This window comes from Streptomyces sp. NBC_01261 (assembly GCF_036226385.1).
GTDB lineage: Bacteria > Actinomycetota > Actinomycetes > Streptomycetales > Streptomycetaceae > Streptomyces.
In genome coordinates, this window is sequence record NZ_CP108463.1 from 10,214,598 (window position 1) to 10,272,268 (window position 57,671).

Consider the following 57,671-nt stretch of genomic DNA (forward strand, 5'->3'; position numbering starts at 1 on the left):
GTTGGGCGTCTCCTCGGCCAGGGCGTCCATGGCGTCGAGGTACTCGGTCATGGCCGCCAGCGGCTTGGTGCCAGGCCGCGGTGTCCCACCGAGTCCCAGGCCGAGCACATGCCGGTCCGGATAGGCGTCGGCGAGGAGCAGGCCGGCGCCGTACGTCCACCGGGCCTCGCGCGACGTGATGCGGGCGATGCCGTTGACGATGTGCATCCGCTCCGTGCAGGAGAGCAGATAGCCGGCGTGCGTGAACGCGTCCCGACCGAGAAGCTCGGGAATCCACAACGCCCGCCACCCCTGCTCCTCAAGGCCCCGGACCGACTCGCGCATCAGCGCGGCCGGCTGGTACTCGAAGTCGAACGTGTAGATCCCGAACGTGTCCAGCTCCAGGCCCTCGATACCGCTCATGGAACAACCCCTCATGTGTGACGCGCGAACGACGCCGATGGATACGCATCGAAATATCGCAGAATCTCGATATGAGAGGAAGTGTACGGCGGACGACAAGTGCACAGTGGGCGACCGGGGTTGAGTGGTCGGCTAGAGGGTGCGTCCCAGTTCGGCGACCAGGTGGGCGATGCGCTGCTCGTCGCGCCGGTAGTGGGTCCACTTGCCGACCCGCGTCGCCCGCACCAGGCCGGCCCGCTGGAGCTCCGCCATGTAGGCCGACACCGTCGACTGGGCCAGCCCGGCCCGGGCCTGTATGTGGGTCACGCACACACCCACCTCGACCGGGTCGGCTATGGCGCCCTCCAGGGAGAAGTGGCGCTCGGGCTCGCGCAGCCACTGCAAGAGCTGGAACCGCATCGGGTTCGACAGCGCCCGCAACGCGCCGACCAGGTCGGGATCGGGTGAGGTCGCAGTCTCCGCCATGGGTCCGGAGTATAGGTCGACACCTACGATTCGAAGAATGTCGATGTGTGTGACGGCCGAGGTGAGGGCTGCGTCAGGGCGTCCGCAGGTCCACGATCCGCCGGATCTTGCCCACACTGCGCTCCAGTGACTCCGGTTCCACGATCTCGACCGCGACGGAGACGCCGATGCCGTCCTTCACGGCCGTGGTGATGGCGCGGGCCGCCGCGTCCCGGGTTTCGGGGCCGGCGCCGGGGCGGGCCTCGGCCCGCACGGTGAGGGCGTCGAGGCGGCCCTCGCGGGTGAGACGGAGCTGGAAGTGGGGCGCGACGCCCGGGGTGCGCAGGACGATCTCCTCGATCTGGGTGGGGAAGAGATTCACCCCGCGCAGGATCACCATGTCGTCACTGCGGCCGGTGACCTTCTCCATGCGCCGGAAGGCCGGTCGGGCGGTGCCGGGGAGCAGGCGGGTCAGGTCCCGGGTGCGGTAACGGATCACCGGCATGGCCTCCTTGGTGAGCGAGGTGAACACCAACTCGCCCTTCTGGCCCTGGGGCAGGACTTCACCGGTGATCGGATCGACGACCTCCGGGAAGAAGTGGTCCTCCCAGATGTGCAGTCCGTCCTTCGTCTCCACGCACTCCTGCGCGACACCCGGACCGATCACCTCGGACAGCCCGTAGATGTCGACCGCGTCGATGGCGAACCGCTCCTCGATCTCCCGCCGCATCTGCTCGGTCCAGGGCTCCGCACCGAAGATGCCGACCCGCAGAGAGGTTCCGCGTGGATCGATCCCCTGCCGCTCGAACTCGTCGAGGAGGGTGAGCATGTAGGACGGGGTGACCATGATGATCTCGGGCTTGAAGTCCTGGATGATCTGCACCTGGCGGGCCGTCATACCGCCGGACGCGGGGATGACCGTACAGCCCAGTCGTTCGGCACCATAGTGGGCGCCCAGACCACCGGTGAACAGCCCATAGCCGTAGGCCACATGGACCTTGTCGCCGGGCCGTCCGCCCGCGGCGCGGATGGAACGGGCCACCACGTCCGCCCACATGGAAACATCGTTCTCCGTGTAGCCGACCACTGTGGGGCGTCCGGTGGTGCCGCTCGACGCGTGGATGCGGCGGATGCGGTCCTCGGGGACGGCGAACATGCCGTACGGGTAGTTGTCGCGCAGGTCCAGCTTGGTGGTGAACGGGAAGAGGGCGAGGTCGGAGAGCGCGCGGCAGTCGTCCGGGTGGATCCCGGCCGAGTCGAAGGACCGACGGTAGAAGGGCACGTTCGCGTAGGCGTGCCGGAGGGACGCCCGTAGCCGCTCCAACTGCATTGTCCTGAGGCCGTGTTGGTCGAGCAGTTCCCCCGAGTCGAGGAACTCGGCCGCGTCCGCCATCAGTGCACCCTTCCATCAAACGTGTTATTTCGGGCGACCGATCATTCGGTCGATGTGTGTGGGATCAGTAATCCAGCCCGCCACCCACCGAGGCAAGAGGTCTGCCCCCACTTTCTCGACGCGTCGCCCCGCAGAATGTCCGCGTGGATCTACGTCCGGAACTCCTGCCACCGTCCGTGCCCCTGGCGCGAGTTGAGCAACTCGGCCGCGAGATCGACCGGGTCGAGACCCTCCTCTGCGGCGCCGATCGCGTGGCCGCCGAAGAGGCGGTGGCTGCCTTCGCCGAGGCGACGGGGCACGACTGCCCGGCGGCCTCCTTCCTGGGCTGCGCCGGGTCGCGGACGCGGGAGGAGTTCGCCCTGGAGGCCGCACGCCCGGCGTATCCGCGCGTGCCCGACGTCACCCGCGACGAACTAGTCGAAGTCGTCCGCAGGATCCTCGCCGCGGACACGGACGCCGAGTACCACCTCCGGCTCTTCACGGCGAACGTGACGCGTCCAGCGGCCTCGGACCTGATCTTCCATCCGGCGTCCGATCTCGCGAACGCCTCCGCCGAGCAGATCGTCGACGCGGCGCCGGCCCACCGTCCCATCGCCCTCCGAGGAAACGAGGACCTGAGGAACTGCCTTGCGGCGAGGCCCGGTTGGCGGTGAGGATCAACCGCATGCCGACCTTCACCGCCACCGACGGCACCGAACTCGCCTACCACGTCCACGGCGAGGGCGACCCGCTGGTCGTCCTGCCCGGAGGCCCTATGCGGGCCTCCGCATACCTCGGCCACCTGGGTGGACTGGCCGCACATCGGCGGCTGATCCTGCTCGATCTGCGGGGCACCGGCGACTCCGCGGTGCCGGCGGACCGGACGTCGTACCGCTGTGACCGGCTCGTCGACGACGTGGAAGTGTTGCGCGCACACATGGGGTTGGACCACATGGACCTGCTCGCCCACTCGGCGGGCGGCAGCCTCGCGATGCTCTACGCGGCCCGGTATCCCGAGCGAGTCGCAAGGCTGCTCCTCGTCACGGCCACCCCGTGGGCACTGGACATGCCGGCCACGCCCGAGGACCGGCTCACCGCAGCGCGGCTACGGAAGGGCGAGCCGTGGTTCGGGGCCGCGTACCCGGCGTTCGAGGCGTGGCTCGCGGGCACGGGGGACTTCGACCCGGTCTTCGAGCCCTTCTTCTACGGCAGTTGGGATGCCGCAGCCGAGGAACACTCCGCGCTCGCCGACGAGCAGTGCAACGACGAGGCCGCCGACCTGTACTTCTCCGAGGGCGCCTTCGACCCGACCGCCACCCGGGTCGCCCTCGCGGACCTGCCCGCACCCGTCCTGGTCCTCGCGGGTGAACTGGACGGCGGCCCCCGGCCCGACCTCGCCCGCCGCGCCGCCGACGCCTTCCGCGACGCGGAGTTGGCGGTCCAGCCGGGTGCCGGGCACTACCCGTGGCTCGACGACCCGGAGTGGTTCGTGCACCGGGTCACCGCGTTTCTCGACGGGAGGGGGGAGCGGGGGATCTCCCCCTTCGGCAGCGCAGCCGAATGACTCGGCCGCCCACCGGATACGTTCCCGGCACGGACACCGGGATCCGTGCCGTCAAGGCGAACGGCATCACCCTCGCCGTCGCGTGTCTGCCCGCCCGGGGCGCGCCCGGCGGGGGAGTCGCCGTTCGACTGGGCGATGATCGAGGGCGCCGACGTGCGGCTGATGGCCGTGGACGCCGCGCATCTCGTGGACGAGAACCGGCCGGAGGAGTTCCTCGTCGTCGTGGAGGCGTTCCTCGTGGGGGAGCAGGTCACTTCGCGTACGCCGTCATGAAGCGGTCCCGGAACTTGTCCATGCCCAGCACCGGTGCGCTGTCGGCCGGCTTGAGGCCGTCCGTCCAGCCCCAGCTGGAGATCTTGTCCAGCACCTTCGGGTCGTGGGCGACGATGGTGATCGGCACGTCCCGGTCGGTGGTGCCACCGGTGACCGTCGGGACGGGCTGGTGGTCGCCGAGGAAGACGAGCACGGTGTTCTTGTTGCCGTAGCGCTGGACCCACTGGGTCAGGCTGTCCACGGAGTACTGGATGGCCTTGCGGTACTCGGTCCGTACGCGCTTCGCGCTCTTCCAGACCTCCGTCGGGTTCGTGCCCTCCTTCTTGATCTGGTTGAAGATCGTGCCATCGCCGAGCTGGTTCCAGGGGATCGTGTGGGCGATGGGCGACCAGGGGTTGTGGCTGGACGCCAGGATGATCTCCGCCATGATCGGGTCGCGGTTCTTCTTGCCGTACTCCAGCTTCTCGAACGACTCCAGGCTGAACTGGTCCGGCACCGGCGTCCAGCTGAAGTACGGGCCGTTGTAGCCGAGATGGGTGGAGTCGTAGATGTTGTCGAGGCCGAAGTACTTGCCCTCCGGCCAGGACTTGCGCACGCCGGGGACGATGCCGACCGTGCGCCAGGCGCCCGTCTTCTGGAAGTAGCTGGTGAGGGTCGCGCGGGTGCTGGTCGTCACGGTCCGGTACCGCTGCTGGTTCTTGATCCACAGACCGGACAGGAACGTCGAGTGGGCGAGCCAGCTGCCGGCGCCCGTCACGGGCGACCTGAGCCACGCACTGCGCGACGAGAAGCCGGCCGCCTTCAGCCGGGCGTCGCCCGCCGTGAGCGTCTTGTCCATCTCCGGTGCCATCGTGGGGTCGTCGAGCGCGACCCGGCCGTAGCTCTCGATGAAGGTGAACAGCACGTCCTTGCCGCGCAGTCCGGTCAGCAGTTGGTTGGGCGGGGTCTTCGCGAAGGCGTCGACGGTGAGCTGCTTCTTGAAGACGTCGGCGTCGCCCAGGCCTTCGCGCACGTACTTCACCCGGTTGCTGAGGAACTGGCTGTAGCCCTTGGTGGCGAGGGTGACTCCGCCGACCTGCACGCTCAGGGTGAAGCACATGATCCACGCGACACCGAGGACAAGCGTGGTGCGTACGGCCGTGGGGCGGTGCCTGGCCATCACGTCCGCCAGCCGCACCATCGCGAGCGCGCTGCCCGCGAGCACGGCGATCAGCAGCACGATCACACCGACGATCGAGAGCACCTCGCCCGAGCGACCGAACGAGTCCTTCATCCAGTCCGCCGCGTCGCTCAACAGCACCCAGTCGAAGACCAGGTCGAACGGCCGCGCCAGGGTCTCGTAGAACCCCATGTCGAGGCACTTCAGCACGGTGGACAACCCGACGAACGCACCCAGCACGACGGCGGTGACCCGCCGGGCCCGCGACGGCAGCGCGAGCAGCACGACCGCGAGGACGATCAGCTCTACGGGCAGCCGGAGAAACGACTGAAACGTCATCCGATCGAGCCGGTCGGGCACGACCAGCGCGACGAGCAGCAGGGCTCCGGCCAGCACGCTTGTGCCTACACCTACGGCGCGTGAGGTACGGGGGAAGCGGCGGCGCCAGCCGAACCAGCCTGCGCGGAGGGGGAGTCGGGGGGATTGCTCGGCGGGGTCGGTCGAGTCGGCCGACCCCGCGGGCTCAGTGGTCTCGGCGGGTGCGGCTGACTTCGCGGTGGTAGCGGGGTCAGCGGTATCGGTGGGTGCGCCGGAGTCTGCAGTCTCGCCGGGTGCTGCGGAGTCTGTGGGGGCGCCGGTCTTTGCGGTCTCGCCGAGTTCGGCAGACTCTGTGAGGGCTGCGGATTCCGCGGCGTCGCCGGAACTTGAGGAGTTGCTGGGCGTCGCGGTCTCAGCGGGCTCTGCGGACTTGTCGGACCCGGTAGGCACGGCGGAATCGGCCTGCTCGGCGGACTCCGCGACCTTGCTGGGCTCTACGGCCTCGGCGCGCTGGGCGGATTCGGCAGGCTTGGCGGAACGTGTGGGTTCAGTGGGCTCTCCGGGCTCGGCAGGCTCCGCGTCCTCGGTGGATCGTGTGTGCTCGGCAGACTGCGCGGGTTCAGCGGGTTCAGCGGGTTCAGCGGGTTCAGCGGGTTCAGCGGGCTCGTCGGAGCTTGCGGGTGCGGCGGATTCAGCAAACCCGGGGACCTTGGTCGGCTCGGTGGCCTCGGACGATTCATCCTCGCCGGCGGAGCCAGCCGCGTCGGTCGCATGGGCTGTGTCGGCCGCTTCCGGCGGCTTGCTCGCGCTGGCGGATTCCCTTGCCTCGGTCGCGTCCGCTGAGTCGCGTGGCTCGGGTGGGTTCTGTGGTTCGGGCGGTGCGGCGGTCTCCGGCGCCGCTGTCGGGTCGGTCTCCCCAGAGGCCTTCTGATCCGGCAGTGGGTGAGAGCGAGTGAAGAGCGGCACCCGAACGTCCTTCCGTGCTGAGCCCGGTGACGGCACGGCGGACCTGGCCCGGGCCACCAGATTCGTCACCATCGGTACGGCCGCACGCTACCGTCAGTTCAATCCGGCCTGCTCATTGACCCACTGTTGACTCACTGATCTGCGGAGACTGCCACCTCCCGCGCCCACCGGTAGTCCGCCTTGCCGCTCGGCGACCGTTGGATGGAGTCCGCGATCACCAACTGGCGCGGGATCTTGTACCCGGCGAGATGCGTCCGGCAGTGCGTCTGGATCTCGTCCAGCGACAGCCGCTCCGCACCCGCCCGCAGTTGTACGACGGCGGCCACGTGGTTGCCCCACCGAACGTCCGGTACTCCGGCCACCAGCGCGTCGTAGACGTCCGGGTGTGACTTGAGCGCCTGCTCGACCTCCTCCGGATACACCTTCTCCCCACCGGTGTTGATGCACTGCGACCCGCGCCCGAGGACCGTGACGACGCCCTCCGCGTCCACGGTCGCCATGTCACCGAGCAGGACCCATCGCTGGCCGTCCTTCTCGAAGAAGGTCTCGGCGGTTTTCCTCGGGTCGTTGTAGTAGCCGAGCGGTACGTGACCGCACTGGGCGACCCGGCCGATCTCACCGACGGCGACCGGTTCGTACGTAGCCGGATCGACCACCTGAGTACGGGAGTTGACGCGGATGCGGAACGACTTCCCGGCCCCGGAGTCGGCCGTCGCGGTGCCGTTGAAGCCGGACTCGGACGAACCGTAGTTGTTCAGCAGCATCGTGTTCGGGAGCAGCTCCTGGAACTGCCTGCGCACCGTCTCCGACATGATCGCGCCGGATGACGACACGCTGAACATCGACGAGCAGTCGGTGCCCTTCATCGGCCCGTTGAGGGCGTCGATCAGCGGACGCAGCATCGCGTCGCCGACCAGGGACATGCTGGAGACCTTCTCCTTCTCCACGGTCCGCAGCACCTCCTCCGGCACGAACTTGCGGTGGATCACGATGCGTTGGCCGAAGTTGAAGCCGATGAACGCGGTGAGCGTGGAGGTGCCGTGCATCAGCGGGGGAGTGGGGAAGAAGGTGATCCCCGCCCCGCCGGCCGCGACCCGCTCGGCCAACTCCTCGGGTTTCTTGACCGGTTCGCCGGTCGGCGCGCCCCCGCCGAGCCCCGAGAAGAACAGGTCCTCCTGGCGCCACATCACACCCTTGGGCATCCCGGTCGTGCCGCCGGTGTAGATGATGAACTGGTCGTCCGCCGACCGTGCCGGGAACCCGCGTTCGGGAGACCCGGTGGCCTTGGCGTCCGTGAAGGCCACGGCGGGCACGTCCGGCCCGTCCGCCTGGAGTGCTCCCACCCGTACCAGGTGCCGGAGTTGCTCCGCACGCGGCAGTGCTGCCGCCACCCGCTCGGTGAACTCCGTGTCGAAGACCAGCGCCACGAGGTCGGCGTCCCGGTAGAGGTACACCAACTCCTCTTCGACGTAGCGGTAGTTGACGTTGACCGGGACGACCCGCGCCTTGAGGCAGCCCAGCACCGTCTGCAGGTACTCGACGCCGTTGTAGAGATGAAGCCCGAGATGCTCACCCGGGCGTATCCCGGTGTCGATCAGGTGATGGGCGATCCGGTTCGCGGCAGCGTCCAACTCCGCGTAGGTCAGGCGGCTTTCCGCGCCCGTACCCGGGTGGTCGATGTACACGAGCGCCTCGCGGTCCGGGACCACGTCGACGACCGACTCGAACAGGTCGGCAATGTTGTACTCCACCACTCCTCCTGACATCGGTTCGCCGGTCATCAGAGCAAAGGGCGCGGCAACTGTGAAGGGTCCGCGCAGAAGAAATCTGACTGAGTGTCAGAAACCCCTTGTACTGGCAGGGCACCTCCTGCAACCTGTTCTCGTTCCGGAGGCGGTACGGCGACGGGAGGACGACCATGAGCGGTACGGAACACCTGACCGTGCGGCGCGAGGGCGCCACACTGGTGCTCACGCTCAACAGGCCCGAGGCCAAGAACGCGCTCTCCCTGCCGATGCTGGTCGGGCTGTACGACGGCTGGGTCGAGGCCGACGCGGACGACGCGATCCGGTCGATCGTGCTGACCGGGGCGGGTGGTGCGTTCTGCGCAGGGATGGATCTCAAGGCCCTGGCCGGCAAAGGCATGGAGGGGCAGCAGTACCGGGATCGGCTCACGGCTGACCCGGATCTGCACTGGAAGGCGATGCTGCGGCATCACCGGCCCCGCAAGCCGGTGATCGCCGCGGTTGAGGGGTACTGCGTGGCCGGCGGTACGGAGATTCTTCAGGGCACGGATATCCGGGTCGCGGGGGAGTCGGCGACCTTTGGGCTCTTCGAGGTCAAGCGCGGGCTCTTTCCGATCGGGGGGTCAACTGTCCGGCTCCAGCGGCAGATTCCGCGTACGCATGCGCTGGAGATGTTGCTGACCGGGCGGCCGTACAGCGCGCGGGAGGCGGCGAGCGTTGGTCTCGTCGGGCATGTCGTGCCGGAGGGTGCGGCGCTTGCCAAGGCGTTGGAGATTGCCGAACTCGTCAATGAGTGTGGGCCGTTGGCAGTTGAGGCGGTCAAGGCGTCGGTGTATGAGACGGCGGAGCTGACCGAGGCGGAGGGGCTTGCGGCCGAACTCAAGCGGGGGTGGCCGGTGTTCGACACCGCCGATGCGAAGGAGGGGGCCCGTGCCTTTGCGGAGAAGCGGGCGCCTGTTTACAAGCGGGTGTAGGTGCGCTGCTGGTCGGTCCGTTTTTGTCTGCGGGTTCGTTGTGGCTGGTCGCGCAGTTCCCCGCGCCCCTAGGGAGAACCCCGCAACCTCGTTTGTTCAGTGAGGAGATGCTGTGCCCGAAGTACTTAAAGCCCCCCTCGTCCTGGAGTTTCCCTTCACCCGCTCCCTCGGCCCGGTCCAGAGTGCGTTCCTCACCGGGCTGCGTGAGCGTGTCGTCCTCGGGGTGAAGACCGGTGACGGGCGGACCCTAGTCCCTCCCGTGGAGTACGACCCCGTCACCGCCGAGGAGATCCGCGATCTTGTCGAGGTCGGCGCGACCGGTACGGTCACCACCTGGGCCTGGAACCACGAACCCCGGCGCGGTCAGCCCCTCGGCACGCCCTTCGCCTGGGTTCTGGTCCGGCTCGACGGTGCCGACACCGCCCTCCTGCATGCCCTGGACGCGCCCGGCCCCGATGCCGTCCGCACCGGCATGCGCGTCCGCGTCCGCTGGGCCGAGGAACGCACGGGCGCCATCACCGACATCGCCTGCTTCGAGCCGTACGAAGGCGGAGACGATGGCGACGAGGGACGCCAACCCGCCGCCCACAGCGGTGAGTTCGAGGACATGGTCACCGGCATCGTGGCCCCGGCTCGCCTCGACTACGTCTACTCGCCCGGCCGTGCCCAGACCGACTACATCCGCGGGCTCTCCGAGCAGCGGACCGTCGGCGAACGCTGCCCCTCCTGTCGCAAGGTGTACGTCCCTCCGAGGGGTGCGTGTCCCACATGTGGTGTGGCCACATCGGAACATGTCGAAGTGGGGCCGCGCGGCACAGTGACCACGTTCTGCATCGTCAACATCAAGGCGAGGAACCTCGACATCGAGGTGCCGTACGTCTACGCGCACATCGCCCTGGACGGCGCCGACCTCGCGTTGCACGGACGCATCGGCGGGCTCCCGTACGACCAGGTGCGCATGGGGCTGCGGGTCGAGGCGGTGTGGAGCGAGGGCGGCCGTTATCCGGACCACTACCGGCCGACCGGTGAGCCCGACGCGGACTACGACGTCTACAAGGAGCTGCTGTGATGCAAGGAGCTGCTGCGATGCGGGAGATCGCCGTCGTCGCCTTCGCGCAGACCGACCACCGGCGCACCACCGACGAGCTCTCCGAGGTGGAGATGCTGATGCCGGTCCTGCACGGCGTTCTCGAACAGACCGGACTGAAGACCGCCGACATCGACTTCACCTGCTCCGGCTCCAGCGACTACCTCGCCGGCCGCGCCTTCTCCTTCACCCTCGCCCTCGACGGCGTCGGCGCCTGGCCGCCGATCTCCGAGTCGCACGTCGAGATGGACGGCGCGTGGGCGCTCTACGAGGCGTGGACCAAGCTGCTCACCGGCGACGCGGACACCGCGCTCGTCTACTCGTACGGCAAGTCGTCCCCGGGCTCGGTGCGCGACGTCCTGACCCGACAGCTCGACCCGTACTACGTCGCCCCGTTGTGGCCGGACTCCGTCGCCCTGGCCGCTCTCCAGGCCCAGGCCCTCATCGACGCGGGCGACACCGACGAGCCCGCGCTCGCCGCCGTCGCCGCCCGCAGCCGGACCGACGCGAGCGCCAACTCCCATGCGCAGGTGCGGGGTTCGGTGCCCCAGGGCGACTATGTCGTACGACCGCTGCGCACCGGTGACTGTCCGCCGGTCGGTGACGGCGCCGTCGCCGTGATCCTCGCGGCCGGAGACCGGGCCCGCGAGCTGTGCGAACGGCCCGCCTGGATCAGGGGGATCGACCACCGCATCGAGGCGCACGGGCTGGGCGTACGGGAGTTGACCGACTCGCCGTCGACGCGGCTCGCCGCCGAGAAGGCGGGGGTGTTCGAACGGCCCGTCGACACCGCCGAGTTGCACGCGCCGTTCACCGCGCAGGAGGTTGTCCTGCGCAAGGCGCTGCGCCTCGGTGGCGACGTGCGCGTCAACCCGTCCGGGGGTGCCCTCGCCGCCAACCCCGTCATGGCCGCGGGGCTCATCCGTATCGGCGAGGCCGCCGCCCGCATTCACCGGGGCGAGTCCGACCGGGCCCTCGCGCACGCCACCTCCGGCCCCTGTCTGCAACAGAACCTGGTCGCCGTACTCGAAGGGGATCCGCGATGAGCAAGGAACCCGTGGCCGTCGTAGGGATCGGCCAGACCAAGCATGTCGCCGCCCGGCGGGACGTGTCGATCGCGGGCCTGGTGCGGGAGGCGGCCCAACGGGCTCTGAATGACGCCGAGTTGACGTGGGCCGACATCGACGCCGTGGTCATCGGGAAGGCGCCCGACTTCTTCGAGGGCGTCATGATGCCCGAGCTGTATCTCGCCGATGCGCTGGGTGCCGTAGGGAAGCCCATGCTGCGGGTGCACACCGCGGGGTCGGTGGGTGGGTCCACCGCGCTGGTCGCCGCGAATCTCGTCGCGGCGCGCGTGCACGGCACTGTCCTCACCCTCGCCTTCGAGAAGCAGTCCGAGTCGAACGCCATGTGGGGGCTGTCCCTGCCGATTCCCTTCACACAGCCGTTGTTGGCAGGTGCGGGCGGGTTCTTCGCACCCCATGTACGCGCCTATATGCGGCGCACCGGGGCGCCCGACACGGTCGGCTCGCTGGTGGCGTACAAGGACCGGCGCAACGCGCTGAAGAACCCCTACGCGCATCTCCACGAGCACGACATCACGCTGGAGAAGGTGCAGGCCTCGCCGATGCTGTGGGACCCGATCCGGTACTCGGAGACCTGCCCGTCCTCGGACGGTGCCTGCGCGATGGTGCTCACCGACCGGGCGGGAGCGGCTCGCGCACCACGTCCGGCGGCCTGGATGCATGGGGGCGCAATGCGGAGCGAACCCACACTGTTCGCCGGAAAGGACTGTGTGTCGCCACAGGCCGGCAAGGACTGCGCCGCCGACGTGTACCGGCAGGCCGGGATCGCCGACCCGCGCCGGGACATCGACGCCGTGGAGATGTACGTGCCGTTCTCCTGGTACGAGCCCATGTGGCTGGAGAACCTCGGATTCGCCGAGGAGGGGGAGGGCTGGAAACTCACCGAATCGGGCGTGACCGAACTGGACGGCGACCTTCCCGTGAACATGTCAGGGGGGGTGCTCTCCACCAATCCGATCGGCGCCTCGGGCATGATCCGCTTCGCGGAGGCCGCCCTTCAGGTGCGGGGCCAGGCCGGAGAACACCAGGTGGAGGGCGCTCGACGGGTTCTCGGGCACGCTTACGGCGGCGGATCACAGTTCTTCGCGATGTGGCTCGTGGGCAGTGAACCCCCCGCCTCCTGAAAGGTCCCCCTCACGTGGCCTGTTGGCATCAGAAACCGATCGCTAGGCTGGCCGCGGACGACGAATCGGGAGGAGCACGGACGTGGCCGAGAGCACCATCCAGCAGCACCCGCTTGCGGGCTGGGACAAGCCGGAGCTGGACCTCAGTGACGCCGATTGGCACTCGAGCAGCCGTGGCCAGGGGGATGTCCAGATCGCCTTTGTCGAGGGATTCATCGCGATGCGCAACAGCGGCCGCCCGGAAAGCCCTTCCTTGATCTTCACGCCCGCGGAATGGGGCGCGTTCGTGTCGGGGGCGCGGGAAGGGGAGTTCGACCTCACCTGATGGTGACGGTTCCCCGACGAAGTCTCGGGGGACGTGCGCACTGGCATCCTCAGCCCGGCCTTCACTCGTGAGGGTGGCGGCCGGGCTGCGTGCCCGCTGGGAACTCGATGCCGGTCATGTCCTGGGAGAGTGCCCACAGGCGGCGTTGCAGCGATGTGTCGTACGACTGCGGGCTGGAGCGGACCACCTTGGGGTACCCCCTGCTCTGCTGGAATCCGCGCGGGCCGTAGTACTCACCGCCCCGTACGTCCGGGGCGGTCGCGGCGCGCAGCACGGGCAGTGCCCCCCTCTCGGGGACTGCAGGAGCAGCGGTCGGATCGCCGCGAAGGCCGTGCGGGTGAGGGCGGAGGAGTGCGACATCGCGCTCCGGGAACCGGCGGTGTCGGCACCGCCGGGATGCGCGGCGACGGCCAGCGGCCCACCGGCGGGCAGTCTGCGGTCGAGTTCGTAGGTGAACAGCAGGTTGGCCAGCTTGGAGTGCCCGTACGCGGCCGTCCGGTCGTAGGGACGTCTGTGCCGGTCGAGGTCGTCGAGATCGATGGGGCCGCCCATGCGATGGCCCGCGCTGCCGACCGTGACGACGCGGGAGGCGGGCGAGAGCGGCAGCAGGTCCAACAGCAGCCCGGTCAGGGCGAAGTGACCGAGGTGATTGGTTCCGAACTGGAGCTCGTAGCCGTCCGAGGTCGTCCGGTACGGGGTGTACATCACGCCCGCGTTGTTGATCAGCAGGTCGATCCGGGCGTAGGTGTCCCTCAGCTCCCCGGCCGCGTCGCGGACCGAGGCGAGCGAACTCAGGTCGAGCCGCTGGACGTGCACCCGTGCCGACGGCGCGACGAGAGCGATCTCCGCCGCCGCGTGCTTGCCCTTGTCGGTGTCCCGTACCGCCAGGACCATTTCCGCTCCGTGCAGGGCGAGGGCCTTGGCCGTCTCGAATCCGATGCCGGTGTTGGCACCTGTGATCACGGCGGTGCGGCCGTGCTGGTCGGGGATGTCCCGGGCTGTCCAGTGCGCGGGGTTCGATCCGGTCATGGGTTCCTCCAGAAGTCGTACGGGGACCAGGCGGTCGCGAGGGGCACCGTGGCCTGCCTGCCTGCCTGCCCACCACGGAGATCTGCGCAACGCGCTGGAGGAGGCGGCCCTCGCCCTGGTCGGTGAGCGAGGCCCGCACGGGTTCACCCTCGCCGAGGCGTGCCGGAGGGCCGGGGTGAGCGTGTCGGCCCCCTACAAGCACTTCAGTGACCGGGAGGCACTGCTGGCCTCGCTGGCTCTGAAGGGCTACGAGGAGCAGCGCCGCCGCTACCGCACCGCGCTGGCCGCGCACTCGGACCCGGTCGAGCAGTTGGCGGCCTTCGCGACCGCCTATGTGCGGTTCGCAGCCGAGGAGCGCGCCCTCTTCGACATCACCTTCCTGGCCGGCCTCGACAAGAGCCGGCACCCCGAACTGGCCGCGGCGGGCGGTGCCCTGCACGACGACCTGATGCCCGTCACCAGCCGCGTCGCCCCCGACCCGGACGAGGCGTTCGAACTGCTCGTCCAGGTCGCCGCGGCGGCCCACGGTCTGGCCCTTTTCCAGCAACAGGACATGCTGCCCGGCCCCTGGAACACCCGGTCCTCCGTCGAGCAGCAGGCCGCCCGCACGGCCCGTGCGCTCGCCGGCCGGAAGACCCGCTAGCCGCCCCCGTCACACCCGCTAGCCCTGGAGACCCGCATGACCACCCCGCGCGGCGACTTCGACCAGGCTCTCGACCGCATCGGCGAGGGCAGCCACGTCAGCCTCACCACCTTCCGCCGCAACGGCCAGGCCGTCCCCACCCCCGTCGGCGGCCTCGTGCAGGACGGCACCCTCTACGTCCTGACACCGCCGGAGGCCGGGAAGGTCAAGCGGATCCGCAACAACCCCCAAGTGACCATCGCCCCCTGCGACATGAAGGGCACGGTTCCCGCCGACGCACCCGCCGTGCGGGCGACCGCCCTGCTCCTGGATCCCGCGGAGACCGTCCGCGTCCAGAAGATGATGAGGCGACGCTTTCTCATGTACCGCCTGGTGCACCTCCTCGACCGAGTCCTGGGCCGCGAACGCCGACTCGTCGCCATCGCCGTCACCGTCGACGCGTGATCGGCACGCAGTGAGTACGTGGAGGGGTGTCGGACCTGATTTTCCGGACACGCGACCTTCAGAACCCTTCCGAAGCCAGTGCCTGAGACAGGCTGGCCCCGGAGGGGGGGAAGGTCCCGTCACTCCGGAGGAGAGGAACCCATGAGCACCCTGCCGGTCATCGCGGCGGTAGACGGTTCGGACGACAGCCTGCGCGCCCTGGACTGGGCCCTCGACGCGGCCCGTGGACACGGGGCGCCCTTGCGGGTCGTCCATGTGTGGCAGTACGCCGCCGCCTGGACACCGCCCGGCGTCCTGGTCGCCGGGCCGCCGGACCCGGACGAGGACGAGGTGCTCGACCAGGTCCGTACGTACGTCGAAGGGCGTGCCGACCGGCCGGTCATGGAGTACCTCCGGTTGCAGGGCGCGCCGGCCGCGGTACTGCCCGAACTCGGTTCCACCGCACAGCTGTTGGTGCTCGGTTCGCGTGGCCGCGGTGGCTTCGCCAGCCTGCTGCTCGGCTCGAACGGCATGGCCGCCGCCCGCGACGCCGGCTGCCCCGTGGTCGTGGTGCCCCGGCCCGGCCGCGAGGTCCACGACGCGATTCCGGCCGAACCCGGACCCCGCGTGGTCGTCGGACTGCACGTGGACAGCCCCGACGAGACCACCCTCGCCTTCGCCTTCGCCGAGGCAGCCCTGCGCGGAGCCCGCCTCCAGGTCGTCGCCGCCTACCCCTGGCCGCCGCAGGCCTGGGCGTCCCCCGGCGAACTCCTCCCGTCGGTCATCGACCAGGACGCCATCGAGAACGAGACCCGCACCCTCACCGAGGCCCTCCTCGCCCCGCACCGCGAACACCACCCGGACGTCCCCACCGAGCCGTACGTCGCCCCGGGCGACGCGGCCGGCCACCTCGTCGCCGCCTCCAAGGACGCCGACCTCGTCGTCGTGGGCCGCCATCGCCGCCGCCTGCTGTCCCCGGCCCGGTTGCTCGGCTCGGTCACCCAGGCGGTGCTGCTGCACGCGGCGAGTCCGGTGGCGGTGGTGCCGCCGACGGCGTTGGACGAGTGAGCAAGTCCCTTGTCTCCACGGTGACGTGCCGGGGCGACGTCGATTTGGCGGAGCCGGGCGGATGGTCGCCGGCCGTGACCGCCACGCCGTTCAGCTGGCCGAAGGGGTGCCTTCCCGCGCGGCCAAGTCGCCGTAGCCATAAGGCCGTTCAGCCTCAGCCGCCCGAAGTCCCACACCCGACAGACAAGGCACCGATCACGGCCACAACAACTGCTTGCGCCACCCTGAACCCTGGCCCGCGCCCCCACCCTCACGGACATACACGAGCCGCGTATGCCGACGCTCCTTGTCGCCCTGCCAGAACTCGACCGACTCCGGGCGCACGGTGTGCAACGTCCAGCCAGGTGCCACGAGGTCCGGCTCGTCCTCAAGGCGTTCCAGGGACTCCTTGACCGCCGCGTCCCGTTCCGCGAGGTCCGCCAGCGGCTGCGACTGACGGCCGACCAGCGCCTCCGCGCGGGCGCCGGTGCTGCGGGCCAGGAAGTCCGCCGCGCCGGCCGCCTCGTCCGCCGCCACGACGGGACCGCGCACACGGATCTGGCGGGCGAGCGGTGACCAGTAGAACGTCAGGGCGGCGAAAGGGCGTTGGGCGAGATCGCGGGCCTTGACGCTGCCGCCGTCCGACGCGAAGCGCCAGCCGTCGGGGCCAATGCCCTTGAGGATCAGGGTCCTTGCCGTCGGGTTGCCGTCGGCGCCGGCTGTCGAGACGGTCATCGCGTGCGGCTCGCGCACGCCGGCCTCCAGTGCCCCCAGGAGCCACTCGGTGAACAACTCGGACGGGGTGTCCGGCGCGGCCAAGGGATCGAAGGTGGGCAGTTCGCCCGCGAAGACCTCAAGTTCGCGCAGCAGTTGACGTAGATCGTCCATCGACGTTCGCCTCCGAGCCTGAGGGGGAGATCAATGATCCCATCGTCCGTCTCGGGCGGGACTCGATCAAGCGGGGACCGTGCCTCCGCCGTCACTGATAGCACAGGAGGACCTGCCGGTACGCCTTCGTCGACTACCGGGTCGTGCGACCCTCGGGAAGCGTACGCTGAGGTCCCTGTAGCTCACGGTACGCGTTCGCTCCCCGCGCGGGCGCACCACCGTGGCAGGGGGTATGGCATGGGGCAGCGGAGTGCGCGCAGCAGAAGGACACTCTTCGAACGGGAGAGTGAACTCGCCGCCGTGGACGAGGCGTTGGGCGAACTGACAGGTCTGCGCACGGACGGCGGCGAACCGGGTGACCGGCCACGCGGTGCGCTGCTCGCCTTCGCGGGCCGGGCCGGCATCGGCAAGACCACCCTCCTCACCGAAGTACGCCGTCGCGCCGCCGCCCAGGGCTGCACCGTGCTCTCCGCGCGAGGCGGCGACCAGGAACAGCGCGTGGCCTTCCACGTCGCCCGACAGCTCCTGCAACCGCAGTTCGCCGGCTCGGCCGACGCCGATCTCCGCTCCTCGCTGGGGAGTTGGTACGACATCGTCGGCCCCGCCCTCGGCCTGTGCGCGCCCACCGAAGGCTCCCCGCCCGACCAGCAGGGTCTGCGCGACGGTCTCGACTGGGTGGTCACCCACCTCGCGGTGAAGCGCGCCCCGATGGTCCTCGTCCTCGACGACGCGCACTGGGCCGACCCCGAATCCCTGGGCTGGCTGGCCGCGTTCGCGCCCCGGGCCGAGCAACTCCCGTTGCTGGTCGTCGTCGCGTACCGCCCGGACGAACTCCCCGACCACGCCGAGTCGTTCAGGGGACTGCCCGGCCGGGCCGGCGGACGCCCCCTGGACCTCGAACCGCTCAGCGTCGCCGCCGTAGCCGACCTGGTGCGCGAGACGCTCGGCGAGCACGCGGACGACGCGTTCTGCCACGAGTGCTGGGCCGTCACCGCCGGGAACCCCTTCGAGACCGTCGAACTCACCGCCAAGATCCACGACCGGGGGCTGAACCCCACCGAGGCCGGGGCCTACCAACTGCGTGACCTCGCCGCCGCCGTCAAGGGCAGCGGTCTCACCACCCGCCTCGAACGCCTCGGCACCTCGACCGTGCGGTTCGCTTGGGCCTGCGCGGTCCTGGGCACCGAGCCCCATCCGATGCTCGCCGCCGCCGTCGCCGGACTCGGCCACGAGGAGGCCGCCGACGCCGTCGACGCCCTGCGCGGCGCCCGTATCCTCACCGGCACGTTGACCACCGCGGGCACCCTCGAATTCGTCCACCCGCTCATCGCCACCGCCGTCTACCGGGCCATCCCCGCCGGCGTCCGCGTGGCCCTGCACGGCCAGGCCGCCTGGTGCGTCATCAACGAGGGCCAGGGTCCCTCCGCCGCCGCCCGCCACCTCATGGAGACCCACCCCGACGGCGACAACTGGGTGGTCCAGCAACTCCGCGCGGCAGCCGGCGAGACCCTGCGCGCGGGCGCCCCCGACACCGCCCGCAGCTACCTCGCCCGCGCCCTGCGCGAACCCCCGCCCTTCGACGACCGGGCCGCCGTCCTCTACGAACTGGGCAGCGCCTCCCTGCTCACCGAACCGGCCACCACCGTCAACCACCTTCGGGCCGCCCTCGAAGAGCCGATCAGCGACGCCGGCCTGCGCCAGAACATCGTCTACCGCCTCTCCCAGGTCCTCGCCCACAGCGACCGCCTCGCCGAGGCCTCCGACACCCTCGCCCGCGAGATCCGCGTCACCGACGACGCCCGGGTCAAACTCCGCATGCTCTCCGAGCAGTTCATGTGGGACGCCTTCCGCGCCGACGAACCCGACCACCCCTCGCGCTCCCGCCGCCTCACCAAACTCGCCGACCGACTCAAGGGCCGCGACCTCACCGAGCGGTACATCATCGGCCTCCGCACCTGGGACGCCGTACTCCGTGGTGAACCCGCACATGTGGCCCTGCACCATGCCGAGCGCGCATTGAGTGGTGGTCTCGGCTGGGCGGAGGCCGACCGAGGCTTCGAGGTGCCGGTGCTGGTCGCCCTCACCTTCATGTACTGCGACCGGCCGGGCCGCGCGGAGGAACTCTTCGCCACCGGCATCGCCGACTTCGAACAACAGGGCTGGCGCGGCGCGCACCTGTCCTTCGGGTACACCTTCCTCGGCTACCTCCGCTACCGGCGCGGCCGGCTCGCCGAGGCCGAGGACTTCGCCCGCGCGGGCCTGCGCCTCGCCGAACGCGTCGGACCCGGGACCCCCGTCTACTGGTACGGCACCGGCATCCTCATCGAGGTCCTGCTGGCCCGCGGCCGGGTCACCGAAGCCGTACAACTCGCCGAGGACCACGCCTTCGCGGAACCCTTCCCGGCCGCCGTCGTCTTTCCGGACGCCCAGACCGTCTACGGCGAACTGCTCCTGGCCCGCGGTCTCGCCAAGGAGGCTGCTGCCGAACTGGCCGCCGCCGGCCGCCGTTTGGACCCGCGCGGCATCCGCAACCCCGCGTGGTGCCCCTGGCAGCTCCACCTCGCCCGCGCCGAACGGCACGACACCCCCGAGCGCGCCGTCGCCACCGCCCACGAAGCGGTCGCCCGCGCCCGCCAGTTCGGCACCTCGTCCGCCATCGGCCAGGCCCTGCGCATCGCCGCCGAGGTCTCCACCGGCTCGGCCCGAGCCAAACTCCTGGAAGAGTCCGTCACCCACCTCGAACGCTCCCCGGCCGCCTACGAGTTGGCCTGCGCCCTCGTCGCCCTGGGCGCCGAACTCCGCCGAGTGGGCAGGTCCAAGGAAGCCGGCGACTACCTCTACCGAGGCCTCGACGCAGCAGTCCAATGCGGCGCCGACGGCCTCGCGGACACGGCCCGAGCCGAACTGGCAGCAGCGGGCCTACGCCCCCGCCGCCTCCACAGCACAGAGACCGACACCCTCACATCCCAGGAACGCGCAGCCGCAACCCTGGCCGCCCAAGGCAGTACGGACCATGAAATAGCCGTAGAACTCCACACGGAAGAACAGACGGTGGTGCGCTTGCTCTCGTCGGTCTGCCGGAAGGTGGGCACGGAGCGTTCAGGGCTGGAAACGGCACTTATCCCGCCAACACGGGACGCACTCACCTAGGGGTGCGGGGAACTGCGCGACAAGCCACGACGGACCCGCACCCGACAAGGCCCCCAGAACCCACGTGACCTCGCGCACATCGCCGAACGGCACCCCGTACCATGGCTTCATGTCGTTCCTCCGCCGCCGCAGCGCCACCCCCGCCGGCCCCGAATTCGATGTGCTGGCCATGGACCCGGGCGACTGGCCCGGCAACCTGGGTGCCGGTCTGCTGCCCGCGCCCGATGGCACCTGCCAGGGCGTGTTCCTGCGGTACGACCTGTTCGGCGGCCGTGGCCCCGCGATGGTCATCGGCAATCTGCCGGAGGGCTCCCCGGCCCGTGACGTCGCCGAGGACGAGATCCCGTTCGAGGTCGCGCAGCTGCTCCTCGCGCTGGAGAACGACGAGGAGGTGACCGTCGTCGGCGTCGAGGACATGCCGGTGATGCAGGGCGACAACCTGCTGATCGTGCGCCGTCTCAAGCTCTCCGAGAGCCGGATCTCCTGCGTCCAGTTCGACCGCAGCGACAACGTCCTGGTGACCATCGCCGCCTGGGACCGCCCCATCACGGACGACCTCTACGCCCTGCTGAAACCGCTCCCGGCGGAACTGTTCCAGCAGGGCTGAGGCGGCTGCTACCGGCTGGACCGCTCCACCGTCACGTCGGCGGCGCGCACGAACTCCACCCGGTGGCCGTACTGGATCTCGTAGTAGAGATCCTTTCCTACGACGACCTTGTGCGAGTCGGTGGTGAAGGTGACCGCGTAGTAGTACTCGCCGGGCACCTTGTCACCGACCACGTACTTCTGGCCCTTGAGCAGCTTGTACGGCAGCGGGGAGATCGCCTGGGCGGGCACTCCCGCCGGATAGGCCGAGGCCTCCGGGTAGGCGCGGCCGTACACCGGGACGCTGTCCACGCCCTCCTTGGGCGTCACCACCAGGCCCGCGGCCTTCACCGCGGTGGGGTGGGTCTTCGGGTTCTTGAACCAGGCCTCCTGACCCAGGTACCAGATCGCGGTCCAGTCCCCGGACCGGTCGGCCACCGCGTACTGCTGCCCGGTGGACACCCGTGAGGAGAGGTCGTTGACCCCGGTCGTCGGGGTCGTCCCGAGGCCGATGTCCTTGATCAGGGGGTAGGTCTCGCCGGGCCCGGAGTACAGCCGGACCTCGCTCGACCCGTGCACCGCGCACGGCTGGCCGGCGGTGACGCAGCCCGTGTACACCGGCTGGTTGCGGGCGTAGTCGGGACGGATCGTCACCAGGCCGCCGCCCTTCTTCGCGGTCTGCTTGACCGGGTGGCCCAGCAGGTCGAAGTAGTGCGCCCAGTCCCAGTACGGGCCCGGGTCGGTGTGCATCCCGGGAACCGTGGACGTGGTCGGCCCAGGCACGTTGTCATGGCCGAGGATGTGCTGCCGGTCCAGCGGGATGCCGTACTTCCTGGTCAGGTACGTCACCAGCCGTGCCGACGAGCGGTACATCGCCTCCGTGTACCAGGCGTCCGGCGCGGCGAGGAAGCCCTCGTGCTCGATGCCGATCGACTTGGCGTTGATGTACCAGTTGCCCGCGTGCCAGGCCACGTCCTTGGCCTTCACATGCTGGGCGATGAGACCGTCGGTGGAGCGGATCGTGTAGTTCCAGGACACATAGGTGGGGTCCTGGACCAGGTTCAGGACACCGGCCCACTGGCCTTCCGTGTCATGGACGACGATGTACTTGATGCTCTGCGACGCGGGCCGGTCGCCCAGGTCGTGGTTGCCGTAGTCGTCGTCCCCGAACTGGGAGTACGGCGCCGGGATCCACTCGCAGGACACCTTCTTCGGGCACTCCGTGCCGTCGGCGGAGACCGTGCGCAGGCCGGTCTCCCTCAGCTGCGCGGTGTCGGGCGCGAGACTCGGCTGGGCGGCCAGCGCGACCTGCTGCCCGGCGTCCGTGGTGCGCGCCTCGCCGGTGTGGATCACGTCGTAGACATCGTTGGCATACGCGGCCGCCGTCGCCGTGTCGTCCGCGCCGGAGAAGCGCGCGATCGCGCCGTACCAGTCGGCCGGGTCCGCGCTCAGCGACTCGCCGAGGCCCTTCTGGGCGTCGGCCAGCAGTGCGGCGCCGCCGGCCACGTTGGCGGTCTCGTCGGTACGGAGGTCGGTCGCCGGAAGGCCGGTCAGCTCGGCCGCCTTCGTCAACGTCCTGAGCCGGGCCGGGAGTTGGGAGTCCGCCGGGACCTGTGCGGTGGGGTGCAGGGCGGTGCGGGCGCTGTCGCCGCGGGGGTCCTCGGCGCCCTCGCTCAGGTGCTCCGTCGCGGCGAGGGCGGTGCGGGCGTCCGTGAGGTGCATCGGGCCGTAGCCGCCGGTCACGCTCGGCGCTCCGCCGTGCGTGTCCCAGCGGGACTGGAGGTAGGAGACGGCCAGCAGCACCGTCTGCGGCACGTGGTATTCGGCGGACGCCGACGCGAACGCCCGCTGGAGGGTGGCGGCGGAGGAGTCGGTGGGGCTCGCCGAGGGGGCCGCGCCCAGCAGGGGCAGCAGCAGGGCGGCGGTGGCGAGCGCGCCGGCGGACCGGCGAGCGCGTCTGTGTCCGGGAGAGCGGGTGGGGTCGGTCGAGGATCCTCGCAATGCAGCCTCCTGGGACGGTGGGATTGTCATGAACCGTGCGGGGCCGGGCGTGCGTCAGTGGTATCGGCTGGCCGACGATCCGTCAATCATGCCCAGAGGGAGACGATTTCCCATGTCAACGGGGGATGCGAGGAGTTTCGTGGCGGCGACTCCCGGGCCTGCGGGGCGTCAGTGGAGTACACCAATGGGGGAGTGCGGCGGGGCCCCGGCAGATATATGTCGGCCGGACACATAGGGGTCGGCCATATGTCGGCCGGACACACGAAGGTCCGGGGTGCGCCGCTGCAGGGCGCACCCCGGACCTTCGTCCCCGTCAGCGAGTGCCGACCGCCGCACGCACGGCCCGTCGGGCCATCTGGCAGTCGTCGTGCAGCCGCCTCAGCAGCAGCCGTTGTTCCTCGCCGGACGGCGCAGCACCCGGGTGGGCCACCACTCCCGGTGCCGCCGGGGTCGAGTCATGCATCGAACGCTGCACGGCCATCTCGTAGGTACGGATCTCGCGGGTGAGTACGAGCATCAGGTTCACCAGGAACGCGTCACGCGAGGCCGGTCCCGCCGACTGCGCGATCTGACTGATCTGCCGCCGGGCCACCGGCGCGTCCCCGAGGACCGCCCACAGCGTGGCCAGGTCGTAGCCCGGCAGGTACCAGCCGGCGTGCTCCCAGTCCACCAGCACTGGACCGGCCGGTGAGAGAAGGATGTTGGACAGCAGGGCGTCACCGTGACAGAACTGGCCCATCCCGCCCCGGCCCGCCGAGTGCGCGATGCCGTGCAGCAGCTTCTGCAGGTCTCCCATGTCCCGGTCGGTGAGCAGCCCCAGCTCGTGGAAGCGGGAGATGCGGGCCGCGTAGTCCAGCGGGGCGTCGAACGTGCCCGCCGGCGGCCGCCAGGCGTTCAGCCGGCAGATGGAGCCGAGCGCCGCCCGGATGTCCGCCCGCGGCGGGGCCTCCGCCGGGTGCCGGTGCAGCGCCGCCACCCGGCCCGGCATCCGCTCGATGACCAGCGTGCAGTTGTCCGGGTCCGCCGCGATCAGGCGCGGCACCCGCACCGGTGGGCGGTGCCGGACGAACGAGCGGTACGCGGCTATCTCGTGCCGGATCCGCTCGGCCCACGCGGGGGAGTGGTCCAGTAAACACTTCGCAACAGCCGTGCTGCGTCCGGTCGTTCCGACCAGAAGCACCGAGCGCCCGTTGCGGCGTAGCACCTGCACCGGAGCGAACTCCGGGCAGATCCGGTGCACCGACGCGATCGCCGTACGCAACTGGGCGCCCTGAGGGCCGGACAAGTCGAGTCTCCCGCTGAGGGGTTGGGGGCCGAGCCCGGGAACGCGCCGCGGCCTGCCCGCGCCGAGCACGGGGGCGGCCGCCGGCCGCGCCGGGTCGAGGTAGGGGCCGCCGACGCCCGGGCGGGGGTGCAGCGACCGGGGCGGGGCGGACACGGAGGACGATGCTGTGTACATGGGAGGTACAGATCCCTTCGTGTGCCTGCAGTGCCTGTCCAAACAAACGCGCTGCCCGGCCCGGTCCCACGGGATCACCCTGGGGAATGTCCCTCGGTGACCGGGTCGGGGTGGCGCGTTCCTACCTGACACCAGATGCGCAGTGGCACACCATCTGGCGCACCCTGGCGAACCCTGGCGAATAGTCGCCCGGCAACCCGCGCCGGGCTATGTTCAAGTCAGCCGAGAACCTGGGGGCTTGACGTGAACGGACAACCCAACTCCCGTCTCTCGGACCTGTTCGGCCTGGCCGGCTGGTCCAAGGGCGAGCTCGCGCGGCGGGTCAACCGGCAGGCGGCGGCCATGGGCCACCCCCAGCTGTCGACCGACACCTCGCGGGTACGGCGTTGGATCGACACGGGAGAGATCCCGCGCGATCCGGTGCCGAGGGTGCTGGCGGCTCTGTTCACCGAGCGTCTCGGCCGTGTCGTGACCATCGAGGACCTCGGTCTGGTCCGGCACGGGCGTACGGGAAAACGGCCCGACGACGGGAGTGTGGAACATCCCGACGGTGTGCCGTGGGCGCCCGAACGGACAGCTGCGGTCCTCACCGAATTCACGGGAATGGACCTCATGCTCAACCGACGCGGCTTGGTGGGCGCGGGCGCCGCGCTCGCCGCAGGCTCCGCACTCAGCAGCGCCATGTACGCATGGCTGCACTCCGATCCGACTCTTTCCGCCGACGCTCCCCGGTTCGACGATCCCCTGCACGCCGACCCCGCTGGGTTCGACCGCTACGAGGCCGCCCCCATCGGGTCGCAGGAGATCGAGGAACTGGAGGAGTCCGTCAAGGTGTTCCGTGCCTGGGACGCGGCCCGCGGCGGCGGGCTGCAACGCAAGGCCGTGGTGGGACAACTCAACGAGGTGGGCGGCATGCTCGCCTACCGGCACCCCGCCGATGTACAGCGGCGCCTGTGGGGCGTCGCCGCCAATCTCGCCGTACTCGCGGGCTGGATGTCGCACGACGTCGGCCTGGAGCCCACGGCCCAGAAGTACTTCGTCATCGCCGCCCACGCGGCCCGTGAGGGCGGCGACCGGCCCCGCGCCGGGGAGGCGCTCTCACGGGCGGCTCGCCAGATGGTGCACCTGGGCCGGCCCGACGACGCACTCGATCTCATGAAACTCGCCAAGACCGGTTCCGGCGACGAGGTGCTGCCGCGCACCCAGGCGATGCTCTGCACCATCGAGGCCTGGGCACAGGCGTCGATGGGCAAGGGTCAGGCCATGCGCCGCACCCTCGGCCAGGCGGAGGACCTCTTCGTCTCCGACCGCGGTGACGTACCGCCCCCGAGCTGGATGCAGACGTTCAAGGAGGAGGATCTCTACGGCATGCAGGCCCTGGCCTACCGCACCCTGGCCGAGCACGAGCCCGGAGCGGCCGTGCACGCCCAGTACTTCGCGTCGAAGGCCCTGGCGCTGCGGGTCGACGGACGGCAGCGGTCGAAGATCTTCGACTTCCTGTCGATGGCCTCGGCCTGCTTCATCGCCGACGACCCCGAACAGGCGGACAGGTACGCGCGGTTGGCCCTGGCGTCGATGGGATCGAACTCCTCCCACCGCACCTGGGACCGGCTGCGCGAGATGTACCGGCTCACCGCCCAGTACGCCGGCTATCCGAGGATCCACGAACTGCGGGAGGAGATCGAACTCGCGCTGCCGAAGACCCAGTCCAAGAGCCCGAGGGCCAAGGGCGGCAACAGCGCACAGGCATAAGGGGTTTGTGCGACTCCTTCCGCACAGGGAGTTCGTACAGCCGCTTCCTTCTCAGGTCGTCCTGGCGACGAGCACGCACGCGTCGTCCGCGCGCTCGGTGTCGCCGAACTCCTCCACGACCATCCGTACGCAGTCCTGTGCGGTGCGTGCCTCGCCGAACCGCGGGGCCAGGTCGAGGAGTTGGCGCACGGCGGCCTCTCCACTGTGCCCCGGCACCAGTCCGTCGGTGTGCAGCAGGAGGACGTCGCCGGCTTCGAGGGTTTCCTCGGCCTGTCCGTAGGCCGCCCCCGAGGTGGCGCCGAGCAGCACGCCGTCCGGTGCGCTCAGCACGCGCCCCGTCCCGCCGCGGAACAGCAGCGGGGCGGGGTGTCCTGCCTGCGCCCACGCCAGGGTGCGGGTCTCGGGCCGGTAGCGGCAGCACACCGCGCTGCCCAGGGCCGGTTGGACGGTGGCGTCGAGTAACTGGTTGAGCCAGGACATCAGTTGACCGGGCTCCGTGCCCGCCATCGCCATGCCGCGCAGGGCGCCGAGCAGCATCGCCATGCCCGAGGTGACGGCGACACCGTGTCCGGTGAGGTCGCCGACGCTCAACAGCGTTGCGCCGTCGGACAGTTGGAGCGCGTCGTACCAGTCGCCGCCGATCAGCGCGCTCGTGGAGGAGGGCAGATAGCGGGCGGCCAGGTCCAGTGTCTCCGGCCCCTGGTGCGGGAGCCGCAGGGAGCCGCGCCACGGCGGCAGCACGGCCTCCTGCAGCTCGACCGCGAGCCTGCGCTCGGTCTGCGCGTGGTGCCGGTGGAGCTGCAGCGAGTCACGGGTCTCGCTCACGGTCCGCTGGCTGCGGCGCAGTTCGCTGACGTCCCGCAGTACGGCCCACATCGAGGCGGTGCCGCCGTCGGCGTCGAGCACGGGCTCGCCCATCATGTGCACGGTCCGTACGGTGCCGTCGGGCCGCACGATGCGGAACTCGCCGTCGATCGGCTTGGCGTCGATCAGGCAGTCCGTGACCATCGTGGTCAGCGCGGGCCGGTCCTCGTCGAGGATCAGGGACGGCAGTTCGTCCAGGGTGAGCGGGGGAGCGGACGGGTCACGGCCGAGGATCTGGTACAGCTCCCCGGACCAACTCGCTTCGTCCGTCAGCAGATTCCACTCCGCGCTGCCGACCCGGCTGAGCAGCGGGTCCTCACGAGGCGCTTCCGGTACGGCAGTCGGGGCCGGCGCTGTTTCCACGGCCGTCGGCACGGGCGGCGGGCCGTCCCGCAGCTGGGCCAAGTGCTCGTCGAGATCGTTGAGTTGATGCAGCGCCAGATCGCACAGCGCCCGCTGCCACCGCTCGCGCGGGTCCGCACCGTCGTGCTGCGCGTCCCGTCGTACGGCGTCCACGTCGCCCATGAGCCGCCGCGCCTGCGATATCAACGCGTCGACCGAACCACGCGCGGGCGGCTGGGCGGCGGGGCGGTCCGCGGAGAGGTGGGACGGCATGACGCACTCCGATGCGGGGACGGTACGACCAAGGCGGATGGAGGGACCGGTTACGACTGTCGCACAGGCTGCGACGCCCTGTAAGGGATTTGGCAACACACGATCCGGTGGTGCTTCTGGCATATGCCAGCGTCTCCGCGGGCGACTGGTGCCGTGCCCGTGGCGCGGTTGTCCTGGTGCGGCAAGTCGTATGCGCCGTACGCGAGTTGAAGGACTGATTACCCTTCCGGGTCGTCATTCAACCACCTGTTCGACGGCCTGCCGTTCCCGTGCGGCGCGGACGCCTGGGGCGAGGCTGAAAAGTGTTGTTCAAGTGAGTGATCCGCAGTACGCAACAGCCATTTTGAGACTTTGCTTTGTTATAGCCATGACAATTCTGTGAGCGTGATGCCACGCTGCTGTGCACCACGCTCACCGAGCGTTCACTCCTCCCTCACCTTTCCTCCCCGCACCCGCGCGCTCGCCGGACGGCCGTACCCCGGCCCGACCCGCTCTCCAGGACTCCACCGAGTCCGACCACCCCACATAAGGAGAACGCCTTGACCCGGCATGACCGTTATCCGCACCACCCCAGATACACCGCCGCCCTCGTGCTCACCGCGGTCGGCACCCTGCTGGCCGCCGGTATGCAGACCGGGGCCGCCTCCGCCGCTCCCGGTGGGCACACCGCCTCCGCGAAGATCCTGGCCACGCCTCGGGCCGGAGCGGCCCCGGCCGCCCTGTCGCCGTCGAAGCACGCCGCCCTCCTCAAGAGCGCGGGCGCGGCCGTCAAGAGCACGGCGAAGACCCTCGGCCTCGGCGCCAAGGAGAAGCTCCTCGTCAAGGACGTCAGCCAGGACGCCGACGGCACCACCCACACCCGCTACGAGCGGACGTACTCCGGGCTGCCCGTCCTCGGCGGCGACCTGGTCGTCCACGCCAAGAGCGGCCGCCTCACGGTCACCAAGGCCGCGAAGGCCGACCTGACCCTGCCGGACATCACCCCCAACGTGACGTCGGCGACGGTGAAGACCAAGGCGCTCGCGACCGCGTCCAAGGCGGGCGGCGAACAGGCCGAGCTCGACGGCGCCCCACGGCTCGTCGTCTGGGCCGCCGGAGCCAAGCCCGTCCTCGCCTGGGAGGCGGTGGTCGGCGGCTTCCAGGACGACGGCACGCCCAACGAACTGCATGTGATCACGGACGCCGACTCCGGCAAGGCCGTCTTCCAGTACCAGGGCATCGAAACGGGCACCGGCACCGGCCAGTTCAACGGAACGGTCCCGCTCGGCACCACGCTCTCCGGCTCGACGTACCAGCTCGTCGACGGCGACCGCGCCGGACACCGCACCTACGACCTGAACCAGGGCACCTCCGGCACCGGCACCCTCTTCACGGATGACAACGATGTCTGGGGTGACGGAACCCAGAGCAACCGGCAGACCGCGGGCGTGGACGTCGCGTTCGGCGCGTCGGCGACCTGGGACTACTACAAGGACGTCTTCGGCCGCAACGGCATACGCAACGACGGGGTGGCCGCCTACAGCCGGGCCCACTACGGCAACAACTACGTCAACGCGTTCTGGGACGACACCTGCTTCTGCATGACCTACGGCGACGGCTCGGGCAACACCCACCCGCTGACCGCGCTCGACGTGGCCGCGCACGAGATGAGCCACGGCGTCACCGCCGCCACCGCCGGCCTCACCTACTCCGGCGAGTCGGGCGGCCTCAACGAGGCCACCTCGGACATCTTCGCCGCCGCGGTGGAGTTCCACGCCAACCTGCCCGCCGACGTCCCCGACTACATGGTCGGCGAGAAGATCGACATCAACGGCAACGGCACACCGCTGCGTTACATGGACAAGCCCTCCAAGGACGGTGCGTCCCGCGACTACTGGAGCTCGACGCTCGGCAGCGTCGACGTCCACTACTCCTCGGGCCCGGCGAACCACCTCTTCTACCTGCTGTCCGAGGGCAGCGGCGCGAAGACCGTCAACGGGGTCGCCTACGACAGCCCCACCTACGACGGCGTGCCCGTCGCCGGCATCGGCATCGACAACGCCCAGAAGGTCTGGTACCGGGCGCTGACCACGTACATGACCTCGTCCACGAACTACGCCGGTGCCCGCACCGCGACCCTGCAGGCCGCCGCGGACCTCTTCGGCGCCTACAGCCCGACCTACCTCGCCGTGGCCGACGCATGGGCCGCGATCAACGTGGGAAGCCGGATCGCGCTCGGCGTCAACCTGGCCCCGGTCGCCGCCCAGATCAGCGGAGTCGGCCAGGCCGTGTCCCTGCAGACGGACGCGTACACCACCAACTCCGGTGCGGGCCTGACCTATTCGGCCACGGGACTGCCCGACGGCCTGACCATCAGCAGCACCGGTCTGATCTCCGGCATCCCGACCACCCTGGGGACCAGTGACGTCACGGTGACCGTCACCGACGACACGGGCGCGAGTGCCACCGCCACCTTCAGCTGGCGGATCGCCAACATCTACGCCAGTGCCACCCGCGTCGACATCCCCGACAACGCCGGCGCCGTGGAGTCCCCGATCACGGTCACCGGCCGCGACGGCAACGCCTCGGCCACCACCCAGGTCTACGTCAAGATCGTCCACACCTACCGCGGCGACCTGACCGTCGACCTCGTGGGTCCGAACGGGACGGTCTACTCCCTGCTGAACCGCTCCGGCGGCTCGGCGGACAACGTCGACCAGACCTTCACCGTCGACGCCTCCGCCCAACCGGTCAACGGCACCTGGAAGTTGCGGGTGCAGGACCATGCGGGGGTCGACATCGGCTACATCGAGCAGTGGCAGCTCACCCCGTGAACCGAGCTGTCTAGCCTCGCGGTTGGGGGCTGAGGGGTTCGGACTCGGAGCCTGACAGCCCGAGTTGGTTCTGGCCGCGCCGGTATGCACGGAGGCGCGGCCAGAACCGACGTCCAGGGATCGTAGATTGAGCCCATGATCGAGGACAGTTCGCCCGAGCGGCCGGACCGCTTAGGGACACGACGGAGGCATGCCGCGCGGAGGAAGCCCGAAGGCGGTGGCGGACTGCTGCGGTCGACCGCGCTGATGGCGGCGGGCACCATGGTCTCGCGCGCCACCGGACTGATACGGATGGTGCTGCAGGGCGCCGCACTGGGCACCGGACTGCTGGCCACCACGTACAACCAGGCCAACACGGTGCCGACAAGCCTGTACTTCCTGCTGATCGGCGGCGCGCTGAACTCCGTCCTGGTCCCTGGGCTGGTCCGCGCCCGGACCGAGGACCCCGACGGCGGGGCCGCCTTCGAACAGCGCCTGGTCACCCTGGTGTTGTGCGTGCTCGGCATCGGGACCGCACTGGCCACGTGGGCCGCCCCCGAGATCATCAGCGTCTATCAGCACGACACACCCGCCACGCACGACGCCTTCCGACTGACCGTGGTGTTCGCCCGCTTCCTGCTCCCGCAGATCTTCCTCTACGGCGTCTTCAGCATCTTCGGCCAAGTCCTCAACGCCCGGAGCCGGTTCGGCGCGATGATGTGGACCCCGGTGCTCAACAACCTCGTCCTGATCACCATGTTCGGCCTCTACCTCGACCTGATGACCGCGCCGGAACAGGTCTCGGACATCACCGGCGCCCAGGTCCGGCTGCTCGGGATCGGGACCACGATCGCGCTGGCCGTCCAGGCACTCGCGCTGATCCCTTACGCCGTCGCGGCCGGGTTCCGGTTCCGCCCGCGTTTCGACTGGCGTGGCACCGGGCTGCGCAGGAGCGTCAACGCCGCACGCTGGACCCTGCTGTTCGTGCTGGCCAACCTGGCGGCGAGCACGGTGGTGACCCGGCTGGCCTCCGACGCGGACGCCGCCCGTCCCCGCGACGGTGTCGGGTACACCGCCTACAGCTACGCCCAGCAGATCTGGATGCTGCCCCAGTCGATCGTCACCGTCTCGCTCGTCACGGCCCTGCTCCCGCGCATGACCCGGGCCGTGGCCGAACACCGCGTCGACGACCTGCGGGCCGACCTGTCCCGCGCGCTGCGCGTCAGCGGTGTCGTGATCGTCCCGGCCGCCTTCTTCTTCCTCGCCTTCGGTCCGCAGACGGCCCGACTCCTGTTCGCCCACGGCTCCGCCGACGCCCCGGCCACCGCGCCGCTGGGCCACATGCTGCAGGCCTTCGGCCTGGGACTGATCCCGTTCTCCGCGCAGTACCTCCTGCTCCGCGGCTTCTACGCCTTCGAAGACACCCGTACGCCGTTCCGGATGGCGGTGTGGATCGGCGCCGTCAACATCGGCCTCGCCACGGCCTGCCACGTCCTGTTGCCTGCGAGCTGGGCGGTCACGGGGATGGCCGGCGCCTACGCGCTGTCGTACGCGATCGGGCTGCTGGTGACCGCGCTGCGCCTCCGGCGACGTACGGAAGGGCTCCTCGACGGACGCCGGATCTGTCGTACCTACGCGAAACTGACCACGGCCGCCGTCGCTGCGGGCGGGGTCGGGTGGCTCCTCTCCCGCGTCTGTGACGAGACCCTGGCCGCGGCCTCCTGGGCGCCCGCGCTCTCGCTGGCCGCGGGCGGCACCGCGATGGCGCTGCTGTTCCTGCTCCTGGCCCGGTTGCTGAGGATCGGGGAGTTGCGGAGCCTGCCCGGGCTGGGATGAGGGTCGAGGACCGGTGTCACCTGTACACGGATACCGCTGCCGTCACGGTGTGATCAGCCGGTCCTGTTCCACCGGCGGTGTGCCGCCGTACCAGTCCAGCGCCTTGCCGAAACGCACCAACTCGCCGTAGAGGGTGGGGTCGACGTGCTCGGCGAAGACGAGGTCGAGGACGGCGCTCGCCGCGTCGGCGGGGGACTGGGCCCGGCTGAAGTCGCTGAACCAGGGGCGGGAGGTGGCCGTGTCGACCATGCCAGGGCAGACGGAGGCGATCAACGTGCCGGTCGCGAGGTCGTGTTCGCGGCGTTCGGCGGCGACCGCGCGGACGGCGGCGACCTGGGCCACCTTCGAGGGCACGTTCAGCCAGCGCGGCCAGCCCGCCTCGGCCGTGGTGCGGTGGTGGACGGCGCCGCGCCAGGACTCGACGGCGTACTCGACCTGGTCCAGGCTCGCGCCGTCGAACAGGTCGTGCAGCGCGGGGTCCAGGTGACCGAGGGTGCCGAGGCTGCTGGCCACGACCAGGAGCCGGCCGCCCGGGCGCAGTACGGGGCCGAAGGAGCGCAGCATCGCGTGGGTGGCGGTGTTGGAGACGTCGATGAACTCGTCGGCGCGGGCCGCCTGCGACTCCCCGGGCAGCACCCGGGCCACGGCGTTCGAGATCACGATGTCGACCCCGCCGTAGCGCTGCCGGAGATCGTCGGCGAGGTGGGTGATCGCGTCGGTGTCGGTGACGTCCAGGACCCGGCCCTCGACCCGGCTGCGGGTGCCGGGCAGGCCGGCGGCCTCGTGGGCCGCGTCGGTGACGCGCCGCTCGTCGCGGCCGGTGAGCAGGACCAGGTCGTCGGGGCCCAGGCGGGCCGCCAGACCCTCGACGAGGGCGCGGCCGAGTCCTTGGTTGGCGCCCGTGACGAGGGCGATACGTGAAACGTTCATGACTGCCACGGTAGGAACCCGCCGGGTGTGCGTCCAACGAGACTTACGCACGGCTAGCATGCGTGATCGTCATGGACTTCACCGCTGTGTCACTCACCGCGCTGCGCGTCTTCCGCGCGGTCGCCGAACAGGGAACCTTCACCGCGGCCGCCGCGTCACTGGGCTACACCCAGTCCGCGGTGTCCCGCCAGATCGCCGCGATCGAGCGGGCCGCGGGCGCCGAACTGCTCGAACGGCGCCGCGACGGCGTACGGCTGACCCCGGCCGGCCGGATCGTCATGCGCAGGGCGACGGTCGTACTCGACGAGATCGACGCGACCGCGCGCGAACTGTCCGGTCTGCCGACGGAGGCCGCGACCGTCCGGCTGGGCTGGTTCCCCAGCGCGGGAGCGGTCCTGCTGCCCCGCGCCCTGGCCGCCCTGCGCCGCACCGACCCGGACCTGCACGTCGTCAGCCGGGAGGGCGGCACCCCGGCCCTGGTACGCGCCCTGCGCGCCGGCAGCCTCGACCTGGCGCTGCTGGCGTCGGCACCCCCGTTCCGCCCGCCGGACACCGAGTCACCACCGCTGGTGCTGCGCACCCTCACCGAGCGCCCGCTGTACCTCGCGGTGCCGGCCACGCATCCATTGGCCCGCGCCGACTACATCGACGTGGCCGACCTGCGCGGCCAGCGCTGGATCGCCGGACCCTCCTCCGGTGAGGACCGCCTGATGGGCGTATGGCCGGGGCTGGACGAGCGCCCGGAGATCGTCCACACCGCCCGCGACTGGCTCGCCAAGCTCCAACTCGTCGCGGCAGGCTTCGGGTTGACCACGGTGACCGCCTCCCTCGCCCCCGCCGCCCCACCGGGCGTACGCGTCCTCCCGGTACGCGGCGGCCCCCAGGAGCAACGCCGCCTCCTACTGGCCAGGGTTCCACAGACACCGACCGAAGCGGTTACCCGCGTGGGCGCCGCCCTCCGCCTGGCCGCGCTCGATGCGTACACCCCGAGCACGGAACCGGCACAGGAGTGACCTGCTCGGTCGGCCTGACCGAGGTTCCCAACTCGGGTGCGGTGGACGGTCTGTGGCCTGCGATCCGCCACCCGTGCGGCGAGGGGCAGCGGCAGGTCCTGTCGTCGGCGGTTTTTCGCGGTGGGCGCGGTGCCCGCATGGGGGGGGAGTTGGTCAGCCACCCGTCCTACCCTCCTCCCCAACACGGCGCCGCCCGGCCGACGTTGCCCCGCACCCCAACACCCGGGCACCCACCAACACCCCACAGGCCCCCACAGTCAGCAACCCGCCGACGAGGAACGTCTCCCGCACATCCGCCACCCGCAACACAAGCCCGCCGAGCGCCGCGCCGGCCGCGATACCGGCGTTGTAGGAACCGGAGTTGGCCGCGAGAGCGATGTCCGTACGTCCCGGTGCGCACTGGAGCATCGCGTTCTGGGCGGTCATGAACACCGGTCCGAGCGCACCGCCCATCAGGGTCAGGAACACCACGGCCGTCACGGGATGGGTGCCGAGCGCGTACAGGCCGAGCATGCCCACCGCCTGCATCGCTACGGCGGTGTTCAGCGCCGCCCGCGGACAGCGGTCCAGCACCGCCCCGGTGACCGTGACCCCGGCCAGGCACGCGACGCCGAACACCACCAAGAGGGCGCTGACCGCGCCCGGGGAGAAGCCGCTCACGTCGCCGAGGAACTTCACGACGTAGGTGAAGCCCGCGAACGACCCGGTGGCGGCCAGGGTCCCGGCCGCGAGAACGGTTCCGAACCGGCGGGCGTCGGGGTGGGTGCCGTAGGCCGCCCGCTCCCCGTCCGGACGTGAGGTCGGGAGCAGGGCCGCGATCGTCACCAGGGACATGAGCCCCAGGGCCGCCGGGACGGCGATCGGTACGGGCCAGCCCTCGCGGTGGCCCAGCCAGGTGCCGGCGGGCACTCCGAGTACGAGGGCCAGCGAACCGGCGACGGACAGCGCGCCGATGACCCGCCCCCGGACCTCGGGCGCGAACAGACCCACCGCGACCGGTCCCATCACGGCCCAGAACAGGGCCTGGGCGAGTGCGGTCAGGAGTCGGGCCGCCAGGAGCAGCCAGTACGACGTGGCCAGTGCTGCCATGGCGCTGGACACGACCAGCGCGGCCAGGAGTGCTGTGAGCACATGGCGCCGGGCCACACCCCGCATGACGTGGGCGAGTGGGACGGACGTGACCGCCACCGTCACGCCGTAGCCGGTGACCAGCAGTCCGACCGCCGGTACGGAGACCCGCAGGCTGCCGGCGATGAGTTCCAGGAGGCCGATCGGCAGGTTCTCCGCGGTGTTGAAGGTGAAGGCGGCCAGCATCAGGGCCGCGAGGACCGCCGACCTGTGCCACCGCGTCTGTCGTCCCCGTTCCGCGGCCCCGTCCATGGGGCCACCCCACCGGACCCACCCGTCCCACCGCAATCGAATTCACCGGCAGCCCCACGTCTCGACGGTGATGTGATGCAGGTCACATCAACTCGTTCGGGCTTCCGCGTAATGCAAAGGGCACCTGCGAGGTCGTACAGGCACACGGCAATCCGGCCGACCTCATGCCCGCAGTGGAGACCGACCATGGACATCACCCTCGAACAGTCCACCCGAGCCCGGTTGATCACGGCGGAGGAGACGGAGATCCCCGTGTCCGCCACGCTGCGCTACGTCGCCTCGGACCCGCTGGCCGTGCACCTCGACTTCCCGCCCGAGGTCTCCCTCGACGGCGAGGGTGTCACCTGGACCTTCGCCCGGTCGCTGCTGGAGGAGGGGCTGCGCAGGCCGGCCGGCGGCGGTGACGTGCACCTGTGGCCGTGCGGCGTGGCCCGTACGGTGCTGGAGTTCCACTCGCCGTTCGGACTCGCCCTGCTCCACTTCCGCACCCCGGAACTGCGCCGCTTCCTCCTGCGCACCTACGACGTGGTGGCCACCGGACAGGAGGACATGGGCGCGCTCGTCGACCGGGGGCTGAGCGCCCTGTTCGGGAACGTGTGATCGGCCGGGGGCAACTCGTCGCCCTGAAGGCGACTTTGACTTTTGTTCACCTCCATCTCACCGTCCCGGTATGGACCTTGGCGATCACCCCGTGCACCCTTGCGCGCGGTGTGCCGCTCGGGCACGCCGGTGACGAGGGTGGAGCGAATGACACCGATCAGCCGAAGAGGCTTCGTGGGGCTCGGTGCCACCGTGGCGGCGGGCATGGCGACGGGCGCCGGCGCACGGCCGGCGGTCGCGGCGCGGCGGGCGGCGGCGGCGACCGGCACGATCTCGGACGTGAAACACGTGGTGATCCTCATGCAGGAGAACCGCAGCTTCGACCACTACTTCGGGCGCCTGAAGGGCGTGCGTGGCTTCGACGACCGCAGTGGCATCACGCTGAACGGTGGCTACCCGGTCTTCGACCAGCCCAACGGCGGCGGCCGTCAGTACCCGTGGAAGCTGAGCGCCACGCCGGCCGCGGGCGGCCAGGACGGCGAGACCCTCGCCCAGTGCAACGGCGACCTGCCGCACTCCTGGTCGTCGCAGCACTCCGCGTGGAACAAGGGCCGCCTCGACAACTGGGTCTCCGGCGTCGGGAACGTCCGCTCGCTCGGCTACCTCGACCGCGCCGACATTCCCTTCCACTACGCGCTCGCCGACAACTACACGATCTGCGACGCCTACTTCTGCTCCACCCTCAGCGCGACCGGCCCCAACCGCACCTACCTGTGGAGCGGCAAGGTCGACTCCTCCAGCTACGACGGCGGTGACGAGTCCGGTCTCACCTGGCAGACCTACGCCGAGTCCCTGCAGAACGCCGGAGTGACCTGGAAGGTCTACCAGAACGCGCAGGACAACTACGGCGACAACGCCTGTGCCTATTTCAGGAACTTCACCAACTCCAAGGCGGGCAGCCCCCTTTACGACCGCGGCATGTCCTCCGTCCCGGCCACCACCGGCTCGACCCCCGACGACATCGCCGCCGCCATCAAGGCCGACGTCCTTGCCGGCACCCTCCCGCAGGTCTCCTGGGTCGTCCCCAACCAGGCCTTCTCCGAGCACCCTTACGCCCCGCCCGGCGACGGTGCCCACTTCGTCGGCCTCGTCTACCAGGCCCTCGCCGCCGACCCGGACGTCTTCGACTCGACCGTCCTGTTCCTCAACTACGACGAGAACGACGGCTACTTCGACCACGTCCCGCCGCCCGCCCCGCCCGCGGGCACCGACGGCGAGTTCCTCAACGGCGTCCCGTACGGCTTCGGCTTCCGCGTCCCGATGATCGTCATCTCGCCCTGGACACGCGGCGGTTGGGTCTCCTCGGAGGTCTTCGAGCACACCTCGGTCCTGCGCTTCCTGGAGACCTGGACCTCGACGCTGGGCAAGCCCGCGGCCTGCCCCAACATCAGCACCTGGCGCCGCAAGGTCAGCGGCGACCTGACCGGCGTCTTCGACTTCGCCCATCCCGTCTACGGCGCGGTGTCCCTGCCCGCGACGAGCGTCATCGGCCTCTCCACCTGCGGCCCGCTGCCCAACCCGGTGCCGACGAACAACGCCCTGCCCGTGCAGGAGACCGGGACCCGGCCCGCCCGCGCGCTGCCGTACCAGCCCAACGGGTACCTGGATCACCTGGAGTTCGGAGCGAGCGGCAAGATCCTCGCCTGGTTCGCCATGACCAACCAGGGCGGCGCCGCCAAGAGCGCCGCCCACCTCTCCATCCATCCCAACGCCTACCGCGACACCACGCCCTGGCAGTACACGGTCGACCCGGGCGGCACCGCCTCCGACTACTTCAACATCGGTACGGGCTACGGCAGCGGCAAGTACGACATCACCATGGTCGGCCCCAACCGCTTCCTGCGCCGCTTCCAGGGCGACGCGACCAAGGCGGGCAAGTCCGTTGAGGCGAGCACCCGTTACGCCGTCGAGCCGGGCACCGGCAAGTTGGCCGTCTACTTCAAGTTGGCCAACTCCTCCGCCGCGTCGGTGAAGTTCACCATCACCTCGAACCACTACCGCGGCGACGGACCGTGGGCCTACACCGTCGCCGCGGGCGCGTCCACGGAGGACTTCTTCAACGCCGTCGCGTACCAGGGCGGTTGGTACGACTTCACGGTCACCGTCGACTCCGACGCGACCTGGTCGCGCCGGTTCACCGGGCACCTGGAGTCGGGCACGGCGAGCGTCAGCGGCTGACGTCGGCGTACAGGTCCGGGCGCGGGGCGAGTCCGACGGTCACCCGGCCGCCGCTCTCCAGTGCCCGGACCCCGGCCTCGGCGACCGCGGAGGACGCGTAGCCGTCCCACACGCTCGGGCCGGTGACCAGGCCGCGCCGGGTGGCGTCGACCCACGACTGCACCTCACGGTCGTAGGCGTCCGCGAACCGGACGAGGTAGTCGAGCGGCACGTCCTCGTGGGCGCTGCCCCGCGTGGTGACGACCATCGAACGGTCCTCGCCGATCCGGGCGCTGCCCGCCTGGCACACGGCCTCGCAGCGCACCTGGTAGCCGAAGCCGGAGTTGACGAAGATCTCGACGTCGACGAGGGCACCGCCCTCGGTCTCGAAGAGCACCAGCTGCGGGTCGATCAGACCCTCCGGGGCGTTCGCCGACGAGCGCGGGCTGAGCACGGTCACCGCGGTGAGTTCCTGGCCGAGCAGCCAGCGGGCCGCGTCGATCTCGTGCGAGACGGAGCTGTCGATGAGCATCGCCGAGGTGAAGTACGGCGGCGACGACACATTGCGATGGACGCAGTGCAGCATCAGCGGGCGCCCCAACCGCCCGCTGTCCAGCAGGGACTTGAGGCCCTGGTACTCCGCGTCGTAGCGCCGCATGAACCCGATCTGCGCGAGCCGTCGCCCGAGGCGGGCCTCCGCCTCCACCACCCGGAGCGCTCCGGTGGAGTCGGGCACCATGGGCTTCTCGCACAGCACCGGCAGTCCGCGCGCGAAGGCCGCGAGCAGCGCCTCCTCGTGCGCGGGACCCGGCGAGGCGATGAGCACCGCCTCGACCCCGGGGGCGTCCAGCGCGGCCACGGCGTCCGCGTGCACCGCGACCGTGTCCAGACCGGCCACCGCTTCCTTGGCGCGATCCGTGTCCGGGTCGGCGACCGCGGCGACCCTGGCGCCGCTCACCACCTGGTCGAGGCGTCGTATGTGGTCGGCTCCCATGTGTCCCGCACCCAGCACGGCCACGCCCAGCAGGTCACCCACGTGTGCACTCCCTCTCCGTCGACGATCACGCCGTAGCGTACGCCGTAGGGGGAGGGGGCCTCCGGAATGCGCGGGGGCCCGGCAGGTGGGTTCAGTAGCGCAGCACGCCCGCGATGCCGTCCGCGTCGTTCAGGGTGCCGTCGGGGACGAAGCGGACGTCGGCGCCGGTCTCCAGACACTGTTCGACGATCTCGTCCACGATGTCCTCGCGGGCGTCGAGGTCGCTGCCGTCGGCCGGGACCAGATGGTCGCCGTGTCCGTCGCGGACCGTGACGCGGTAGTTCTCCTCGACGGCCAGCAGCCGGATCCGGCCCTCGCGGGCGTTCTGCCAGACCTCGTCGACGCCGGCCGCGAACTCCTTGCGCCCGCGCGCCGATTCGAGTTCCCGGGTCACGGTGACGGTGCTCTTGCGCGCCTCGGCGTCGACCAGCGGCCGCACCGCCTGCCACACGGCGTCGGGCGTGCCGTGCGCGAGGCCGCCGTGCGCGATGTGCACCGCGTCCTTCGTGGCGCTGCCGACCTCGTCGAAGGCGGACAGGGCGGCCTGTTCGCCGGTGACGTAGAGCGGGCGCCGGTGCTCGCGCAGGATCCGGCCCATCGCGGTGTCCGCCTCGCGCAGGAAGTGGCGGGTGTCCTCGTCGCGGAAGGTGCTCGGGATGTCCCCGATCCGCTCCTGGCGCTCGGCGTCGAAGTTGTCCCGGTGGTCGCGGGTCAGCGGGAAGCCGCCGGTGCGGGTCTCGGTGACCCGGTCGACACCGCCGTTCCACAGCGTCACGCGGTCCGCGGCGAGGGACAGCACCCAGAACGGGCGCTCGGAGGCCTGCGCGGAGACGAGATTCCGGGTGAGGAACGTGTCGGAGAGCACCACACGTTCCGGCACGGACCTGGCGAGGGACCACACCTGGTGCTCGCCCGGCGCGGCGAAGATCACCAGACCGTCCTCGGCGTGCGCCAGATCGATCTCGGCGAGGGCCTGGTCGAGCTGCCGGGACACGTCGACGCGCCGCTCCCGGGGGACCGCGGGATCGGCCTCCAGCTGCTTCTTGGCCTCGGCCAGCACATTGCGCAGCCGGACCGGATCCTGGGCGTTGTCGGGCTCGCGACGATGCGTCGGGGTGAGCACGGAGACCGCGGGGTAAGGGCGCGGGCGCCGCAGTTCGGTGAGGGTGGCGGGACTCAGTGCGTGCTCCATAACAGCACGATAGGGCCGATCGGCGGATGGGGCATATGGGGGAAGACCGCCAGGCAAATCAGGCAATTCATTGCTAACGTCCCTCGGGCCACGCAGGACGCCACCACGGACGCCCGCTCTCCACCGTCCGCCCGACCCCGTCTCCGACCTCCGGAAGGGTGCGTGCACCGTGACCAGTCAGGACACCGTGGACCGGCATGAGTACGGCGTCCACTCCGAGGTCGGCCGACTGCGCAAGGTGCTGGTCTGCGCGCCGGGTCTGGCCCACCGCAGGCTCACCCCGACCAACTCCGCCGACCTGCTCTTCGACGACGTGATGTGGGTCGAGAACGCCCAGCGCGACCACGCCGACTTCGTCAACCAACTCCGCCAACGCGGCGTCGACGTCGTGGAGTTGCACGAACTGCTCGCCCAGACCATGACGATCCCCGCCGCCAGGGACTGGCTCCTGGACCGGAAGATCGTCGCGAACGAGGTCGGCCTCGGGATCGTCGACGCGACTCGCGCCTACCTGGAGAGCCTCGAACCGGCCGACCTGGCCAGGTACTTGATCGGCGGCCTCGCCACCACCGACCTCCCCGACGACCACCGCACCGACTTCGTCGCCCTCGTCCGCGAGTCGACGGGCGTCGGCGAGTACCTGATGCCGCCCCTGCCCAACACCCTCTACACCCGCGACACGACCTGCTGGCTCTACGGCGGCCTCACCCTCAACCCGCTCTACTGGCCCGCCCGGCACGGCGAGACCCTGCTGATGAAGGCGATCTACACCTTCCACCCGGACTTCGCGGGCTCCGTCGTCTGGTGGGGCGACCCCGAACTCGACTGGGGGCAGGCCACGTTCGAGGGGGGCGACATCATGCCCGTCGGCAACGGCGTGGTCCTCATGGGCATGAGCGAGCGCACCTCGCGCCAGGCCATCACCCAAGTCGCCAAGGCGCTCTTCGACTTGGGCGCCGCCGAGCACGTCGTCGTCGCCGGGATGCCGAAGCTGCGTTCCGCGATGCACCTCGACACCGTCTTCACCTTCGCCGACCGCGACCTGGTGACCCTCTACCCGGCCATCATGGACGCCGTCCACACCTTCTCCCTGCGCCCCGCCGACAAGGGACCCGGCCTCGACATCGTCGACGAGGGCGCGACCCCGTTCACCGACGTCGTCGCCAAGGCGCTCGGCCTGCCCGAACTGCGCGTCGTGGAGACGGGCGGCGACGTCTACGCCTCCGAACGCCAGCAGTGGGACAGCGGCAACAACGCGGTCGCGCTGGAACCGGGCGTGGTCTTCACCTACGACCGCAACACCCAGACCAACACCCTGCTGCGCAAGGCCGGCGTCGAGGTCATCACGATCGTCGGCGCCGAGCTCGGGCGCGGCCGGGGCGGCGGGCACTGCATGACCTGCCCGATCGTGCGGGACCCCGTGGCGTTCTGAACGTCCGCGCACTTCACGGTTGTTGAGCAACTCTTTGCCCATGGCCGATTTCTGACGAGAGCCGCCCGGTGGAGCCCCGATCCGTGGATCTCGGGGACGCAAAGCGCGGCCGAAAACGCGGGGTCGGCCCGAGCGGTCAGGTTACGGGCATGTTGACCGGCCCTGTGGGTGTGACCCACGCTCGTCATATAGATGCTCGATACAACTGGTTCGGCGGGTGTGGGCCACAGACACGGAAAGACGCAGGTGGGTGGCCTCCGACCGGCGGACCGGACGCAGGAGGTAACGCATGTGCGGCATCACCGGCTGGGTCTCCTTCGACCGTGAACTGCGCACCGAGGCCGCGACATTGGATGCGATGACGGAGACGATGGCCTGCCGCGGCCCGGACGACCGCGGCACCTGGGTCCAGGGTCCCGCGGCCCTCGGACACCGTCGGCTCGCGATCATCGACCTGCCCGGCGGCCGTCAGCCGATGATCGTCGACACGGCGGACGGCACGGTCGCGCTCGTCTACTCGGGGGAGACCTACAACTTCACCGAGCTCCGCCGCCAACTCGCCGACCGGGGACACCGGTTCACCACCGACTCCGACACCGAGGTCGTGCTGCGCGGCTATCTCGAATGGGGCGACACGGTCGCCGAACGCCTCAACGGCATGTACGCCTTCGCGATCTGGGACGGCCGCCGCGATCAACTGGTCATGATCCGCGACCGTATGGGCATCAAGCCCTTCTACTACCACCCGACTTCGGACGGTGTCCTGTTCGGCTCCGAACCGAAGGCGATCCTCGCCAACCCGCTCGCCCGCGCCAGGGTCACCCTGGACGGCCTGCGTGAGCTCTTCACCATGATCAAGACACCCGGACACGCCATCTGGGACGGCATGCACGAGGTCGAGCCCGGCACGGTCGTCACCGTCGACCGCTCGGGTCTGCGGCGGCGCGTCTACTGGCAGTTGGAGACCCGCCCGCACACCGACGACCGCGACACCACCGTCGCCCACGTCCGCACCCTCCTCGACGACATCGTGCGCCGCCAGCTCGTCGCCGACGTACCGCGCTGCACCCTGCTCTCCGGCGGCCTCGACTCCTCCGCGATGACCGCGATCGCCGCCCGTCAACTCGCCGAGAACGACGAGAAGGTGCGCAGTTTCGCCGTCGACTTCGTCGGCCAGAACGAGAACTTCGTCGCCGACGAACTGCGCGGCACCCCCGACACGCCCTACGTCCACGACGTGGCCCGCGCCTCGGGCACCGACCACCAGGACATCGTGCTCGACGCACAGGCCCTGGCCGACCTCGACGTCCGCGCGAAGATGGTCCGAGCCCGCGATCTCCCCCTGGGCTTCGGCGACATGGACTCCTCGCTGTACCTGCTGTTCCGCGCCATCCGTGACCAGTCCACCGTCGCCCTGTCCGGCGAGTCGGCCGACGAGGTCTTCGGCGGCTACCTGCAGTTCTTCGACGAGGAGGCCCGGCGCGCCTCCACCTTCCCCTGGTTGGTGCGGTTCGGCCAGCACTTCGGGGAGGACGCCGACGTACTGTGCCCCGACCTGAACAAGGCCCTGGACACCGAGTCGTACATCGCGGACGGCTACCGCACCGCCGTCGCCGGCATCCAACGCCGCGACGGGGAAAGCGACTTCGAGTACCGCATGCGGCGCGTCTGCCACCTCCACCTCACCCGCTTCGTCCGCATCCTCCTCGACCGCAAGGACCGCGCGAGCATGGCCGTCGGCCTGGAGGTCCGCGTCCCGTTCTGTGACCACCGGCTCGTCGAGTACGTCTTCAACACCCCCTGGTCCTTCAAGTCCTACGACGGCCGTGAGAAGACCCTGCTCAGGGAGGCCACCGCGGACGTCCTCCCGAAGTCCGTCTACGACCGCGTCAAGAGCCCCTATCCGTCCACTCAGGACCCGAAGTACGCGGTCGCCCTCCAGGACCACGCCAAGGACCTCCTCGCCCGGCCCTCCCACCCGGTCTTCGACCTCGTCGACCGCGAGAGGCTCCGGCAGGCCGCCCACCGGGAAACACCCATCAGCACCCAGGCGGGGCGCCGAGGCCTGGAACGCGCCCTCGACCTGGCGCTCTGGATGGATCTCTACAAGCCCGAGATCGCCCTCGGCTGAACCGTCCCTCAGGGGACCACGGTTCTGTCCGGCTGGCACGAACTCCCGCTGGCCGGCAGCGAACCGTAGAGCAGGAAGTCGTCGACCTTGGTGTGCACACACTTGGACGACGCGTAACCAGTGTGGCCCTCACCCTTGTTGTCGAGCACCACAGCCGAGGAACCGAGCCGCTGGGCCGTCTCCACGGTCCAGCGGTACGGCGTCGCCGGGTCGCCCCGGGTGCCGACGAGCAGCATCTTCGGCGAGCCCACGTTCTTGACGTCGGCGCGGATGTAGTCGGTGCCCCGGGGACGGCCGTAGCACATCAGCACCTCGGTGAGCCGGTAGCGGCCGAAGACCGGTGAGGCTTCCTCGTACCGCGCGCGCAGGCCGTCCAGGTTCTTGGTGATCTGCTCGGCGGTCGGGCGGTCGGGGTCGTCCGCGCAGTTGATGGCCATCAGCGCGGCCGGGAGGTTGTCGAGCGGGACGTCCTGGGCGTCGACGATGCCGCCGCCGCTGAGATGGGGCAGGCCGGTGCCGCCCGACGAGAACGCCATGATGGCGCGCGTGTCACCGTCCTCCACCAGTGAGGCGATGGCCCGTTCCAGCGTCGGCCACATCCGCTTGCTGTAGAGCGCCTGACTGATGGCACCCACCAGGTCCTGGCCGGAGAACGAGTCGCCGAAGTCCGTCCGCACCGGGTCCTGGTCGAGCGAGCGGACGAGGTGTACGGCTCGGTCCGGCGCCGACCGCGCGTCCGTCCCGAAGGGGCAGGCGATGTCCTGCACACACCAGTCGAGGAAGTCCTCCAGCGCCGTCTGCTGCCCCTCGGCGCCCGCGATCCCCTGCTCGGAGAGCGGTTCGGTGAGGGTGTCGACGCCGTCGAGCACCAACCGGCCGACCTTCTTGGGGAATTGGGCCGCGTACACCGCGCCCAGCCGCGTTCCGTACGAGAAACCGAGGTAGTTGAGCTTCTTGTCGCCGAGCGCCTGCCGCATCACGTCCAGGTCCCGGGAGGCGTTGACCGTGCCGATGTGGGGCAGGACCGGGCCGGAGTACTTGGCGCAGGTGGCGGCGGCCGTCCGCAACTGCTTGAGGACGACCTTCGGATCACTGCTCTCCGTGGTGTCCTCGTCGACCGCGGCCGAGCCCTGGTCGGAGCCCTCGCCACAACTCACGGGCGAGGACTGGCCGACGCCGCGCGGATCGAACGTGACGACGTCGTAGCCGTTCGTCAGATCCATGAACTCCTTGCCGTCCGAGGCGAGTTCACTGACTCCCGCGCCACCCGGACCGCCGAAGTTCAGCAGTACCGACCCCCGTGACTTCCCGGTCGCCCGGTAGCGGGCCAGCGCGAGATCGAGCGTCCCGCCGCCGGGCCTCGCGTAGTCGAGCGGGACGGTGACCTTCCCGCACTGCAGGTCCTTGGGCGCGTCCGGGGTTCCGCACGCGGCCCACTTCACCTTCTGCCGGTAGAACCGGGACAGGTCGGCCTGCGGCCGGTCGTCGGCCGTGGCGAGCGCGGGCAGCCCCGCGCCGAGCAGCGTCAGCGTGAGGACCCCGGTGAACGCGCACCGCCGGAACGCGGGCCGCGAGGACAGCTTGGCCAGCATCAATGCCTCCAAGAACGCGCCGTGACCAGCGCCTGCGATCACGATATGCGGGCCTCGCGGGCCCCGCCTCCCGGCGGGCGGACCCGTGACCGGTGCCGTATTCTGCGCCCCTTCAATAGGCATAAGAGGTTTTCCGACTAATGGTTTGCGACCGATGAGGATTCGTTACGAGTAGTTCGATAACCGTGACGCTCGATGGAGTGAAAGGCCGATAAGCCATAACTCGGATGGTGCGCCCGCGTTTTATCCGGTGCGGGTGAGTGCCCGCTACATCTCTGGAAGGCAGGGACCCTATGAAACGGGTTACCCGAAACGGTGTGATCGCCGTCGCCGCCGCATCCGGTGCGCTGGCCGTGGCGATGCCGGCGTTCGCGGATGCCGGTGCGGACGGCGCCGCGGTCGGTTCGCCCGGGGTGATCTCCGGCAACACCATTCAGCTCCCGGTGCACGTACCGGTGAACGTGTGCGGGAACACCGTGAACGTGGTCGGGCTCCTCAATCCCGCCGCGGGGAACACATGCGCCAACGAAGGCGACGCGAAAGCCGGTGGTGGCGAGCGGAGCGGCGGGAAGAACCCCGGCGGACCACACGGCGGTGCCGTCGCGCAGGGCGGCGAAAAGGATTCGCCGGGCTTGCTCTCCGGCAACGGAGTACAACTCCCGATCCACCTCCCCGTGAACCTCAGCGGCAATTCCGTGAGCGTCGTCGGCGTCGGCAACCCGACCGTGGGCAACCACTCCGAGAACACCTCGGGCGACCACCCCCACCACCCCGCGCCGCCGACCCCCGCGCCGCCCACGCCGTCGAAGCCGCACCCCGGCCCGAAGCCGATGACGGAGGTGAAGGGACACCCCGCCCCACCCGCCGCCGAGGCGTCGCTCGCCCACACGGGCGCCGACGGCACCGTCCCGGTCGCCGTCACGAGCGCGGCCCTCCTCCTGGGCGGCGCCGCCCTGTACCGGCGCCACCGCCCCAGGGCGGGACGCTGACCCCAGCACCCGTTCCGGAACGGAAGGCCCCACCGGGTCAGTGACCGGTGGGGCCTCCGTCGAACCGCGGGGAAGTCACTCGGCCTGCTCCGCCGGAGCCCGGAGAAGTGCGTGCGCCGCCCTGCGGAACGCGGTCAGCAGACGGTTGTGCTCGCCGGCGCGGGTCGCGAGGGCGACGTGGCTCGGTTCCACGCCGTGGAGGGGGATCGCCGTGATGTCGGGGCGGATCGTCTGACCCGGTTGCAGACCGGCCGTGATGGCGACGGCCTGTCCGTCGGCGACGAACTCGAACTTGTCCTCCAGGGCCCGGACGACCGGACCGCCGGGTGCCGGGCGACCGTCCGGCCGGGGATCGATGCGCCAGAAGGCGCTCCACGCCGGGTCCGCCCCGGGCGTCCGGGGCAGCGGCTCGTCCGCGATGTCGTCCAGGGTGACGGACTCCTTGCCGGCCAGTCGGTGGTCCAGCGGCACGAGCACGACACGCGGCTCGTCGTAGAGGACCGTGACCTCCAACTGGTCGGTGGCGAAAGGCAGTCGGGCCACCACCGCGTCCACCCTCCGGTCGAGCAGGGCGACGCGCGTCTCGTCGTAGGCCAGATGTACGACCTCGACGTGGGCGTCCGGATGCCTGCGCCGCACCTCGCGCACCGCCGGGGTGACGAACAGGTTCGCCATGTACCCGACGGTGAGGCGGCTGGGCTCCGCGGCGGCGCGGGTCTCGGCGGCGGCCTGGGCCGTGGAGCGCAACAGCGCCTTGGCGCGCGGCAGAAACACCTCCCCGGCCTCCGTGAGCCGGGTTCCCTGCGGCGTACGGTCCAGCAGCCGAGCCCCCAACTGCTCCTCCAGCCGCCGGACTTGGCGGCTCAGTGACGGCTGGGTGATGTGCAGCGCCTCGGCGGCACGGCCGAAGTGACGCTGCTCGGCGACGGCGATGAAGTACCGCACGAGACGCAGTTCGAGATCGGACGCGGGGGGCAGGTCCGTCATGCCTGAAGTGTACGGCGTGAGACTGCGAGGACTTCGGTCAGATAGCTTCTGAGCTGCCGTGATGCCTGAACCGTATTGCGACATGCGAAACAGGCTTTGGACCCGGAACCCGCGCCCGGCCCACGATGGAAACACAGCACACCACAGCACCGCGCAACACATCGCAGCGCAAGCTGGCCCCCATCTCATCGACCTCATCGAAGGAACGCCCCATGCGTGTTTTCGTCACCGGCGCCACCGGGTTCATCGGCACCGCCGTGGTCCGTGAACTGCTCGACGCCGGGCACACGGTCACCGGACTGGCCCGGTCGGACGCGTCCGCCGAGGCGTTGACGGCCGTGGGTGCCGCCGTGCACCGGGGCTCGCTCGACGACCTCGACAGCCTGCGCGCCGGCGCCGCGGCGGCGGACGGGGTCTGCCATCTCGCGTTCATCCACGACTTCACGGACTTCGCCGCCAACTGCGCCACCGACCTGCGGGCCATCGAGACGATCGGTGAGCAACTCGCGGGCACCGACAAGCCGTTCGTGGTCACCTCGGGCACGCCCGGACTCGCCGACGGGAGGGTGGCGACGGAGGAGGACCACGTCGAACCCGGATCGTTCGCGGCGATCCGGCAGCCCTCCGAGATCACGGCGGTCACGCTGGCGGAGCGCGGGGTACGGTCGTCGGTGATCCGGCTGCCCCGGTCCGTGCACGGCACCGGCGACCAGGGCTTCGTCCCCCAACTCATCTCCGTCGCCCGGGAGAAGGGCGTATCGGCGTACGTCGGCGAGGGCGCGGCCCGCTGGCCCGCCGTACACCGGCTCGACGCGGCCCAGCTGTACCGGTGGGCCCTGGAGTCGGCCCCGGCGGGCGCGCAGTACCACGCGGTCGGCGACGAGGCGCTGCCGCTCCGCGAGTTGGCCGAGGTCATCGCCCGCCGTCTCGACGTCCCGACCGGAAGCGTGCCGCCCGAGCGGGCGGTCGAGCACTTTGGCTTCCTCGGCCTCGTCGCCTCGCTGGACTGCCCGGCGTCGAGCACGCTGACGCGGAAGCAGACGGGATGGGAGCCGGTGGAGGTGGGGTTGATCGCGGATCTTGAGGCGGGGCACTACTTCGGGGAGGTGTAGGGGGGGGCAGGTCGGGCGCGGTCGGGAGTCGTTGGTTGTCCGCGGGGCGGTGGGGGCCGGTCGCGCCCACGCGGTGGAGCCGCAAATGTCACAGCCCCGCGCCCCTTTGGGGTGCTTACGTCGGCGCTGGTTGGTGGGTCAGAGGCATCGCCCTTACGAACAGGGTGAGTTGACGTGGCTCTCGGCCTCCAAGGGTGCCGACGGGAACGCGTGCCGGCGGCCCAGCGCGACCACGGCGAACGCGCCCGCGACCAAGGGCAACGCCGTCCAGGGCAAGGCCCCCGCGCCCATCCCCGACAGCGCGAGCCCACCGGTGAACGAGCCCCCGGCGATCCCCGCGTTGTACACCGTGGTCTGCAACGACGTTGCCACATCGGCGTGTTCGGGACCGGAGGCGTTGACGAGTGCGGTCTGGATCAGCGTGGGTGCCCCGCCGAAGGCGACTCCCCACACGGCGACGGAACCCAGCAGCACGGCAGGGGAGCCGGCGTACAGGCCGAGCACACACATGACCGCCACGAACAGGGTCGTCGCGCCCAGCAGCGTGGGTCGCGCCCACCGGTCCACGAGCACTCCAGTGGCCCAGACACCGACGACCGTGGCGACCCCGAACACCAGCAGGACGACGTCCGTACGGCCGTAGCCGGAGTGTGCCGCGAACGGGGCGACGTACGTGTACATCACCTGATGCCCCAGCAGCAGGAACAGCGTGACGGACAGGACGGCCGGCATCCCCGGGAGGACGGCGACGCCCCTCAACGGGACGCGTGCGCCCGGGAGTTCACCTGGGAAGCCGGGCACCCGCAGCCGTATCCAGACCACCACCAGGACCGAGAGCCCGGCCAGCATCCCGAACGCCGTGCGCCAGCCGACCGCCCCGGCGAGCGCGGTGCCGGCCGGTACGCCCAGGGAGAGGGCGAGCGTGATTCCGGCCAGCACGATCGCGATCGCCCGGCCGCGCCGCTCGACCGGCACCATCCGGGCCGCGTACCCGGCGAGCATCGCCCACATCGTGCCGCCCATGACCCCGGCGAGGAGGCGGGCGCCGAAGGTGACGGTGTACGACGACGACAGCGCGACCACCGCGTTGGCGCAGGCGAAGCCCAGCAGCGTACCGACGAGGACCGGGCGGCGCGGCAGCCCGCGCAGGGCCGCGGTGACCGGGATCGCGGCCAGGAAGGAGGCGACCGCGTAACCGGTGACCAGGAAGCCGACCCGTGCCTCGGAGACGCCGAGGGCCGGGGCCATCCGGGGCAGCAGACCGGCGGGGAGGAGTTCCGTCAGGACGGCGGTGAAGGCGGCCGTGGACAGGGCGAGGAGCCCGGACCAGGGCAGGGCGGTGCCCTTGGCCGGGGATGCGGTGGTCATGGGACCATGGTCGAACCCTCACATCAGTGTGAAGGCAAGCGGACCTCGCGAGTGGGCCCCGCGAGCACGCCCTTCCTGGAGGCAGGCATGAAGATCGGCGAGCTCTCCCGCCGCACCGGCGTCCCCACCCGCCTCCTGCGCTACTACGAGGAGCAGGACCTCCTGCACCCCGACCGCACCGAGAACGGCTACCGCTTCTACGGCGAGCCCGCGGTCCGGGACGTCCAGCAGATCCGCGGGCTGCTGGACTCGGGGCTCACCACCGAGATGATCCGCGCGATCCTGCCGTACCTCTCCGGCCCGGACGAGATCCACGTCCCCGCCGACTGCCTGACCCCGGAGACGGCCGCCCTGCTCAGCGACCACGTCGACCGGATCCAGGCCCGCATCGACTGCCTGGCCCGCAACCGCGACCGGCTCAGCGCTTATCTGGCGGCGGTACGGGCGGACGTACCGGCGCGGGGCGCCTAATCCCGTTGCCGGAGCCGCCCGCGGGTGTTGAAGTGAGCGTATGGATCACACCTCTGTACTCGCCCTCCACGACCGCGACCTGCGCGAAGGCGCCCGGCCCGACGGCCCCGGGTCCCGGGTCGAACGCGTCGGGGGAGTGGTGCGCCAGGTCGCCGACGCCAGCGGCTGGAACGGCGTCCTGTGGTCCGACCTCGACGAGACGGACGCCGACGCGACCATCGCCGAGCAGATCGCGTACTTCACCGCGCTCGGCCGCGACTTCGAGTGGAAGCTCTACGGCCACGACCTGCCGACGGATCTCGGACAGCGGCTCGCGGCGGCCGGGTTCACGCCCGAACCGCAGGAGACCCTGATGATCGGCGAGGTCACCGCCCTCACCCTCGACGCCCAACTGCCGGACGGCATCCGCCTGTTGCCCGCCACCGACCGGGTCGGCATCGACCTCGTGGCGGACGTCCACGAGAAGGCCTTCGGTACGGACAGCGCCCGGCTGCGTGCCCGTCTGCTCGCCCAACTCGCCGCCGAACCCGACACAGTCGTCGCCGTCGTCGCCCTCGCCGGCGACGAACCGGTGAGCGCGGCCCGCATGGAACTCGTCCCCGGCACCCGCTTCGCCGGCCTGTGGGGCGGCGGCACGGTGGAGGCCTGGCGGGGGCGCGGCATCTACCGCGCCCTGATCGCCCACCGCGCCCGCATCGCCGCCGACCGCGGCTACCGCTACCTCCAGGTCGACGCCTCCGACCAGAGCCGCCCCATCCTCGAACGCCTCGGCTTCTCCCCGCTGACCACGACCACGCCGTACGTCTACGAGCCGTAGACCCGCAGCTCAACGGGTCGATGTCACATCGGCGCCGACCCGATCCGTCGCACCGTCATGACGACGAACGCGAGCAATCAGGGCGGCCGGAGCATCCTCCTCGCCGGTGCCACCGGCGTCCTCGGCGGCCACGTCACCAGGGTCCTGACCGACGCGGGCCACAAGGTGACCGGCCTCGGCCGAGGACCCGGCAACGGCATCCGCGCCGACCTCACGGACCGCGACGCGCTGCTCCGTGCGGTCGACGGACGCCGCTTCGACACGGTGATCCACGCGGCGACCGCCCTGCGCAAGACACCCCTGCGCCACCGCGACATGCGCGCCACCGACGCTCTGCGCACCCACGGCACCGCCCACCTCGTCGAGGCCGCACAGGCCACCGGCGCCCGCCGTTTCATCGCCGAGTCGATGGTCTTCGGCTACGGCTACGGGGACTTCGGCACCCGCCCCCTCACCGAGGACGACCCCTTCGGCCCGCCGGGCACCAACCCGGAGCTGGAGAGGCACATCGAGGGCATGCGCACCAAGGAGCAACTCGCTTTCGGGGCCCCGGACTTGGAGGGCATCACACTCCGCTTCGGCCTCCTCTACGGCCCCGGTGCCACCGACGCCTTGCTCCCCATGCTGCGCAGGCGTCAACTGCCCGCCGCCGACGACCGCGGCCGGGTCGTGCCCTGGGTCGAACTCACCGACGCGGCCCGCGCGGTGGCCGCCGCCGTCGAACACGGGCGGCCGGGTCGGGCGTACAACATCGCCGACCGGACGCCGCTCGGCTTCCGCACCCATCTCCTGTGCGTGGCAAGGGAGTTCGGGCTGCCGAAGCCGATGGCCGTACCGCCGTGGACGGTTCGGCCGATGGCGTACGCGCACACGGTGATGACCGGCAACCTGCGCGTGTCCAGCGCGAAGGCCGAACGGGAACTGGGCTGGACGCCGGTGTACCCGTCCAGCGGCGACGGTCTCGCCGCGCTGCGTGCCGCGCGCTGAGTCGCACTCCGGGGCCGAACGGGCGGTGGGACAGGGCAGGTTGGTCGCGAACGGCCGACTGCGCCTGCCCCTCCCGGTAGACCGGAGGAACAGGCGCAGCGAAGCCGACCCGACGGGCCGGACTCCGGATCGACGAGCGGAGTGATGTGTGGTGACGGGGCTCGCCGTGAGTTGTGAGGAGGGTCAGGAGTGCGGAAACGGGGGATCGGGCGGCAGGGCCGCAGAAGCCGGCCGCCGCCCGGTCTCACCCGTGACGCAAGTCCCGCCTCAGGCTCAGCGGCGCGCCCTGGACCGGTCCAGCGCGGCGATACCGACCGCTGCCAGGCCGATCTGGATGAGCCACTCGATCCAGTCGACGCCGTTCGTGTCGGCGACCCCGAGGCCAGATGCGATCGCCGCGCCGATCAGCGCGGCCACGATGCCGACGACGATCGTCAGCAGAACGCCTATGTGCTGGCGCCCAGGGACGACGAGCCGTCCCAGCACGCCAATGATGATGCCGATGATGATGGCACTGATGATGCCCGAGATCTCCATGTCCGCCCCTCTTTGTCGATGGTCCTGCTCTCATCATGTGCCCGCTGAAGGCCAAGGCAGTCCGCCCGAGTTCTGTTGCCTGTTATTGCCGGGACTTTCTGTTCAGCACCCCTTCATGCCATGTACCTTTCAATCGTTCAACGCGTGTAGAACTCCCCAACTACCGTTCTACGCGCGCAGATCAGGCGCCCGCACCGCACCCTTCCCCATCCCCTCACGGAGGTTCGACGGATGCTTGGATCCAGAAGATCCCGCCGCAGACTCACCACCGCCCTCGCCGGCCTGGGACTTTTCGTCACGGCGGCCGCTTTCCAGGTCACCACCACGGCCGCGCCCGCGCACGCGGCCACCACGAACCGCGTCCTGTTCGACGACGGCCACGCCGAGGAGGCGGGCAACGCGGACTGGATCATCTCCACCAGCAAGCCCGACCCGCTGTCCCAGGACTCCTCCCCGTCCGCCGAGACCGACTGGACCGGGGCGCTCTCGTCATGGGGCGTCGCCCTGCAGAAGACCGGCGACTACAGCCTGAAGACCGCCACCAGCGCGCTCACGTACGGCGGTTCGTCGACGACCGACCTGTCGAACTTTGACACGCTGGTCCTGCCCGAGCCCAACACGCTGTTCACGACGGCCGAGAAGACCGCGATCATGACGTTCGTCCAGAACGGCGGCGGCCTGTTCATGATCTCGGACCACACCGGCGCCGACCGCAACAGCGACGGCGAGGACGCGGTCGAGATCCTCAACGACCTGATGACGAACAACAGCGTCGACTCGACCGACCCGTTCGGCTTCTCCATCGACACCCTCGACATCAGCTCCGGCTACCCCGCCGCGATCAGCGACAGCACCAACGAGGTCCTGAACGGCTCCTTCGGCACGGTCACCAAGAGCCTGATCGCCGACGGCACCACGGCCACCCTCAAGCCCGCCGACAACTCCGCCGTCAAGGGCCTGGTGTACCGCAGCGGTTACTCCGGCAACACCGGCGCGTTCTTCGCGACCAGCACCTTCGGCAGCGGCCGTGTCGCCTTCTGGGGTGACAGCTCACCCATCGACGACGGCACCGGCCAGTCGGGCAACACGCTCTACGACGGCTGGAACGACACCGGCGCCACCAACGCCGCTCTCGCCCTGAACGCCACCGCGTGGCTGTCCGGCGACGGCAGCACCGGCGGGGGTGGCGGCGGAGGCGGCGGCACCTGCACGGCCGCCCAGCTGCTCGGCAACCCGGGCTTCGAGTCCGGCAGCACCACCTGGACCGCCAGCAGCGGCGTCATCACCACCTCCTCCAGCGAGGCGGCCCGCACCGGCTCCTACAAGGCCTGGCTCGACGGATATGGATCGGCCCACACCGACACGTTGTCCCAGTCGGTGACCATCCCGTCCGGCTGCTCCGCCACCCTCAGCTTCTATCTGCACGTCGACACGGCGGAGACCACCACCAGCACCGCCTACGACAAGCTGACGGTCACCGCCGGCTCCACCACCCTGGCCACCTACTCCAACCTCAACGCGGCCTCCGGATACGTCCTGAAGTCCTTCGACGTCTCCTCCCTGGCCGGCACCACCGCCACCATCAAGTTCAGCGGCGTCGAAGGGTCCACCCTCCAGACGTCCTTCGTCATCGACGACACCGCGCTCAACGTCAGCTGACGACGACCGGTGGGGCCCGGCGGCGGCCGGGCCCCACCGGTTCACGGGGTGTGCGCCTTCACCGCGCCGGGACCGTCCGTTCCGGTGTGTTCCAGCCGGAGACCCGCACGCGTGGCGCCGACCCGTGCAGGTCCGCCGTCCGGTAGGTCGCCGTCAGTGTCGTCGACTCCCCGGGCCACAGGCTCACGTCGTTGTCGGACCACCGCACCGGCAGTACCGGTTTGCCCGCCGAGTCCACGAGATGGACGTCGGTGAGGAGGGAAGGCGTCTTCCCCGAGCCCTTGCCCGTACCGGAGTTGCGCACCGTGACCGTCGTGGTCGACGTGCCGCCCGCGCCCGCCTTGGTCGACGCCGTCGCCGAAACCGGCGCCCGCGCCATCGAGTTGAGCCCCTTGAGGTCGGCGTAGCTCGTCGTCGGCGTGTAGTACCAGTCGGTGTGCGCCCAGTCGAGCGTGTCGGGCTTGCCGGAGAGCCAGTACACGTTCCGGCTCACCTCCTTGCCGGACGCGTCGGTCAGGGTCAGCCGTACCAGGTACGTCGTCGACAGCCCGCTCACCGACGAGGGCGGGGGCAGGGTGAGCGCGGTGCTGTGCGCGCCGCCGCCGGAGACCTTCACCCCGGTCACCTTCCTGTCGTACTTCCGCGTACCGTCGGTGTCGAACAGGGTTGCGCGAGCGGTGAGTTGGTGTGCCGACGCGTTCCGGTTGTTCACCACGACGACCGAGCGGTTGTCGTACGAGTACTGGATGTGCAGCGGCTCGTTCGCCTTCTTCGCGCCGAAGTAGGCGCCGCCCTGGTCGAGGTAACGGTCCATCAACTGCCAGTGGAGCGAGGTCCATCCGCTGTTGAACATCCAGTAGACGACCCCGGTCGCGGGCTTCGAGGCGTCCGTGGCGTTGCGCTCGTACGCCTCGAACTGGGCCCGCACGTTCTCGTATTGGGCCAGCTGCGCCTTGCGGACGTAGTCGGTCAGGCTCGTCGGCGGGCCGTAGCGGCCGGTGAGGGCGTTGTCGTAGAGCTTGAGGGTGTTGAAGGTGGAGGACGGGGAGCGGTGGTACTGCTTGGCGCTCGGGTCCTTCCAGAGGGTGGCCAGTTCGGACGGGGTCATCATGCGGCGCAGGGTGTCGAGGGTGGGGATGTCGGGGCCCGCGCTGGTCTCGCTGTTGAAGCCGGTGGCGCCGCCCTCACGCTTGGCGTACCAGTAGTCGGGCGGGATCCAGTCGTAGGGCCCGGTCATCTTCATGCCCGAACTGCCGCTGACCGGCGCGGAGTTGTCGGAGGCGGCGGCGACCACCGGGGTGTTCCAGTCGGCGGCCTTCAGGGCGTCCAGGTACGTCTTCTCGATCTTCGCGTCCGGGGCGAAGTCGCTGCCGATGAGGAAGGAGATCACGCTCGGGTGGTCGCGCAGCCGGGCGGCCTCGGCGGCCATCGACGCCTTGGCGACCGGATAGTCGGCGGCGGTCCACTTGTCGCCGGTCTCGTCCCCGTTGACCTGGCCCTCCCACTTGTCGCAGCACTCCCAGCCGGGCAGGGTCAGGATGCCGTAGCGGTCGGCCAGGTCGAAGAACTCGTCCGGCTCGATGTGCCCTTCCAGGCGGATGGTGTTCAGGCCCAGATCGAGGGCGTACTTGAGGCGGTCCTCGACGTACGTCCGGTCCCAGCGCAGGAACTCGTCAGGTGACCAACCGCCGCCCTTGATCAGCAACTTGCGGCCGTTGATCCGGTACTGGCGGGCCCCGTCGGAGTTCAGCGGGGCCCGGACGTCGCGGATGCCGAAGGTCTGGTGCGCGGTGTCGGAGGGGGTGCCGTCCACGGAGGCGGTGAGGTCGAGGCCGTAGAGCGGCTGGCCGCCCATGCCCGCGGGCCACCAGACCTTCGGGGAGGTCAGGTGGAGGCCGAAGGTGATGTTTCTCGTCTCGTGCGCGGCGAGGGAGACCGTCTTCTCGAAGGTCGAACTGCCGATGTTGCCCCTGACCTTCGTGGTGACGGGCGCGTCCGTGTCGTTGCGGGCCCGCGCCTTCACTTTCAGGTCCGCGGTGGCGAGCGACGGGACGGCCAGCTTCGTCACCACGTGTGCGTCGCGCAGCGCGACCGGGCCGCCGCGTCGGACGAGGACGTCGCGGACGATGCCCATGTTCTCGTCGGGCGGCGGCTGGAGCCAGTCGATCCAGCCCATGGTGAGGTTCTTGTTCGGGTCGTTCGGCCGGATGTGGAAGGCGACGGTGTTCGTGCCGGAGCGCACGAGCGAGGTGACGTCCAACTCGTGCTGTGTGTAAGCCCCGTTGACGTCCGCGGCCTTGGCGACCCGCTTGCCGTTGACGTAGACGTCGGCCGCCGAGATCACCCCGCTGAAGTCGAGGTAGGTGCGCCTGCCGGGGTCCGCGACCGTGAAGTCGCTGCGGTACCACCACGGCACCTGGAAGTCGGCCTTCGGGATCTTCCGCTGGTTGGTCGAGTAGAACGGGTCCGGGTGGACACCGTCGGCGATCAGGGCCGCGAGGACGGTCGAGCGCGCGCCGGCCGGGTACCAGCCGGCCGCCGGATAGCCGGGGGAGGAGACGGCCGCGGCGGAGTCGGTGACCTTCGCGGACGACTGGATCGCGTAGCCGGACAGCGGTGTGGCGGTCCCGGCGGTCGACCGTACGACGGTCACCGGGACCTGCGCGCGGTGCTGCGGGAACGTCTCCCGGGCCCCGGCCCACGCGCTGGTGGTGAGGGTGCCCAGCAGGCCGAGCGCGACCGCGGCCGTGGCGAGCCGGCCTCTGAGGAGTGGGGGAACGGCGGGGCGGTGGAACACGGCGGTCTCCAGCCTCGTCAAGTTAGGAAGCTTTACTAACCGCACCAGAAGGTAGGGCGCTCGACCATGCCTGTCAAACACCTGTGTCCACGGGTGAGTTGCTCAGGACGCCGAGTGACGCTCGAACACCAGGTCCCGCGCGGTGCCGAGCGCGGTGGCCACCGCACCCAGCAGCACCGCGTCCTCGCCCAGCGCGCTGGGCACGATCTTCGGCCGGAGCGGAGTGAGCGCGCGCAGGTTCTCCCGCACCGGACGCAGCAGCAGATCCACGCTGTGCCCGACCCCGCCGCCGAGGACCACCAGGTCCGGATCGAGGACGGCGGCAGCGGCCGCCACCGTGTGCGCGATCCGCTCGCCCTCCAGCTCGACCGCCTTGATCGCGGCGGCGTTTCCCTGCCGGGCCGCGTCGAACACAGCCTTCGCGGTGAGCTGCTGCCCGCTCATGCCGAACCTGCGAGCCGCCTCCACGACGGCCACCCCGGACACCGCGTCCTCCAGCGTCTCCGGCTTCTGCCGCCCCGGCCACGGCAGGAACCCGATCTCCCCGGCACCGCCGTGCGCC

At 70.4% G+C, this 57,671-nt stretch carries 46 protein-coding genes and 1 pseudogene (2 of these 47 cut by a window edge); 27 read left to right on the forward strand and 20 right to left on the reverse strand.

Annotated elements, in window-relative coordinates:
• The 3 genes from OG226_RS45320 to paaK form a co-directional block, all read right to left on the reverse strand.
• Positions 1–402, reverse strand: partial view of a TIGR03620 family F420-dependent LLM class oxidoreductase gene (locus OG226_RS45320; protein WP_328685339.1) — the beginning only. The gene continues 489 nt to the left of window position 1, outside the view; only the first 402 of its 891 coding nucleotides appear in the window; it begins with the start codon at positions 400–402; its stop codon lies off the left edge, out of view.
• A 132-nt stretch (positions 403–534) separates the two neighbouring features.
• Positions 535–867 carry an ArsR/SmtB family transcription factor gene (locus OG226_RS45325; RefSeq protein ID WP_329352389.1) on the reverse strand — a complete coding sequence of 111 codons (333 nt, stop codon included), beginning with the start codon at positions 865–867 and terminating at the stop codon, positions 535–537.
• Positions 868–940: 73 nt separating this feature from the next.
• Positions 941–2,239 carry a phenylacetate--CoA ligase PaaK gene (gene paaK, locus OG226_RS45330; protein WP_329352391.1) on the reverse strand — a complete coding sequence of 433 codons (1,299 nt, stop codon included), beginning with the start codon at positions 2,237–2,239 and terminating at the stop codon, positions 941–943.
• 143 nt (positions 2,240–2,382) lie between these two features.
• On the opposite strand from paaK, the gene OG226_RS45335 reads away from it, so the two are divergent.
• From OG226_RS45335 to OG226_RS45345, 3 genes are read left to right on the forward strand one after another with little or no spacing between them, the layout of a single operon-like run.
• Positions 2,383–2,892: a hypothetical protein gene (locus OG226_RS45335; RefSeq protein ID WP_329352393.1), complete on the forward strand. Its 510-nt coding sequence runs from the start codon at positions 2,383–2,385 to the stop codon at positions 2,890–2,892.
• Positions 2,893–2,903: 11 nt separating this feature from the next.
• Complete coding sequence (locus tag OG226_RS45340; RefSeq protein ID WP_329352395.1) at positions 2,904–3,782, forward strand: alpha/beta fold hydrolase; 879 nt, start codon at positions 2,904–2,906, stop codon at positions 3,780–3,782.
• Between the two features lie 45 nt (positions 3,783–3,827).
• Entirely contained in the window at positions 3,828–4,055 is a 228-nt protein-coding gene (locus OG226_RS45345) for a hypothetical protein (RefSeq protein ID WP_329352396.1), read from the forward strand.
• Here the strand turns inward: OG226_RS45345 and OG226_RS45350 are convergent.
• Positions 4,033–5,982, reverse strand: a complete 1,950-nt coding sequence (locus OG226_RS45350; protein ID WP_443066960.1) for a sulfatase — start codon at positions 5,980–5,982, stop codon at positions 4,033–4,035. The two genes, OG226_RS45345 and OG226_RS45350, sit on opposite strands and share 23 nt — an antisense overlap.
• Before the next feature lie 647 nt (positions 5,983–6,629).
• Positions 6,630–8,249 carry an acyl-CoA synthetase gene (locus OG226_RS45355; protein ID WP_329352398.1) on the reverse strand — a complete coding sequence of 540 codons (1,620 nt, stop codon included), beginning with the start codon at positions 8,247–8,249 and terminating at the stop codon, positions 6,630–6,632.
• A 167-nt stretch (positions 8,250–8,416) separates the two neighbouring features.
• Here OG226_RS45355 and OG226_RS45360 point away from each other — a divergent pair, with 167 nt between their 5' ends.
• The 5 genes from OG226_RS45360 to OG226_RS45380 all read left to right on the forward strand — a co-directional run bounded on the left by OG226_RS45360 (position 8,417) and on the right by OG226_RS45380 (position 12,838).
• Positions 8,417–9,217: a crotonase/enoyl-CoA hydratase family protein gene (locus tag OG226_RS45360; protein WP_329352399.1), complete on the forward strand. Its 801-nt coding sequence runs from the start codon at positions 8,417–8,419 to the stop codon at positions 9,215–9,217.
• Between the two features lie 112 nt (positions 9,218–9,329).
• Positions 9,330–10,286: a Zn-ribbon domain-containing OB-fold protein gene (locus OG226_RS45365; RefSeq protein WP_328685348.1), complete on the forward strand. Its 957-nt coding sequence runs from the start codon at positions 9,330–9,332 to the stop codon at positions 10,284–10,286.
• Positions 10,286–11,350 carry a thiolase domain-containing protein gene (locus tag OG226_RS45370; protein WP_328685349.1) on the forward strand — a complete coding sequence of 355 codons (1,065 nt, stop codon included), beginning with the start codon at positions 10,286–10,288 and terminating at the stop codon, positions 11,348–11,350. The genes OG226_RS45365 and OG226_RS45370 overlap by 1 nt, the downstream gene beginning before the upstream one ends.
• Positions 11,347–12,513: a thiolase domain-containing protein gene (locus OG226_RS45375; protein WP_328685350.1), complete on the forward strand. Its 1,167-nt coding sequence runs from the start codon at positions 11,347–11,349 to the stop codon at positions 12,511–12,513. Before OG226_RS45370 ends, OG226_RS45375 begins: the two co-directional genes overlap by 4 nt.
• A gap of 82 nt (positions 12,514–12,595) precedes the next feature.
• Positions 12,596–12,838 carry a DUF397 domain-containing protein gene (locus OG226_RS45380; protein WP_328685351.1) on the forward strand — a complete coding sequence of 81 codons (243 nt, stop codon included), beginning with the start codon at positions 12,596–12,598 and terminating at the stop codon, positions 12,836–12,838.
• Between the two features lie 61 nt (positions 12,839–12,899).
• On the opposite strand, the pseudogene OG226_RS45385 reads toward OG226_RS45380, so the two are convergent.
• A pseudogene (locus OG226_RS45385) lies at positions 12,900–13,867 on the reverse strand (oxidoreductase).
• Here OG226_RS45385 and OG226_RS45390 point away from each other — a divergent pair.
• The 3 genes from OG226_RS45390 to OG226_RS45400 all read left to right on the forward strand — a co-directional run bounded on the left by OG226_RS45390 (position 13,866) and on the right by OG226_RS45400 (position 16,001).
• Positions 13,866–14,510, forward strand: coding sequence for a TetR/AcrR family transcriptional regulator (locus OG226_RS45390; RefSeq protein WP_329352400.1), 645 nt, complete (start codon positions 13,866–13,868; stop codon positions 14,508–14,510). The pseudogene OG226_RS45385 and the gene OG226_RS45390 sit on opposite strands and share 2 nt — an antisense overlap.
• A 36-nt stretch (positions 14,511–14,546) precedes the next feature.
• Positions 14,547–14,954, forward strand: a complete 408-nt coding sequence (locus OG226_RS45395; RefSeq protein WP_329352402.1) for a PPOX class F420-dependent oxidoreductase — start codon at positions 14,547–14,549, stop codon at positions 14,952–14,954.
• A gap of 141 nt (positions 14,955–15,095) precedes the next feature.
• Entirely contained in the window at positions 15,096–16,001 is a 906-nt protein-coding gene (locus OG226_RS45400; RefSeq protein ID WP_329352403.1) for a universal stress protein, read from the forward strand.
• Between the two features lie 195 nt (positions 16,002–16,196).
• Here the strand turns inward: OG226_RS45400 and OG226_RS45405 are convergent, their stop codons facing one another.
• Complete coding sequence (locus OG226_RS45405) at positions 16,197–16,868, reverse strand: pyridoxine/pyridoxamine 5'-phosphate oxidase (RefSeq protein WP_328685356.1); 672 nt, start codon at positions 16,866–16,868, stop codon at positions 16,197–16,199.
• A gap of 237 nt (positions 16,869–17,105) precedes the next feature.
• Between OG226_RS45405 and OG226_RS45410 the strand changes: the two genes are divergently transcribed.
• Together OG226_RS45410 and OG226_RS45415 are read left to right on the forward strand one after the other, a co-directional pair.
• Positions 17,106–20,018 (forward strand): ATP-binding protein, encoded by a 2,913-nt coding sequence (locus tag OG226_RS45410; RefSeq protein ID WP_329352404.1) that lies wholly within the window; start codon positions 17,106–17,108, stop codon positions 20,016–20,018.
• Positions 20,019–20,127: 109 nt separating this feature from the next.
• The gene (locus tag OG226_RS45415) at positions 20,128–20,625 is read left to right on the forward strand and encodes a hypothetical protein (RefSeq protein WP_033280692.1); all 498 of its coding nucleotides are present in this window, start codon (positions 20,128–20,130) and stop codon (positions 20,623–20,625) included.
• An 8-nt stretch (positions 20,626–20,633) separates the two neighbouring features.
• On the opposite strand, the gene OG226_RS45420 is transcribed toward OG226_RS45415, so the two are convergent.
• Both OG226_RS45420 and OG226_RS45425 read right to left on the reverse strand, forming a co-directional pair.
• Entirely contained in the window at positions 20,634–22,604 is a 1,971-nt protein-coding gene (locus OG226_RS45420; protein WP_329352406.1) for an N-acetylmuramoyl-L-alanine amidase, read from the reverse strand.
• A 313-nt stretch (positions 22,605–22,917) separates the two neighbouring features.
• Complete coding sequence (locus tag OG226_RS45425; protein WP_328685359.1) at positions 22,918–24,063, reverse strand: aminoglycoside phosphotransferase family protein; 1,146 nt, start codon at positions 24,061–24,063, stop codon at positions 22,918–22,920.
• Positions 24,064–24,306: 243 nt separating this feature from the next.
• On the opposite strand from OG226_RS45425, the gene OG226_RS45430 reads away from it, so the two are divergent.
• The gene (locus OG226_RS45430; protein ID WP_329352407.1) at positions 24,307–25,815 is read left to right on the forward strand and encodes a DNA-binding protein NsdB; all 1,509 of its coding nucleotides are present in this window, start codon (positions 24,307–24,309) and stop codon (positions 25,813–25,815) included.
• 51 nt (positions 25,816–25,866) lie between these two features.
• On the opposite strand, the gene OG226_RS45435 is transcribed toward OG226_RS45430, so the two are convergent.
• The gene (locus tag OG226_RS45435; protein WP_329352408.1) at positions 25,867–27,294 is read right to left on the reverse strand and encodes a PP2C family protein-serine/threonine phosphatase; all 1,428 of its coding nucleotides are present in this window, start codon (positions 27,292–27,294) and stop codon (positions 25,867–25,869) included.
• A 539-nt stretch (positions 27,295–27,833) separates the two neighbouring features.
• On the opposite strand from OG226_RS45435, the gene OG226_RS45440 reads away from it, so the two are divergent.
• Positions 27,834–30,107: a M4 family metallopeptidase gene (locus OG226_RS45440; RefSeq protein WP_329352410.1), complete on the forward strand. Its 2,274-nt coding sequence runs from the start codon at positions 27,834–27,836 to the stop codon at positions 30,105–30,107.
• Positions 30,108–30,242: 135 nt separating this feature from the next.
• Positions 30,243–31,922, forward strand: a complete 1,680-nt coding sequence (gene murJ / locus OG226_RS45445) for a murein biosynthesis integral membrane protein MurJ (RefSeq protein ID WP_329352412.1) — start codon at positions 30,243–30,245, stop codon at positions 31,920–31,922.
• Between the two features lie 42 nt (positions 31,923–31,964).
• Here the strand turns inward: murJ and OG226_RS45450 are convergent, their stop codons facing one another.
• Positions 31,965–32,852, reverse strand: coding sequence for an SDR family NAD(P)-dependent oxidoreductase (locus tag OG226_RS45450; protein ID WP_329352414.1), 888 nt, complete (start codon positions 32,850–32,852; stop codon positions 31,965–31,967).
• A 71-nt stretch (positions 32,853–32,923) separates the two neighbouring features.
• On the opposite strand from OG226_RS45450, the gene OG226_RS45455 reads away from it, so the two are divergent.
• Positions 32,924–33,865, forward strand: coding sequence for a LysR family transcriptional regulator (locus OG226_RS45455; RefSeq protein ID WP_329352416.1), 942 nt, complete (start codon positions 32,924–32,926; stop codon positions 33,863–33,865).
• A gap of 153 nt (positions 33,866–34,018) precedes the next feature.
• Here the strand turns inward: OG226_RS45455 and OG226_RS45460 are convergent, their stop codons facing one another.
• The gene (locus OG226_RS45460; protein WP_329353706.1) at positions 34,019–35,179 is read right to left on the reverse strand and encodes an MFS transporter; all 1,161 of its coding nucleotides are present in this window, start codon (positions 35,177–35,179) and stop codon (positions 34,019–34,021) included.
• 252 nt (positions 35,180–35,431) lie between these two features.
• Here OG226_RS45460 and OG226_RS45465 point away from each other — a divergent pair, with 252 nt between their 5' ends.
• Complete coding sequence (locus tag OG226_RS45465; protein ID WP_328685366.1) at positions 35,432–35,845, forward strand: SsgA family sporulation/cell division regulator; 414 nt, start codon at positions 35,432–35,434, stop codon at positions 35,843–35,845.
• A 147-nt stretch (positions 35,846–35,992) separates the two neighbouring features.
• Complete coding sequence (locus OG226_RS45470) at positions 35,993–38,023, forward strand: phosphocholine-specific phospholipase C (RefSeq protein ID WP_328685367.1); 2,031 nt, start codon at positions 35,993–35,995, stop codon at positions 38,021–38,023.
• On the opposite strand, the gene OG226_RS45475 is transcribed toward OG226_RS45470, so the two are convergent.
• Positions 38,013–39,038 (reverse strand): Gfo/Idh/MocA family protein, encoded by a 1,026-nt coding sequence (locus OG226_RS45475; protein ID WP_328685368.1) that lies wholly within the window; start codon positions 39,036–39,038, stop codon positions 38,013–38,015. The genes OG226_RS45470 and OG226_RS45475 overlap by 11 nt on opposite strands.
• A gap of 91 nt (positions 39,039–39,129) precedes the next feature.
• Positions 39,130–40,230, reverse strand: coding sequence for a baeRF3 domain-containing protein (locus OG226_RS45480; RefSeq protein WP_328685369.1), 1,101 nt, complete (start codon positions 40,228–40,230; stop codon positions 39,130–39,132).
• A gap of 169 nt (positions 40,231–40,399) precedes the next feature.
• Between OG226_RS45480 and OG226_RS45485 the strand changes: the two genes are divergently transcribed.
• Together OG226_RS45485 and asnB are read left to right on the forward strand one after the other, a co-directional pair.
• The gene (locus tag OG226_RS45485; protein ID WP_328685370.1) at positions 40,400–41,662 is read left to right on the forward strand and encodes an arginine deiminase; all 1,263 of its coding nucleotides are present in this window, start codon (positions 40,400–40,402) and stop codon (positions 41,660–41,662) included.
• Positions 41,663–41,951: 289 nt separating this feature from the next.
• Positions 41,952–43,793, forward strand: a complete 1,842-nt coding sequence (gene asnB, locus OG226_RS45490; protein ID WP_328685371.1) for an asparagine synthase (glutamine-hydrolyzing) — start codon at positions 41,952–41,954, stop codon at positions 43,791–43,793.
• Between the two features lie 8 nt (positions 43,794–43,801).
• Here asnB and OG226_RS45495 read toward each other — a convergent pair whose 3' ends face one another.
• Positions 43,802–45,385 (reverse strand): alpha/beta hydrolase, encoded by a 1,584-nt coding sequence (locus OG226_RS45495; RefSeq protein ID WP_328685372.1) that lies wholly within the window; start codon positions 45,383–45,385, stop codon positions 43,802–43,804.
• A gap of 317 nt (positions 45,386–45,702) precedes the next feature.
• On the opposite strand from OG226_RS45495, the gene OG226_RS45500 reads away from it, so the two are divergent.
• Positions 45,703–46,374: a chaplin gene (locus tag OG226_RS45500; RefSeq protein ID WP_329352417.1), complete on the forward strand. Its 672-nt coding sequence runs from the start codon at positions 45,703–45,705 to the stop codon at positions 46,372–46,374.
• 75 nt (positions 46,375–46,449) lie between these two features.
• On the opposite strand, the gene OG226_RS45505 is transcribed toward OG226_RS45500, so the two are convergent.
• The gene (locus tag OG226_RS45505) at positions 46,450–47,361 is read right to left on the reverse strand and encodes a LysR family transcriptional regulator (protein WP_329352418.1); all 912 of its coding nucleotides are present in this window, start codon (positions 47,359–47,361) and stop codon (positions 46,450–46,452) included.
• A gap of 212 nt (positions 47,362–47,573) precedes the next feature.
• Here OG226_RS45505 and OG226_RS45510 point away from each other — a divergent pair, with 212 nt between their 5' ends.
• The gene (locus OG226_RS45510) at positions 47,574–48,473 is read left to right on the forward strand and encodes an SDR family oxidoreductase (protein WP_329352419.1); all 900 of its coding nucleotides are present in this window, start codon (positions 47,574–47,576) and stop codon (positions 48,471–48,473) included.
• A 153-nt stretch (positions 48,474–48,626) separates the two neighbouring features.
• Here the strand turns inward: OG226_RS45510 and OG226_RS45515 are convergent, their stop codons facing one another.
• Positions 48,627–49,841: an MFS transporter gene (locus OG226_RS45515; RefSeq protein WP_329352421.1), complete on the reverse strand. Its 1,215-nt coding sequence runs from the start codon at positions 49,839–49,841 to the stop codon at positions 48,627–48,629.
• 87 nt (positions 49,842–49,928) lie between these two features.
• Between OG226_RS45515 and OG226_RS45520 the strand changes: the two genes are divergently transcribed.
• The 3 genes from OG226_RS45520 to OG226_RS45530 are packed head-to-tail and all read left to right on the forward strand — an operon-like array spanning position 49,929 to position 52,116.
• The gene (locus OG226_RS45520; RefSeq protein ID WP_329352423.1) at positions 49,929–50,312 is read left to right on the forward strand and encodes a MerR family transcriptional regulator; all 384 of its coding nucleotides are present in this window, start codon (positions 49,929–49,931) and stop codon (positions 50,310–50,312) included.
• Between the two features lie 40 nt (positions 50,313–50,352).
• A complete protein-coding gene (locus tag OG226_RS45525; RefSeq protein ID WP_329352424.1) occupies positions 50,353–51,129 on the forward strand; it encodes a GNAT family N-acetyltransferase in 777 nt (258 codons plus the stop codon).
• Between the two features lie 57 nt (positions 51,130–51,186).
• Positions 51,187–52,116 (forward strand): NAD-dependent epimerase/dehydratase family protein, encoded by a 930-nt coding sequence (locus OG226_RS45530; RefSeq protein WP_329352426.1) that lies wholly within the window; start codon positions 51,187–51,189, stop codon positions 52,114–52,116.
• 273 nt (positions 52,117–52,389) lie between these two features.
• On the opposite strand, the gene OG226_RS45535 is transcribed toward OG226_RS45530, so the two are convergent.
• On the reverse strand, positions 52,390–52,653 hold the full coding sequence (locus OG226_RS45535; RefSeq protein WP_266774869.1) for a GlsB/YeaQ/YmgE family stress response membrane protein: 264 nt from the start codon (positions 52,651–52,653) through the stop codon (positions 52,390–52,392).
• A 231-nt stretch (positions 52,654–52,884) separates the two neighbouring features.
• Here OG226_RS45535 and OG226_RS45540 point away from each other — a divergent pair, with 231 nt between their 5' ends.
• Positions 52,885–54,312 (forward strand): hydrolase, encoded by a 1,428-nt coding sequence (locus tag OG226_RS45540; protein WP_329352428.1) that lies wholly within the window; start codon positions 52,885–52,887, stop codon positions 54,310–54,312.
• Between the two features lie 58 nt (positions 54,313–54,370).
• Here the strand turns inward: OG226_RS45540 and OG226_RS45545 are convergent, their stop codons facing one another.
• The gene (locus OG226_RS45545) at positions 54,371–57,109 is read right to left on the reverse strand and encodes a glycoside hydrolase family 2 protein (protein WP_329353707.1); all 2,739 of its coding nucleotides are present in this window, start codon (positions 57,107–57,109) and stop codon (positions 54,371–54,373) included.
• Between the two features lie 102 nt (positions 57,110–57,211).
• Positions 57,212–57,671: the end of an ROK family transcriptional regulator gene (locus OG226_RS45550; RefSeq protein WP_328685381.1), read on the reverse strand. Its footprint extends 725 nt past the window's final position; 460 of the gene's 1,185 nt are visible here — the last part of the coding sequence; the start codon falls outside the window, past its right edge; it ends in the stop codon at positions 57,212–57,214.

Coding starts and splice junctions, on each gene's coding strand:
- OG226_RS45325 (WP_329352389.1), bottom strand. CDS start 867: ATGGCGGAGACTGCGACCTCACCCGATCCCGACCTGGTCGGCGCGTTG.
- paaK (WP_329352391.1), bottom strand. CDS start 2,239: ATGGCGGACGCGGCCGAGTTCCTCGACTCGGGGGAACTGCTCGACCAA.
- OG226_RS45340 (WP_329352395.1), top strand. CDS start 2,904: ATGCCGACCTTCACCGCCACCGACGGCACCGAACTCGCCTACCACGTC.
- OG226_RS45360 (WP_329352399.1), top strand. CDS start 8,417: ATGAGCGGTACGGAACACCTGACCGTGCGGCGCGAGGGCGCCACACTG.
- OG226_RS45370 (WP_328685349.1), top strand. CDS start 10,286: ATGCAAGGAGCTGCTGCGATGCGGGAGATCGCCGTCGTCGCCTTCGCG.
- OG226_RS45375 (WP_328685350.1), top strand. CDS start 11,347: ATGAGCAAGGAACCCGTGGCCGTCGTAGGGATCGGCCAGACCAAGCAT.
- OG226_RS45390 (WP_329352400.1), top strand. CDS start 13,866: ATGGGTTCCTCCAGAAGTCGTACGGGGACCAGGCGGTCGCGAGGGGCA.
- OG226_RS45395 (WP_329352402.1), top strand. CDS start 14,547: ATGACCACCCCGCGCGGCGACTTCGACCAGGCTCTCGACCGCATCGGC.
- OG226_RS45400 (WP_329352403.1), top strand. CDS start 15,096: ATGAGCACCCTGCCGGTCATCGCGGCGGTAGACGGTTCGGACGACAGC.
- OG226_RS45405 (WP_328685356.1), bottom strand. CDS start 16,868: ATGGACGATCTACGTCAACTGCTGCGCGAACTTGAGGTCTTCGCGGGC.
- OG226_RS45410 (WP_329352404.1), top strand. CDS start 17,106: ATGGGGCAGCGGAGTGCGCGCAGCAGAAGGACACTCTTCGAACGGGAG.
- OG226_RS45415 (WP_033280692.1), top strand. CDS start 20,128: ATGTCGTTCCTCCGCCGCCGCAGCGCCACCCCCGCCGGCCCCGAATTC.
- OG226_RS45425 (WP_328685359.1), bottom strand. CDS start 24,063: ATGTACACAGCATCGTCCTCCGTGTCCGCCCCGCCCCGGTCGCTGCAC.
- OG226_RS45435 (WP_329352408.1), bottom strand. CDS start 27,294: ATGCCGTCCCACCTCTCCGCGGACCGCCCCGCCGCCCAGCCGCCCGCG.
- murJ (WP_329352412.1), top strand. CDS start 30,243: ATGATCGAGGACAGTTCGCCCGAGCGGCCGGACCGCTTAGGGACACGA.
- OG226_RS45450 (WP_329352414.1), bottom strand. CDS start 32,852: ATGAACGTTTCACGTATCGCCCTCGTCACGGGCGCCAACCAAGGACTC.
- OG226_RS45455 (WP_329352416.1), top strand. CDS start 32,924: ATGGACTTCACCGCTGTGTCACTCACCGCGCTGCGCGTCTTCCGCGCG.
- OG226_RS45460 (WP_329353706.1), bottom strand. CDS start 35,179: ATGCTGGCCGCCTTCACCTTCAACACCGCGGAGAACCTGCCGATCGGC.
- OG226_RS45465 (WP_328685366.1), top strand. CDS start 35,432: ATGGACATCACCCTCGAACAGTCCACCCGAGCCCGGTTGATCACGGCG.
- OG226_RS45470 (WP_328685367.1), top strand. CDS start 35,993: ATGACACCGATCAGCCGAAGAGGCTTCGTGGGGCTCGGTGCCACCGTG.
- OG226_RS45480 (WP_328685369.1), bottom strand. CDS start 40,230: ATGGAGCACGCACTGAGTCCCGCCACCCTCACCGAACTGCGGCGCCCG.
- asnB (WP_328685371.1), top strand. CDS start 41,952: ATGTGCGGCATCACCGGCTGGGTCTCCTTCGACCGTGAACTGCGCACC.
- OG226_RS45495 (WP_328685372.1), bottom strand. CDS start 45,385: ATGCTGGCCAAGCTGTCCTCGCGGCCCGCGTTCCGGCGGTGCGCGTTC.
- OG226_RS45505 (WP_329352418.1), bottom strand. CDS start 47,361: ATGACGGACCTGCCCCCCGCGTCCGATCTCGAACTGCGTCTCGTGCGG.
- OG226_RS45510 (WP_329352419.1), top strand. CDS start 47,574: ATGCGTGTTTTCGTCACCGGCGCCACCGGGTTCATCGGCACCGCCGTG.
- OG226_RS45515 (WP_329352421.1), bottom strand. CDS start 49,841: ATGACCACCGCATCCCCGGCCAAGGGCACCGCCCTGCCCTGGTCCGGG.
- OG226_RS45520 (WP_329352423.1), top strand. CDS start 49,929: ATGAAGATCGGCGAGCTCTCCCGCCGCACCGGCGTCCCCACCCGCCTC.
- OG226_RS45525 (WP_329352424.1), top strand. CDS start 50,353: ATGGATCACACCTCTGTACTCGCCCTCCACGACCGCGACCTGCGCGAA.
- OG226_RS45530 (WP_329352426.1), top strand. CDS start 51,187: ATGACGACGAACGCGAGCAATCAGGGCGGCCGGAGCATCCTCCTCGCC.
- OG226_RS45535 (WP_266774869.1), bottom strand. CDS start 52,653: ATGGAGATCTCGGGCATCATCAGTGCCATCATCATCGGCATCATCATT.
- OG226_RS45540 (WP_329352428.1), top strand. CDS start 52,885: ATGCTTGGATCCAGAAGATCCCGCCGCAGACTCACCACCGCCCTCGCC.